We start from the raw sequence: 57,671 nt of genomic DNA on the forward strand, positions 1-57,671 counted from the left end.
CGAAGGAACTCTTGATCTTCTTTTCTGAATAGCCGTTTCTGGTATTACCGGAAACAGATTTGTGATGTTTTTGATAATCCAGGTGACCATCAAGTTCCCCTTCGAGCATTTTCTCAAGTCCTCTTTTCTGAATTTGTTTTAGAAAATTGCTGAGTTCTTCTCCTGATTTAAACTGTTTCAGAAACTCATCATCAAATAGATCTTCTTTTTTCATTTGTTGTGTAAGATTAGTACCTGGATTTTTATCGCAGGCAAGTTTATAAAATAAAGCGTTTAGTTTACCCTCTATTTTCTACTTACACAGTTTATGGTCTAGTCCCCATTAATTAGCAAAGTACATCTTAATCTTCCCTCGATTTTTAACCTGAATCTCCCCACGATATTCACAATCAACCTCAGATTTAATAAGATCATAGGTGTTTTTTGAAATATTAATTCTACCAGGAAAAGACATCGTTTCCATACGCGAGGCAACATTCACCGTATCTCCCCAAATATCATAAGAGAACTTTTTAGTTCCTACTATACCTGCTACCACAGGTCCCGTATGTATTCCAATTCTGATATTAAAACGGATTTCATCAGCTGTTTGATTTAATTTGGCTTGCACAACAAAGTTCTGTATTTCCATTGCTGCCTTAATCATTCTACATGCATGGTCTTGTGTAGGGAAAGGTAATCCACCAGCACACATATAGGCATCACCAACGGTCTTTATTTTCTCTAGTCCATATTTTTCAATTATTTCATCAAACTTTGTGAAATAGTAATCTATACTTTCTACCAATTTTTCAGGTGATAAGTTTTCAGCAAAATGAGTAAACCCCTCAAAGTCCGTAAATAACACGGTAACAGATTCAAATTTCTTAGCTTTAACACTACCATACTGTTTTAATTCTGCCGCTGTTTCTTCTGGTAAAATATTAAGGAGTAACTCATCAGACCGCTCTTTTTCACGCTCTATAATGCTTTTAGTTTTTCGGATATATCGATTACGCCTATAAAGTCCAAATGCCAACAATCCAATTAAGAATAAGGCAACACCTGTAGCAATAACGACTATCCGTTGGGTCTTTTGTTGTTGATTTAATAGGTCTACTTCAATTTGCTTCTGTGAAACCTCATAATTAGTACGCATATTGGCCATTTGCTGAACGGCTGTTATATTCTTTACGCTATCCTTATATATGATATGCTGTTTGTAATAATTAAATGCTTCTGCATCGTTATTATTGCTTTCATACAATTCCGACAGTTGCAAAAATGCCGCACTTATCTGATCTTTAAGATCATATTGTTTGGCAAGCTTAAGACTTTTTAAAGCATATTCTAATGCTGCATTCCAATCATTACGCTGCATATATATGTCAGACATATAGGTGAGGTAAACACAAATAGGATAATAGTCCCCAAGATCCTCCAATAGCGCAATAGCCTCAGAGATATTTTTTTCTGCAGTTGCATATTGTCCAAGTTGGGCATACGCCAATCCCACATTTCCTAAATTATAAGCCATCCCAATCTTTGAGTTCAGTGCCTTGAATATTGCCCCTGATTTCTTGAAAAATATGAGCGCAGAATCTGGTTTGGCCATATTAAGATTGTATTCGTCTCCCAAATTTTCCAAAGCATTCGCATAATTTAAGGAGTCGTTTAACTCTTTTAGAATGGTTATAGCTTTATTGTAATATTGAATGGTGTTATTATGGTTACCCATAATAGAATAGACATGGGCAATGGAAGTGTATAAAAGTCCCAAATCGTGATTCAGGTTTTCTTTATTGGCGAGTTCTACCCCTTTAAAATAACTCGCTAATCCTTCACTAAGATCTCCTTTTAGTCGGAGAGAATTGCCTTTTTCCCGATACCCCACAAGAAGAAATTGAGTGGAACCTAATTCTTTGGCTGTTTTTAGTAGTTCTTCACTATAATGTAATGATTTTTCTGGATTTGGATGGTTTTTAGCAAGCTCTCCCAGTAGTTGTAAACGGTCTTTATTGGCAAAGTTGCCAGCATTATAAATTAATTCGAGACTATCCGTCATTGATTTATTCTGACCGTAAAAGGGAGAACAGCATAGCATAAGAAATCCGACGCAATAAACGGTCTTGGTGTAGCATTCTCTTATTATCACAAAGATTAAAGTTATCATCATACCGTAGATGCTGTCTGACTTATACCCTGATTTTTGGATCAATTTCGTAGGTTTCACCTTCTAGGCTGAATCTTATAATATACTTATAAACGTTATCTTTAGTTTTAGATTTTATTTTCGCTTTAACCTTCTTTCTATTATTTCCGTTATTTCTATTTCCCTTAAGCTTTTTGCTTTTAAAAAGGTCTTTTCTATTGGGGTTTTGGATATCATCTATAACTTCAATCTCCTCAATATTCACTTCTTCCCCGGAGGACGACTCTCCCTCCCACTCTACTACATCGTTCTCATTTACAAAAATGGTGAATGCTTCAGGGTCTTCTAAATCGGCCACTTCGGTTCCTTCACTTACAGAAAAAGAAAAAGCTTTTTTATTATTCCCTTGGTTTAACAAATCCGTATCTACATATAAAGTTATAATATGTATAGTTTGGGCGTAGGTGATGCTACTGAACATTACTAGCAAAATTCCACATATAATGAAATGGTACTTATTGGTTCTCATAATCTGAAGATTTTATATGAATTAATATGTAATTTACCATCCATATAACTCATAACGCTATAGATAAGGACGAATCCATACTTTGATTGTCCCAAAGGGCTCTTTCGGTTATCCGATTAACAGAAAAGGTTTATGGCCCTGTTATTCATCTAAGAATATAGCTGCTTATAGGAAACATCTACAAAAGAAAACATCAGATTTCTGCTATGAATTTCTTATCTTACAAGTACCCCCGTACTAGTAGGTTAAAACATGACTTGCTATTCTAGAAAACAATTTAACTCAGTTTTTAATGGAGCAACCACAGCATTCCTCAGTAGGTAGAAAACCAGATAATACTAGTAAACCTTTGAGAAGAGGGAGTCATACCGAAGACTTGGTAGATCATTATTGGGGAAGTATTAACTATGTGTTTAGTCTAATAAAGGCTTCTGAAGTTAAAGCCGGACTTATTCTCTCCTTTTATGGCATTCTTCTTAATTTCTTATATAAAAATATCTCCTATTTGTTATTGGTGGCTGCAGATTATTTTGTGATTTATGGGTTGCTCGCAATTTGGATAGGTTTAACGATGGGGTCAATTTATTTTAGTATTCGATGTTTTATGCCTAGGATTGAATCTAAATTTGACAAAAACATGTTCTTTTTTGGAGATGTGATTAGTAAATATGGAACAATAAAGGAGTTTTCTAAAACCTTTTATAAGATAAGCTTGGATGAGGTAGAACTCTTTGATCAAATGGGGCAACAAATCTTTATAAACTCTAAAATTGCAGCTGTAAAATTTAAGAATGTAAATAGAGCTATACGCTTATTAGCTTTTAGCCTAGTGATATTATTCTTGTTGTTAGTTTCTGTCCTATTTATATCAGATATGAGATAAAGTGCACTTCAACCAACCAATTTGTATTCTTGGAAATTTTTAAATCATCATATCCTCGACAAGACCCTCAGGCTATATCTATTTTACATGATGCGCTAAATAAAAACCAATCAACCTCTACTTGAATGGAACAGGCAGGCCCGCCTGGTTAGTTCGGGCAAGCCCGCCTAGTTAGTTCGGGCAAGCTCTTAGGATATAGTCCTCAAATATTAATTAAAGCCTTAGTTGATGACATTGAACTGGAAATTAAATGAACTATATCAGATTTAATTATTTGGGAAAAGACGGCTATCTAATCCAGGGATAAGCTTTAAGGCATTTTTATAGTACACTTTTTTTAAGACATCGTCAGGGAGATCCATTCCATACATAGCCCAAAAAGCATGGTATTTTTTATGATATGGAAAATATTCATCATCAGATTCTAAGACCCTAAAATAAGTAGGGAACTCTTCTGGTTTCCAACTATCCTTTCCAAATAAAATACGATCTTGATATTTAATAAAGAATTTACGTGCATTTCTTGGTTGTCTCCCTAATTCCGCAATAATAGCACCTATTCCTACATACATATTAGGCATTTGGTCTAGTAGATTACCAAGCGTTGCCAAATCATTAGCATAGAATCCCATATGCGCATTTATAAAAGTGGTTTTCGGATGATTTTTAAAAATATTGTGTTGTTCTGAAATGATTTGTTCCCAAGGAGCTGGGTTCGTATTAGAGCGTTTTCTTCTGGGATGGGTTTTTAGTTCCAACCATCGTTCGTTATCAGAATCTATATCATCCCAAAAAGCTTTTACATCTGCAGAGTGAATAAGCACAGGAACCCCTAGCTCACCACATTTCTCCCAAATAGGCCCCAACCGTGGATCGTCAATAGCTAACCGCTTCCCTGTAATATCCTTATTTCTTAACCCCAAACTTTTATATACTTTTAAGCCTTTTGCTCCATTTTTTATATCCTCTTCTAGTTGAGCTACGGCTTTTTCGGTCCAATTTGGGCTGCCTACCCCTTCAAAATCTACATTAGCAAAAATTGCGAATCGATTCGGATAGTTATTCTTTACATTTTCTAAGGATTTTTGAAGTGGCACGCCTGAGCCCCCGCTAAGGTTGACCATTATAGCCAAATTAAGCTTATCCATATCTGCAATAAGGGGTGCAAGATCTTGAGTAGGCATGTTATATTGATGTCCATGAACGTCTATAAAAGGAAATTTCGCCTTTTTAATTTCTTTTCCTGGAACCTTAAGGGTAGATTTTGGATTGTATTCCTCAAAACCCATTTCTTGTCCAATAAGATTTGAGGCGTTTATGATTCCAATTAAAAGTGAAGCGATAATGTATCTTCTATTCATAGTTCTCTTGCTTTTTGAACTAAATATATGGTTTATTGAGATAATTAGGGAAAATTAAAAGCTATTTATATTTAAGGCTGTACTAGAAAAATGAGCTGTACTGGGGGTTGACTTCCTTCTCCTATTTTGCTTTTTTATTGAGGAACGACTAACTTTAATCTACTATGGAAAAGGAAGCATTAGAATTTGCCCGAAAGGCTCATGGTAATCAGCAACGAAAATATAAAGAGGAATTGTATATAGCGCATCCGATACTTGTAGCGGAAATGTTAAGTGAATTTCCTCACACTTCAGAAATGATATGCGCGGCCTACCTGCATGACGTGGTGGAAGATACGGAAGTGTCCTTAAAGCAAATAAACAAGAAATTTGGGAAGAAAGTGGCCAAACTAGTAGAGGAACTTACCGATGAATTTACAAAAGAAAAATACCCAGAACTTAACAGACGTTGGAGAAAGAAAAAAGAAACCGAACGAATAGCCAACATCAGTAGTGAGGCACAAAGCATAAAACTTGCTGATATAATTGACAACTTACCAAGTATAAGTAAAAATGACCCTGGGTTCGCCAAACGTTATATCCCAGAAATGAAAGCGCTGGTACAAGTGTTAAAAAGTGGGCACCCACAATTATTGGAACGAGCGCAGAAGCTTGTCAAATAGGCTAAAGAAACCGTTTATTAGAAATGGATTTCCAGTTTAAAGTAGACCTACAAGGAGTCAGTAATCGGTGATCAGTAACCAGTTTCGGTCAACCTATATCAGGGGCGTACAATTATTTATACTTTACTAGTAAGGTGGCTGAAGCCACCTATATCTAATTACCAGCGGGATTAGCTACCGGATTATTGGAGATTGGGCTTGCCTATCGTTAAATAAGCATAGTAAAAATCAATTATAATAGAGGGTAATTGTGTTATAGTCCTCACTTTATGTCGATTGAGAAATCTCAACCTCTGGAGGTATTAATTTACCAAAAGTAGTTTATTAGACAACAAGTGAAGCTTTCAAACTTTGGCTAAAGCCCTTTTTTATTTTACTAATAATCCCCGTGATTAATCACGGGGCTATTTAATACCTTTCGTTAGATCTTGGAAAAGTTGACCGTTTTTAGGAAGCAAGATTAATTCCCAGTATGCCTTAGCAATTAACTACTCTACACTTTGTACAAACGAAAGCTCCGCTTCAACATTATATCCCTACATCTTGCACTTTCAGGCAAACCACCTCCCTTTGACCTGTGGTGTAGTTTACCTGTTGTAGGTAGGCTCAGTCAAAGTACAAAGGGAGGTGGGTGTATATTTTAGTAATTGTCAACCTTTATCATAGACGTACAATCTCAATACTCAATACTATGTACTATCATCTAACTAAACATATATTGAGTATGCATTATGTTGTTAGTTTTGTAATTGAATCATAAGTGCTTTTAATCAATTTCTCTAACCTACTTGCTTTCATTTAGTTCATTGCTTTCTATTTCCTTTTTAAAGGAATTCATGAACCTCCTACGTCGGTTTCTTTTGCTCGCCCAAAAGAAACGAACAGGGCCGATAAACTAAGGTACGGTGTACCTTGGTTTAGAGGAGCCAGCCGTAGCGAAGGCCGGCGCGCCATCTGGCCCCTTGCTGCAAATGCAAATCGTTGCATTTACATCGCGGTCCTCTGAGGATAAGGAATTTTGCTTCGCTATTTAAATAGAATATTATTAAATATATACCCGAAACTTAAGTTAGCTAAAGTTCGTGTTCTCGGGCCTGCCCGAGGGAAGAACTCAATACTTTGTACTCAATACTTTGTACTCAATACTTTGTACTAACAACTACTTTGTACTCCCTACTTTGTACTCCCTACTCAACAACCCCCTTCAGCATCTTCAGATACTCCTCATAGGTATCCACATCAGCTGTTTTCCCTTTAGGATCTATGCTTATTAGTCTGTCTTTATGAAGTCTAATAATATCCCTGGCCCCAGAATCTTTATTGAGTTGCAGTAACTCTAAAAAATGGGAAGAATCAAAAATAGCGGGTACGCCATTTCCGTGGTTATATTTTGTGGTAATTATACTATACTTAGCTTCGTTAAATGCGGTAATTAGCTCATTTAAGTAGGAAGTATCTATCAAAGGTTGGTCTGCCAACATTACTAGAATACCATCATAATTTTCGGTCTTCTCTAAAATAAATCTAGTGGCATTTGCAATGGAACTGCCCAATCCGGATTCCCAATCCTGATTATAGATAACGGCCTTATCCTTTAATTCTATGCTTTTTTTAATTTCATTAGCCCTTGCACCTAGCACAACATATACATCCTTAGCATCCGAATCCGTCGCGGTTTTAATAGCATTTCCAATAAGGGTAGATTTTCCCCAAGGCAACAGTTGTTTTGCTGTCCCCATTCGGGAAGAAGCTCCGGCGGCCATAATAATAACTGCGATATTGGATTTTATATCTTTCATTAATCGTGAATACCCTTTTTTTTATCTTTTAAAGGGATGGGTTTTTGATTTCTTAGGACCGATAAAATTTCGGCAATAATAGACACTGCTATTTCCTGTGGAGTTTCTGTCCCTAAATTGAGTCCGGCCGGTCCATGGATACAATCCAAGAAATCATAGGATAATGAGGGACTACGCTCCAATAATTCATTAAAGAGCTTTTCCCTACGACGGTGAGGGCCTAGAAGCCCTAAATATAATGGTTGTACATCTTTTAAAGCCATAAGATAACTAAGGTCTTTAGAATAACTATGGTTCATTAGAACAATTGCAGTGCGATTATCTATAGAATTTACAGGGAATTCATTAGGTAGTATCCCCATAAATTCATGGGCACCCTCAAAGTCCAAGATGTTTTTTTCCTCAGCAGGGTCAGCAATAATAGTAACTTCCCATCCTAATTGAGAGGCCAAGGTATTTAATTGTACTGCATCGTGCTCAGCACCAATAATGAAAAGCTTAAAACAAGGCTCCATTTCTTGTTCAAACAAGTTCAACCCCCCACCTTGTTTAAAATCAGAATAGATTGGTAAAATAGCATCTCCGAAATGTACCATAGAGCCATAATGCTTATTAATGGCTTCTTTCTTCTCAAATATCGAGACTACCTTAAAATTACGACGCAATTTTAAGGTTTCTGTAAAGGCTTCCAAAAATTCAGTGTTGGGACGAAAAGGTTCTAACAAAATGTAAAGTACTCCCTCACATCCCAATCGATAACGACCATCATATGTTATAACTTTAGCCGTATTATCATTAAATACTGACTGTGCCTGTCTCAGCACCTCTTTTTCCACACAGCCACCACTCACTGCACCTATCATATGACCATCTTCTAGAATCAACATTCTAACCCCTGGTCTTCGGTAAGAGCTACCGTCAAGTGCTACAACCGTAGCTAATACGCATTGCTGACCTTTTAATGTGGCTTGTTGGTATTCCTTAATGATATTTTTGAGTTCGTGTGTCATAATCACCAAAGTGGTTTGGTTGGGACAAAAGAAACCGATTCTCCCGCTTCATAAAATTCTTTTACTGGATCTAAAACTATAAAACCATCTGTAAGCGCTAAACTGGTAAGGTCTCCAGAGCCATTTTCCTTTACCTGAGAGACTAATAATCGTCCATCTGCACATTTTAATCTTACTCTTAGTAACAGCGTTAAGTCGCCCTTAACGGGGATCCCCTCCTCCAAAATTACGGTAATTTTTGGGTTGGGAAGATTTAAGGAAGATCTTAACCAATTTTTAAAGTAGACCTGATAGTTAGCAAAGGTAGAAGCTGGATTACCAGGAAAAGAAAACACCAAAGTGCCAATAGTAGGTTGTTTACCAAACCAAAAGGGTTTTCCAGGTCTTTGAAGCACCCGATGAAATACTTTATCTACCCCCAATTCTTCTAGTACGTCAGGAATAAAATCGTACTTTCCTTTAGATACCCCACCACTGAGCAGAACTACCTCAAAATTATACAGGATATTAGCTAATTCCTCCTTGATAACTTCCTTCTCATCTACAAGGTGAAATTCTTTTGGAACTATGCCCTCTTGAGATAATGCTCCGAAAAGGGTGTGAATATTAGATTTCCTAATCTGATGTGATAGGGGTTGCTCCCCTACTTCTACTAACTCGTTCCCTGTAGAGATAATAGCGACCCTAGGGAGTCTTTTCACTAATACGGTAGATTTCCCTACGGAAGCCAAAACGCCTATCTCTGAGGCTGTAATTTTGGTGTTTTTTTGTAGCACCGTTTCTCCCGATTTCCTATCGCTACCTTTAGGGTGAATATCCTGTCCCTTGGTTGGGTTCTGTATTAAAGTAGCCCAACCGTTTTCTATCACCAAATGCTCGTACATTACTACGGTATCGGCATTATCTGGAACAACAGCTCCAGTCATTATTTCAATTGCTTGCTCCGTGTTACTCAAAAGTGTAGGCGCCACACCTGCGGGGAGTATACCTTCTATTTTAAAAGTAGTCTGCCCAGTAGCAATAGAATCGTAATTTATAGCAATGCCATCTTTTGTAGCTCTATTAAACGGAGGGAAATCTCTATCTGCAATAACTTCTTCGGCAAGTACCCTTCCCATTGCCATTTTTAAAGGGATTTGTTCTGTACCAAAATCCTGTTTATAATCTAATACTTTTTTAAGTGCTTCTTTAAATGAAATCATAGTTGCAATTTACGGAACCTATCTAATGCCTAGTTCGACATTATTTTTGATGTATCATAAGTTTATTAAGACCTCCTTCTACATTATAAAAGGAATAATCCTTTAATATTCCTTGTAACCTACTTACCCCTGTTCTGCTACGGCTCCCGGACTGACAGATAAGATAAATAGGCTCGTTAGAATTCATTTCTAAATGGACCTCCATAAGTTGATCTAATGGAATGTTAACCGCCTTAGATTGTATCCATGAATCCTTTTTAAACTCTTCTTCAGTCCTAACATCTATCACTTGTAAGTTATTATTGGACTCCCAAATTTTTAGAAACGCCTCACTCCCTATAGTTGCAATAGCTTCGCAACTTTCGTTTCCATAGCTTTCTTTTAAGGATAATAGTTGAAAGTTTTTTGGATTCGCATTAAATTTTATTGTTTGATAGTTATGCGCCAAACCGTTGAACAAGAGTAACTTCCCAGCCATTATTTCTCCTATATGAGTAATTATCTTAACAACTTCTAAGGCTTGAAGCGATCCAATAATTCCTGGTATTACACCAAGCACACCGTTCTCGTTACAATTAGGTATTTCATTTTGGGAGGGCATATTAGGGAACAAACATCTATAGGTAGGTCCACCTTTGTAGTTATAAACACTAAGCTGTCCCTCAAAGCCTTGGATAGCACCCGAAACAAATGGTTTATTAAGGATAACACAGGCGTCATTCACTAAATATCGGGTAGGAAAATTATCGGATCCGTCTAATACTAAGTCAAATTGTGAAATAATCTCCAAAGCATTTTCTCTGTTTAGAAATTTTTCAAACGCAATAAAATTGGTGGCCGAATTTTGGGACTTTAAGTGTGCCACAAGGGTTTTTAATTTAGATTTCCCTAAATCGACTTCCTTATACAATACCTGTCGTTGTAGATTTGTAAGTTCTATATTATCTTGCTCAATAATACCTAAGGTTCCCACTCCCATAGCATTTAGGTAAGATAGCGCTGGAGTTCCTAGTCCCCCCGCTCCAATTACCAAAACTCGGGCATCTTTTAATTTCTGTTGGGCCTCTGGACCAAATTCTTTTAAATTAGTTTGCCTTTGATATCTATTGAATTCCATTTATAGAAAATGTTATTAGGATATTTCTAACGAAGAATGTAGATGGTTAACTTATTTTCCTACTATTTATCCTTTTAAAATTGTTATTATGAGCCTTAAGTTATGCCCTGTATGTAACACTATAGGCTGCGGGATTCATTACAATATTGATAATACCTTTTCGTAATCTTCCTTATAATTGGCATTCAACAATACTTCCTCATTTTCTGGGTAAAGCAGCTGAATATCTTCATTAATTAAGAATTTACGGGGACAAGACCCATTTCCTGCATTTAGATATGCAATGGATTTATGTAATCCTTCCGGTTCCCATATCGCACAAAGGGGTTCTGGCAAGCCACTTTCTCTTGTAGCAAAGGCAGTAGCAAGTTTACTAGCGTCTCTTCCTAGAATCAACTGTTTTAACGCATTTAGATCCATCAAAGGCAGATCACAAGCCAATACCAACCAACTTGCCTTAGGGTCTAGGTAATGTGCACTTAAAAGACCATTATAAGGCCCCTTATATTCATCCCGATCTACAATCAACTTATATTCTTCACTAAACTCAGGAACCTGTTCTTCCCTAACACTCATATAGGCATTATTACAAAGTGGTTTTAGTAAGTTGTAAAGATACTCGCGTTGCGGTACCCCATGGTAATCTATCAGCCCCTTATCAATTCCCATTCTTGTACTTTTCCCACCGGAAAGTACAAGTCCGTTTATTTTATTAGCTTTCATAACAGCAATTTTCTTTTATGATTAGCCTCCAATGGAGGTCATGGAATTTTGAAATATTCCCGAATATTTTTCTTGTTCCTCAAAGCCTGTTTTAGATCTACTCCCAATAGCCTTAAGAATATGTTCTTTAATTCGCTCTTCTACATTCTCCCCTCTCATTATATCTCTTAAATTCAGTCTAGGCTTACCATAAAGGCAAGTAATTACATCTCCGGTGGCCGAAATCCTAAGTCGATTACAACTTCCACAAAAGGTTCTAGAAAAAGAAGGGATTAGACCAAAGGTGCTTTTATGTCCCTTAATTTGGTAATTAATAGAAGTAGATGTTTTGGGCGATTCTAATTTTGTAATATCAGGAAATTCCGATTGTATATGGGCTAATATCTTCTTATAATCCCATGTAATGGAATTAAAAGATTTACTGCCCCCGTTAAATGGCATTTCTTCCAGAAACCTAACGGATACCGGATAATGCCGCATTAACTTTAAAATAGGAATAATGTCTTGAGTATTCTGACCTTCCAATGCAATAAAATTAATCCGTACGTTAAATCCTTCTTCAATAAGCCTAGTAAGGTTATTATAGACCGTATCATATTGATCTCTTCGGGTAATTTTTTTAAAAGTCTCCTCTTCATTCGCATCTAGGCTTACATTGATATTTAGGATGCCTAGTTCTTTTAATTCTTTTATATAGGGTCCTATCAAAGTGGCATTAGTGGTGATAGAAATATCCTTTAACCCTTCTAATTTGGATAATTTTCGCAGCAAAACCAATAAATCCTTCCTTACAAACGGTTCCCCTCCTGTAATACGGATTTTATCGATGCCTTGTTCTACCATAATTTCACTTAATCGACATAATTCTTCTATAGTGAAAAGCTGACTTTTTTTGGCAAAATCAATTCCTTCCGAAGGCATGCAATAGTTACAGCGTAAATTACACCGATCTGTAACTGCAAGTCGTAAATAATTGATTTTTCTATTATGATTGTCTACTAACATTTATTCGCATTTTCCATTATCCCCCACTTACTGGTGGAATAAGTGCAATTTCATCAAAATTATCGATAATAGTATCATCATCTGCATATGAATTATTTACAGCAATTGCTAAAGAGGATAGTTTGTTTAGATCTGGGTACATTATACCCAAGTATTCTTTAAGTTCTTTTACAGTTTTTGTTTTTTTAGAGCCAAATTCACTTGTACTCGGCATAGATAAAGTAGAACTACCAACGATATCCTTAGTAATTCCAAAAAGTAGTATTGTCATATTAACCTTTAATTGTTTTTTCCGAAACATTCATTAGCTCCGGGAATTTTAAAAATGGCTGTGCAGTAAATCTATTACCGGTAGCAGCCTTTAGAGCGTTTGCCACTGCAGCTCCTGCTGGTGGCAAGGTAGGCTCTCCTAATCCTGTGGGTGCTATATCACTTTCTATCATATGTGTTTCTACCACAGGAACTTCTCTCATTCTTATTAAACGATAGCTATCGTAGTTGTTTGAATTAGGTATTCCATCTGAGAACTCCAAATCGCCATACATGGCATGACCCACACCATCTATTACCCCACCTTCAATCTGATTTATAGCTCCTAAGGGATTCACCACTACCCCACAATCTACTACACAGGTTACCTTTTTCACAACGGGAATTCCATTTTCTATTTCTACATCGGCAACCTCTGCAACATGAGAGTTATGACAATAGTAAGCAGCAAAACCTTGGTAAGTTCCAGCTCCTTTTCTTCCCCATCCCGATTTCTCAACTGCTACATTGATTACATTTTCTAATCGTTCTGGAGAATATTCAATACGCTCATCTGTAGTACCTTTTACATTTTGCAAAAGATCTATTCGCAATTGTATAGGGTCTACTTCCATAGTTTCTGCTAACTCATCAAAAAAGCTTTGCTCAGCAAAGGCTAAGAAATTGGTATAGGGTGCCCTCCAAGCCCCGGTAGTAATGTTACTCTTGTAATTAGCTACATCTACCTGATAATTGGCGATTGCTCCTGCAGGAAAAAAATTAGGTATTAGTCCATACATATTCCCGTTAATAGCAGCTTCTTTTAGATGGTAAGCAGTAACTTCACCATCCTTAACAGCCGCTTTAATTCTATATTTTATAGCTGGACGATAGGTACCAGCAGTCATATCATCTTCCCTAGTATAAATTAACTTAACTGGCTTTTTAATAACATTTGAAATTTCTGCTGCTTCATAAACAAAATCACCATACAGTCTTCTTCCAAAACCACCACCCATACGGGTCATTTCTAAGTGTACATCCTTAACATCTCTTCCCAACATACCTGCTACAGCGGTGGCAGCAAATTCTGGTGTCTGCACTGGCCCTACTAAGTGTATTTTTTCGCTGGTAACATTGGCAAAATAGTTCATGGGTTCCATACAATTATGGGGTAAAAAGGGCGACTCGTAGGTGCGTTCCAAAATCATATCTGCCTGAGAAAATGCGCTATTTATATCCCCATCTTTTCGTAGCGTTTCAAATTTATTACCATCCAAAAGACCTAATAATTGTTGGTCTTGATATTCCGTGCTTTCTAAAGGAGTTTCTTCTATCCAGTTTGCTTTTATGGCCTCTTTAGCTTTCATAGCTTCCCATGTGGTTTTTGCTATAACCACAACTTTGTCACTATTCGCTAAAGCAACTGTCCAGTTATTACTTTCCCCGGAAGTAAGTGCTCTTGCCTTTTCACCTATTGTAATAACATCTATAACTCCTGGCATAGCTCTTGCTTCGGTATCATCAAAAGATGCTAATTTCTGACCAAAAGCTGGTGGTCTAACCACAGCAGCATATACCATTCCATCTACCTTATAATCTAGTCCAAAAAGAGGTTTTCCGGTAACTATCTTATCAAGGTCCACATTAGGTGCATCCGTACCAATAATTTTAAAATCTTTATGATTTTTTAAGGTTACTTTTTCTGGTACTTCTAAAAAGGAAGCATCCCTAACTACGTCTCCATATCCTAATGTTTCTCCTTTACCATTGGTTATTACTCCTTCTGATGTGGTACAAGTAGACGGATCTACTCCCCATCTAGCAGCAGCAGCATTTACTAACATCTGTCTTGCTGTAGCCCCAGTATGCCTTAAAGGTTCCCACCCAAGTCGGATAGATTGACTCCCCCCAGCAAGCTGTCGGGTATAATTTTCAGTATCTAATATCCCTTGTTGTACATAGACATTTTTCCATGCCACATCCAATTCCTCTGCAATAAGCATTGGCATAGCTGTTTTTACCCCCTGCCCTATTTCTGGATTGGGAGCAAATATAGTTACCATCCCATTATCTGCGATCTTTATAAACGCATTAAAATCGTTGAAATTTAGTTTAGAAATATCTACTGGTGGTTTTATTTTGGGTTTACATGCGGTAAAAAGATTAAAACCTATTAGAATTCCGCCCCCAACTAAGGATGAAGTCCTAATAAAATCCCTTCGATTAAAAGCTATTTTGGATGTTGACATAATATTAATTTTTTAGTCCTAAATGAAGAAAAGGATTTATGATTTTGAAGATGATGATTTACTTGCTGCTAATGCCACTGCCTTATGAATTCTAGTGTAAGCAGCACACCTACAAATATTACCATGCATAGCACTTTTTATTTCCATTTCATCTGGATTTGGATTTCTACTTAAAAAAGCAGTTGCTGTCATGATTTGTCCGGCCTGACAATAACCACATTGCGGCACATCTACTTCCTTCCAAGCCAATTGTACTGGATGATCTCCATTTTCGGACAATCCCTCTATTGTAGTTATTTCTTTTTCTTCTATAGATGAAATTGGCAAAGAACAACTCCTAACAGCATTCCCGTCTATATGCACGGTACATGCACCACATTGTGCTATTCCGCAACCGAACTTTGTACCTACTAAATTTAAATGATCCCTTAGGACCCATAACAAAGGGGTGTCGCTTGCTACATCTATACTTTGAGGTTTTCCGTTAACTGTGATTTTATAAGTTGGCATAGTAGTTTTAGTTTAATTCCATCAAGACTTTACAAGTTATTAAAATTAAAAATATAAAAAATCAATTTAACAGTTTCTTGTGCGTGAGGAGAAACAATTTCATCCTCTCTTTACAAACTAGATTTATCTAAATAACAATGAACGTTTGGGTGTAGCCATAAAAACGAGGCGGGCAAAAAAGTAGAAATCTCTTTGTTCATTAATTTTTTAATGACATCTTTTTTACCCTCACCGGTGAGTAAGAATATAATTTCTTTAGATTGCAAAAGAGTAGCCATTCCAAGAGTAAGTCCATAATTTGGCTTGTGGGACATGGTTTTTGTCATACTTCCCATTAAAGAAGTAGGACTAAGTTCTGCAATATGACAATTGGGGGTTAGGTGTTTTGATGGTTCATTAAAACCAAGGTGACCATTTCTACCCATTCCTAAGATACATATATCTAATGGGCCTTTTTCCTGGATTTCATTATCCATTCGGTTACATTCTTTTTTTGCATCTACTGGGCTGCTATCGAACGACAGGTATCTTTCTTGTGGAATATTCATAGGCTCTAAAAGATTGGTCTTAAGATAGGTTTCGCAAGAATTAGGATCGGAGGCAGAAAGACCACCCCATTCATCCTGTTTTATAATCTTCAATTCATCAAATAAGGCTGACTCCTTTTTATAATGGTCTACCAGTTTTTTATATAACCCCATGGGAGAAGCACCTTTGGTGGGACAAAGAAGTTGGTTTGGTTGCTCCCTAAGGTTTGCTATGATTTGGTCACAGGCCATTTGACTCATTTCATGATAATCTGAACAATAATGTATTTCCATATTTAGTCAGCGGTTTATCATCCCATAATGTTGTAGCCAATTTTTCTTGAAAAAAGCTCTATTACATTATAAAGACATATTAAAGATTTAGTTGATTAGATTTAATTATTTGTCAATTCCTTAGACCTTACCCATTAAAATAAAGTATTAATAATAGGTTGCCAAAAGGGTGAATTTACTCTAATCTAGCTTTATGAATATAGACTAGAAGTAGAGTACATATAGCAATAAAAATGTCTATGTAAGCTACGAAAAATAAATTTGAATAAAGTCCTTAACAATAATTAACATAGAATTTTTATTCGATTATAATTTTAAATAGTTTTGACCGTTCTGCTAAATGAACCTAATTTATTTGAAAATGAAATTATACTCGAAAATAGCTGCTATTAGCTTTATTATAGCCTTGTTTATATCATGCGGTAACGCTGATGATGATGTTGAATTTGGGGTTAACCCTGGTGGAAACACCGATATCACTGGAGATTTAGGTCTTGGTAAACCTGTAGATAAGTGTTTAAATCTTGATGAAGGGGATCTAGTGCTATCTATCCAAAATCAATATACCACCTTACCAGGAAAAGTATCTGTTTTCTTTAGGGTATCGGATGATGAAGGAAAGCCTGTTGCTGGTTTAACTGCTGAGCAGTTTACTATTTATGAGCAAGGAAGGAATGATGCCTGCTTTAAAACGATATCTCCATCGGAATCCTTTGCAAGGATTTCTCCTAACGCTCAAATTTTCAATAGCAATACTGTTCTAGTACTAGATTTAAGTAATAGTGTGTTGGACTCTAGTTTGGAAGAATTAAAGTCAGCTTCCATCAGTTTTGTTAACAATGTGATGCCAGATCCAGATTCTGAGGTTTATAAAATGGCCATCTATTGGTTTAATGGGGAAGATAAATTACATTCTCTAACCCCTTTGACACATGTAAAACAAGACTTAATCAATTCTATTAGTGGTATTACTAAAGATATTAGTAAAGATCCATCAACGGATCTCTACGGAGCGGTAATAAAGTCTACAGACGTTGCAGAAAAGCTACTAAAAGAAAGTACTACAAATGATAGGATTGGTGCTGCTTCTGTGGTGATTTTTACCGATGGTACAGACCAAGCTTCCCGTTATACAGAGACTGCTGCAATCCAAAAAGTAGAAAGAGCAAACAATAACATTTCTTATTTCAGTATTGGATTAGGGGATGAAATAGATAACGATGTATTGAAAAAGATAGGTAAGACTCACAGCGTCTTTGCTACTGATAAAGCACAACTGGAAACTACCTTTAATGAAATCTCTGATCGTGTTTCTGAAAGAGCTAATAGTTTCTATCTTTTTGAATATTGTAGCCCAAAAAGAGACGGGAGTGGCGAAAGCAATTTAGCCATTCAAGTGAAAAAGGGTAACCGACAAGGTGCGGTGCAGACAAAATTTAATGCAAAAGGGTTTACAGGAGGCTGTGAATAATATTGACCTAGTCCTCTGATAACTAGTAAATAGGGCGTCGAATTAATTCGACGCCCTATTTTTTTGACCAAATATTATTAAACCAGAACATCTAATTCAGGAAACTGTACGTATAACTATAATGAAAACTATATGTAACCTTTAATTATTTAAAATGAAAAAAAGTATTTTAGTTGGTATATTAGGAATGGCAGTACTTTCTTCCTGTGTATCTAAAAAAAGGTATGTAGCCTTAGAAAGTGACCTTAATAATACCAAAAGTGTTTTAATGAAAACACAGGTAGAAAAAGAGGAATTAGAGTCTAAAATGTCTAAAATTGAAGCTAGGGTAATAGAATACAACCAAAAAATTAATTCCCTTCAAGAAATTAATGATTCTCAATTGACCGCTATAGATGATGTTGCTGTAATGAGCAATAATACTAAAGCTAAAATGAGAGCTACCTTAGCCAAAGTAGACCCAAGCCTATTGGCAGAGGCTAAGACAATGGAAGATTCCATAAACCTTGCTATCTCCCATAACCTAAAACAATCTATTTCTGATGAAGATGACGATGTTATGGTAAACATTGATAAGACTGTTGTTATGATCAATATCTCAGACAAGTTATTGTTTAACACAGGAAGCTATAGAGTTAGTAATAAGGCCCATTCTATTTTAGGGAAGCTTGCAGAAGTAATTAACTCTGAACCAAGTATGGAAGTTATGGTAGAAGGACATACCGACTCTAGAACTATTAATACTGCTATGTTCCAAGATAACTGGGACTTGAGTGTAAAAAGAGCCACCTCCGTTGTTAGATTATTACAAAATAAATACAATGTAAATCCTGCAAACTTAATTGCAGCAGGAAGAAGTAGCTATATTCCTCTAGTAGAAAACGATAGTAAAGAGAACAGAGCTAAAAACAGACGTACCAGAATAGTGATTATTCCTAATTTGGATAAGTTCTTTGCAATGTTAGACCCTGAGAGTCTTTAATAAGCATAAAACAAAAGAAAAAGGGATAGTGTTTTAAGCACTATCCCTTTTTTTATGCCGTAATAAAATTCCTTTTATACTATCGAAGTAGACTAAACGCTTATTTTAGAAGGAATTGCATAGCGAGAAGCCATAGTAGCCCGATGAGATTTATTTAAAAATTAGCGCATTGCTAAATTTCCCGTCCCCATTGTTTAGATCGATAAGAAATCCATTGACGATTGCATACTCATTTTTACCCTCCTTTTCTAACAAGAAAGTAGGATTGATACCTAGCTGGAGATTAAATGTATGAACCTTATAGTTGGGGCCTATAATGTGAAGGGGCATATTAGAAAATCGTTGGTTTTCTGGAATGTTCTCAATCCTTACATAGGTATACCCCAATCTTAAAAGCTCCTCAATATTTAATTGTGATAGCTCCTTTATATACTTCAGTGTCATTGGATATACTTTTCCAGGCGTAATGGTATAATCCTCTGCCTCTAATTCCTCGTATCCATAAAAGGTAGACAGATCTCCTTGATCTGCTACTCTACTACTGTAATAAAAGCTGTTTTTAGCGGGAATGTCCACCTCATTTCTATGAATACCTACATCTAGCTTATACGGTTTTCCCAATAAATTATAAGTTACTCCTATAAGCTTTAAGTCGAACAACTTTCTATCATTTTGAGGAATCTCCTCATATTCAGAAATTGGTATATCCTTATAATTCTCCTTGGCAATGGTATAAATGGCCGAAAGGATAGATACATAGTTTAGTTTTCTAATAAATTGTTTCTCTACATCATCCTTATATCCTCCCGATTCAATTAAAATGGCACTTGTTCCCCATTTTTGGATATTATCTCCAAAGGCCCTAGGTTCAAAATCATCATTATACCTTCCTACTTGTCCGGGAGCGTAATTTTGAATAATGCGGTTCATAAAGACAATAACCCTCATTGCATCTCCTCGAACCTCATTAATATCTTTTTCATAATTAAAAGCAGGTGCCAAATAGGAAATAGTAGCCGGCTTATTGGTTCTCTCCGCATTGTAATAAGTACTCTGATCGTGTAAATTGAAACCAAATTTAGCATTAAGACTATCACGAACTCTTTTGAGTGTTCTTCCCTCTGGGGATTGTAACATCAGCGCATCACGATTGATATCGATTCCCAAAGCATTTCTTCTATTATATCCCTGTGCTCCATCAGGGTTTAACATAGGTAAGAAGTGAAGTTTTAAATTTTTAAGTATATCCTCTTTTTCCTGTTTAAAGTCGTCACTAGCCAGAAAATGAAGAATATCAAAAATAGCCTGAGTAGCTGTTGGCTCGTTCCCATGCATCTGCGACCATAGAAACACATTAGTACTACCCGTACCAACACTTATTAATGAAAGGCTTCTACCCTCAATAGATTCCCCCACTTTATTCACTTCAAACCTCGGATCCTCACCAATTTTAGTGATAAGAGGCTGTATGTCTTCATGTTTTATTCGTCGCTCATCAATAGAGGGTTCTTTATACTTTTCATAGGTAGAAAAGAGTTTATTAGTAATATCATTCTGCTGTCCAAAAACAGAACAAACGGTAGTAATACACAATAAAATTAAAAGGTAATAATTCTTGTTCATAATACTATTTACTTGTAGGTAACGGTTTTAGATTAAGTGATTTTGTTGCTCTTCTTACTTTCTTCATAAATTTTTCTCCAGGATCTGTTTTAACGGTACGGTAGTTATCATTCTTTTCTAACCAGAGGTCCGTTCCTTCAAAAAGAGTATATTCGTAATGGCCTATAACGTAATCAATGTCGTATTTGGACTTTAAGTAGCGAACCAACCAAATATTAGATTTTAGTTGTGCTGGCGTTAATTTTGTATCCTTAGTTCCTCCTACATTCTCCACTCCTATAGCACAATGGTTAAGCCCTATAACATGTCTGGCCATTACCGTTTCTGGCATCAGTTGATAGATTGTTCCATCTTGATCTACTAAAAAATGAGCGGATACATTTAATCCACTTGCAGTTGCTATTTCTGGTCTCCAATTGGGCAGACTAGGGTTTTTAAATGCTTGGAATGACTTTTCTAGAGTGGGTATTACGGTCCAGTGCAATACTACCATCCTAGGGTCTATGGTAGGTTTTTCTTGTTCTAGCCCATATCGTTCAGATAAATATTCTAAAGTAAGATTTTCACGCTCTGCATTAAAGATTATAGGCATGTCTACAACCTCTCTTTTTATAGCACAAGACAAATTCAAAAGGACTACTAAAAGCAGTATAACAATTCTCATAAACGTAAGTTTGCTGGTTGATGTTAAAGCTACAAAATCATTCTATTTTTAGGGAATCTTTTTTTATTCGATAAAGGAGTGTCACTTTCTTTTTCCCCCACTTTAAGGCACTAGATTTATCTTCTCCCATATAGATATCTATCCGTCTTTTCCATTTAGAATTCATTTTATCTTTCACCACATACAGGGTGGTATCTCCTTTTATTCTAACCACCGTATTATGATCTAAGCCTAATGGAATTAAGTCTTGGGATACCGCTATGATTTTCATTCCAGGTTTTAGAGAATCTCCCCAAGCAGTAATGTTAGGGTGTATTTTGGAGGTTTGTGAAGGAAAAGAATTATAGGCTGTTGCGGTTACTCTAATAGACTCCCAATAATAATCATTTTCAGGCTCCTTGTTTTTGCAAGCTGATAGAGTAACTAAAAATACTATTAGGACAACATACTTAAAATAGAATGGCAATTTAGGTTTCATGAAATTATCGGCAAAGTTTTAGTCCATTCCACAAGATACCCACTTTTCACCACTATTTTAGCTACTTACACCACATTGATTTTATGGAGGAGGCATTTGGAGATATATTAGCTATATAAATAAGAAATAAAGCTTTTCATTTTCATATAGTGTTCTCGTAAAAGAGCCTTTTCCTAAGCGGAGAGGCTCTTTTTAGTTTACGAGAATTTTAATGGATATTATTTCCTCGATAATTGAGATTTGAATGCTCCGAGACTAGCTTGCCCTAATCTTTCAGGTGGGCTTACCACGAGGAAGTTTAATAGAAAATAACCTCTAGGCATTTTTAGTTATAGCTTAATAGTAAAGCTGACCCCAATACCCTAAGCTATTCTTTATGCTGAATTACTTGCGCATTCGACATAAACAGCTCCTTCATTCTATCTATGCGTTTATGAGGTTTAGAAGAGAAGATGAGATACTGACAGCGATCTATACTTTCTGGAATACGTGCTAAATCGGAAAATACTTTTGCATTTGATAAAAAGTCGGCCTCATCCACTATTAGCAACTTTAACTTCCCTAGATTAATTCCATTGAGGTAAAATAGTTTGTTTAATCTTTTAGGAGTTGCAATTACAATATCTGTACCCGCAAAAATTTCACTACGTTGAGTGTCAATATGCAATTCTTCGTACACACTATAAATACGAAGATCCATCCGAAAGGCAAATCGCTTAAATTCTTCCTCTAACGCTAATGCTTCGGCTTTGTCTTTCACAAAAATTAAAGCTCTTGGAGCCTCCTCTAGTGCCGAACAATTTAATTTTTGAAGTGTTCCAATTATTATTGCAGTAGTCTTCCCTGCTCCTTCTGGTGCAATTCCAAAGAAACTAGCACCTCCTTTTATTTTAGGAAGGACCTCTTGTTGGAATTTGGTTGGGGAACTAATACCAACTCGTTCTAGTGCTTCTTTTAATGGGGGCAATAACTTTTTAAATGCCATAATTTAATTGTTTAATATTGAAATATCATTTTTCCTAGGCTACACCACAGTTTTTTACACTTTCACAACAAAATGTTTCCCAAACGGGATTCGTAGGCTACTTTAGAGGTGTAGTTAAGAAAAACAAGTTTTCATTTTCATATAGTGTTCTCGGAAAAGAGCCTCGTCTTAAAAGATGAGGCTTTTTTTATTTTCCTAGTAGGTAATAGACTTTTATGAAATCCAATTGTTCTTTCCGAAGTTAGGCTTTCTTTTTTCTAAAAAGGCATCCCTACCTTCTTTAGCCTCCTCGGTCATATAAGCCAATCTCGTAGCTTCTCCAGCAAAAACTTGTTGCCCTACCATTCCATCGTCAGTAAGATTCATAGCAAACTTTAGCATTTTTATGGAGGTAGGTGATTTTTCCAATATTTCTAATGCCCATTCATAAGCAGTATCTTCCAATTCATCATGCGGGATTACGGCATTTACCATCCCCATTTCTAAAGCCTCTTGAGCAGAGTAATTTCTTCCTAGGAAAAATATCTCACGGGCCTTTTTTTGACCTACCATTTTGGCTAAATAGGCAGATCCGTATCCTCCATCAAAACTAGTAACATCGGCATCCGTCTGTTTAAAAATAGCATGTTCCTTACTTGCCAATGTTAAATCGCACACTACATGCAAACTATGTCCGCCACCAACTGCCCAACCTGGGACAACCGCTATAACTACCTTGGGCATAAAGCGAATTAATCGCTGTACCTCCAAAATATTTAAACGGTGCATCCCATCTTCTCCTACATATCCTTTATGTCCCCTAGCCTTTTGATCGCCTCCACTACAGAAAGAATACACGCCGTCTTTAGTAGAAGGTCCTTCCGCAGAAAGTAAAATCACTCCTATACTATTATCTTCTTGTGCATCGTAAAAAGCTTGATACAATTCACTAGTGGTTTTAGGCCTAAATGCATTTCTAACATTTGGTCTATTGAACGCAATCCTAGCTACTCCCCCACTTTTTTTATAGGTAATATCTTCAAATTCTTTAGCGACTTTCCAATCGATTTTATTTTGCATGATTAAATTATATTAATAGTTATCAAAGATAATATTCTTTCACAAACACCTAGGCTTACCGCTAGAGGGTTGATCCCTTATTATTCTTTCTTATTTTTTTCAGTTATCCATTTGGATAAGTATTTAGTGCTCATTAAGCTATGGTGCAATAACATAGAGCCCACAAAATTCTCTGCCCTATGCTTAATTAAATCTAATTGAATTTCCTTCAATCTTGATTTAAAGCGGTCCTTAAGAACTTCTTTATCATAAAAGGAATTTATTATAGCCAAACCATTTTCCCGCGCTTCCTCCCATTCTTCCTGGTTATTATAAAGCGTAATTGCAGCATTGGCAAAGCTTTGAGAATCGTTTGCAATCCTTCCATTCCACGGCATTGCCTTACAGATACCTTCTGCACCAATATCTGTTGTAATGCTAGGTGTACCGCATAGCATCCCTTCTAATAGTTTCCCTTTTATTCCCGCCCCAAAACTTATAGGAGCTAAATTTACCCGGGACTGGGAGATTACCTCCTTACTATCTTTGGCATGCCCCATTATATAAAATCCTTCTTTAGGTTTGTGTAATTGCGTTACACTGCTTGGTAAATAAGCACCGTAAACGTATAAGTTACACTGCGGAAGCTTTTCATGAATTAAAGGCCATATCTCTTTCTTTAGTCTTATTATGGCATCTACGTTTGGGGCATGCTTTCCATTACCCAAACATATAAAGTGAGATTTTTCATTAAAATTGAGCCACTTATTACGTTCGTTAAGACTAATAGCACTAAACATCATCGGTAAATGAAGTAATATAGTATTACTAACCTTTAGCGTTTTTTCTAAAAGCTCCATCTCGTATAGTGAAATAATTAGGCTTAGGTCTGATCGATAAATGCTAGCTATTTCTCTTTTAGTGATGTCCATTCCCATCCAATCCTTAATTGAAAAGGGAATCTTTTTTTTATAGGCTTCTTGTCTTGCGGTTCTTAGCGAGTGAAGGTCCTCCGTATCTAAGATTCGTAGCGCGTTGGGTAACTGCTCTGCAACCTTCCAACCAAATTGCTCCTCTGTTATATAACGATCAAAAAGAACAACGCTAGGATTAAGTTCTTTTATAAAAATATCAAAGCTATCATGGTTTAATTTAATAGCTCTCTTATGCACTCCTAACTGCTCTAAATTATAGGAGAACTCACTTTCTAACGCTGTACTAGCAAAGGTAACCTTGTACCCTTGTCCTAAAAAGAAATGTATTAATTGTAACATTCTACCACCGGCGGCAGTAGTATTTGGTTCTGGCCAGACATAACCAATGATTAATAATTCTTTTTTCATATCTCCTAATCCAATCTATGTTAATTGAGCAAACTTTTGGGAGATACGAGAGCGAAGCTTACGTTCATAATCTTCTTCTAGCCATTCTTTATAGTTTTTTGTGTTGTTCATAATGCAATACGTATATTGTCGAACTCTATATGCAATTTCATCTTTTAATTGCTTGGCCAGAATTCGCGCATCAAAAACATCTTCACTATTTTCTACACAAATGGTAGCATGTTGCTCTATACTCTTTTCTAAAACGGTTTTTGATTTTTTCCCTTGGGCAAATACACGTTTATACTCAGCCTTAATATCAAACTCTATTTCTTTGGACTTGCTAAAGAGTCTTTTTATCTCTGGTGGCATCTCATAAATAAACTCCCGTTCTATTTCTTCATCATTTTTAATATTCTCCAAATAAAAATCGGGAAAATGAAATATCTCTTGCCAATCTATAGGAGCATTCCACAAACCAAATCTAGCTACATTGTTCCCCATGTCTATAACAGTAAACTCTTCCTTATTAGGTAAGACTCTAGACCCCCTACCAATCATCTGAAAGTATAGGGTGAGTGATTTTGTTGCTCTATTTAAAATAATGGTCTCTACAGTAGGTTCATCAAAACCAGTAGTTAATATACTTACAGAGGTAAGAATGGCATCTGGTGTCTTAGAGAACCACTCTAGTATCTCTTTCCTTTCCGTAGCATTATTCTTATTGTCTAAATGTCGAATGTTATAGCCTGCCTTTTTAAAGGTCTCATACACATAAATAGAGGTACTTATTCCATTGTTAAAAATTAGAGTCTTGGTCCCCTTTGCAATTTCCTCATAGGCGCTCACTAATTTGGACAACATATTCTGGTTCCCATAGAGTTCATCTGATGATTTAACTGTATAGTCTCCATTAATCCCCAATTTTAAGCTTTTAAGGCTAACATCATAATTATATATATTAGCATTGGCCAAAAAGCGTTTTTCTATTAAAGCAGATATGGACTCTCCTACTATCAATTTCTGATAGTGGTCCTTCATTGGAAGTTTAATATTAGAACTAAGTGGTGTTGCGGTAACACCTAAGATGATGGAGTTTTTAAAATACTTGAATAGTTTTCTAAAGGAGTTGTAATGGGCCTCGTCTATTATTACAAGGCCAATGTCGTCTATTTGAACCTTATCATCCTGTAGCCTGTTATTCAAAGTTTCCACCATAGCCACAAAACACATATATTCATTCTGGTCTTGTAGCTCTTTAACCTCGCTATTGATTATTTTATTCTTAACCCCAAATCCCTTCAGCATTTTTGAGGTTTGGTTACTTAATTCTATCCTGTGGGTAAGGACTACAACCTTTTTATTGTTTTTCTGGATATACCTTCTAGCAATCTCGGAAAATACAACAGTTTTACCTCCTCCCGTAGGCAACTGATATAAGAGATTAAAATCCTTCGGAGAATTATCTAAACAGTCAAATATTTTTTGAAGATCTTCTTCCTGGTAATCATAAAGCGTTTTATCTATACTTTTTTTGGTGTCCTCCAAGCTGGCGTGTAATTTTAAAATTCAAAATAATCAAACCTTACAAAATTAGGGAATTTTTGAGCTTGTATGAAATTTAAAAAAATAAACATAGGGATCAATAGACCAAATAATAGCTTAAAATTCTATTCTGAAGAACAATTAATACACCAATTAGAAATAGGAACGTTATACAATAACAAGATTAGGTAGTATCATTTTAGGATTGGTACATTAAATGGAGTAAACAATCACAAAAAACCTACTTATTCACCCGCTTAAGAAGTAATCATTAATCTAAAATATCTAGGCTTTTGGAAAATTCTTCTGCAAAAGGCCAATCGTTTTCGGTTATGAAGAGGTAACATTTCACAATTCGCTCTTTAAATTCTGGCAATAGACCATTAACTGAAATAAACTGAATCATTTCGCTAAACGATTTCTCCATGCTTTTATAGAAAGCAGCAGGCAATTTATTTTGTATAGAGTATGTCTGTGCTATTTCTAAATTGTAAAGCATCAGGTCTGCAGTGATATGCGGATCAACACCGAGGGTAATAAAATGTTTGATGAATTTATGAGCTACAGATCTCCTAGCTTTTGCACGATTTCTCTTTTGGGGAAAATACTCATTGGAAATTTTAATTTTAGCCTCTTGCAGAAGTTTATCTTCTTTAGGATTAAAAACAAAATCGTAGTATTCTTTTACAATTGGAAATCTAGTGTACAAATCTATCACTTGCATTTCCAACTCTTTCTTTTTTAACTCAGACAAATACTTTGTCAATGCTCTTTTGCTCATACCACTCAAATTGGTTCTGTGCAAAATAAGAGAATCTTTTCGTGATAGAAAACCGCACAAGAACTGAAATTAGTAAATAAATCGCTGACAAAAGAGAACAATATCATAATGTTTTCTTAATTAACGGGTTAGAACCACGTAAACCTTTGGAAAAGACGGAATAATAACGTATAATGAGAGATTAACAGCTTAATTTTTTAAGACAGATATATATGAGGCAACTAAAGATTATCAAGCAGGTTACGAATAGGGAGTCTAAATCATTAGATAAGTATCTGCAAGATATCAGTAAGATTGATTTGATTACGGCTGATGAAGAGGTAGAATTAGCGCAGAGAATTAGGGATGGGGATCAATTGGCGTTGGAGAAACTGACTACAGCAAACCTTAGATTTGTGGTTTCGGTAGCCAAACAATATCAGAATCAAGGACTAACCCTACCGGATTTAATTAATGAGGGTAACTTAGGATTAGTAAAGGCGGCTAAACGATTTGATGAAACGCGAGGGTTTAAATTTATCTCATACGCTGTATGGTGGATTAGACAAGCAATTCTTCAGGCATTGGCAGAGCAATCGCGAGTGGTACGATTACCATTAAATAAAATTGGCTCGATTAATAAAATTAAAAGGACTTTCTCCTATTTGGAACAAGCGCATGAGCGTCCACCATCTGCAGAGGAAATAGCAAAGGAATTAGATTTATCTATTTCAGAGGTTGAACAGTCTATGAAAATTTCTGGGAGACACGTCTCAATGGATGCGCCATTAAAAGAAGGTGAAACTTCCAATCTTTATGATGTGCTGCGTTCCGGAGAATCACCTAGACCAGACAAAACATTATTACTTCAATCTCTAAATACTGAAGTAAACAGAGCACTGGATACCCTTTCTCCGAGGGAAGCAGATGTTATTAAGCTTTATTACGGAATTGGTGATCAGCAACCTATGACCCTTGCAGAAATTGGACTTACGTTTGACCTAACTAGGGAAAGAGTAAGACAAATCAGAGAAAAAGCGATTAGAAAACTTCGCCACAACTCTAGAAATAAAATGCTTAAAACGTATTTAGGATAGTTTCATAATTTAAAAGGCTATCTAAAGAAGATAACTTATCGGTCCATTGAGGATATTATTTATACCATTGAAGAATAAATCTTCAAACGGGTTTTCCCTCTTAGTGCCATAAAGCTTACTCTTTCTTAGATAGCCTTTTTTATTTTCTTTCTTTTAAGAAGTAGTTAATTTTTTGATGTTGAAATCAGATAAAATTTGGTTTAGATCATCAATAAAATTCATGTAAGCTGCACTATCAAAATGTCGGTTTTGCATAATGGTTGATTTTTTTAAAATTGATATTAAACTACATATAGTCTAACTCTACCAATTCGTTTAAACTTAAAATTTCATTTAAATCTTGAAGGAATGCTAGGTATTCCTCGCCGTAGGTTTCATACAACATAATAAGACTGGTTTAAAAGGTTAATTTTTGGGGTAATAATTCGTTAGTAAATATATCTACTATCTACAATTTACGCAATAAAATGTGGTGAATATGAATATTTTTGTTGTAAAACTACCCTAACTTACCCCCTACTTTAAAGAAGTATATCTGATTTAATAATATAATTCTAGATTACTAAATGTCTTTTTCATAATTCCGAAACGATATATTTTTCTTTTTTGGCAGCTCCAATAGCTCTATAAACCCTTATTCAATTGGTCATTTTATCCTTTTGGGTTTCTACGTCCGATATTCCAGTTTGGACTTGAGGCAGTATTAAGTTATAATAATAGGTTGGTATCTTATTCATTCCGATACTCTTTAATATAACTACCCCAACAGGAATTAAATATTCAGTAGGTTTCGTTTTCTATTGTCAATTAGCGTTATTTGTAGGTCCTAAACCAAATATTATGAAACAAATTATCGGAATTATGTGCCTACTAGCATTAGTAGGATGTAAAGAAAAGCAAGAGAAAAAAGAAATTTCACTGGAAGACAAAGCATCGCAAATCCATGAAGAGGTTATTACCGTTGACACTCATATAGACTTTAATGTAGCCAATTTTACAGATAGTATAAATTATACTCAACGTCTAGACAATCAGGTAAATTTACCTAAACTAAAAGAAGGCGGCCTAGATGTTTCCTGGCTAATTGTATACACCGGTCAGGGTGAACTTAATGAAGAAGGCTATGCCAAAGCAAAAGAAAATGCTATGGCTAAGTTTGATGCCATTCATAGACTATGTAACGAATTTGCTCCCGATGAAATAGAATTGGCTTATACCTCTGACGATGTTAGAAGAATAGTAAAATCTGGTAAGAAAGTGGCAATGATTGGTGTTGAAAATGCCTATCCTATCGGAGAAGACTTATCAGAATTTGAAAATTATTACAATTTAGGTGCAAGATATATCTCCTTATCCCATAATGGTCATAGTCAGTTTTGCGATTCCAATACTGGGGAGGAAGATGACGTATGGCTACATAATGGATTGAGTGAATTAGGCAGGCAGGCCGTGGCAGAAATGAATAGATTAGGAATTATGATAGATGTATCTCATCCTTCAGCTGAAGCCATGAAGCAAATGATTTCCCTAACTAAAGCTCCTTTAATAGCTTCTCACTCCTCTGCAAGAGCACTTTGTGATCACAGTAGAAACCTAGACGATGAGCAGTTATTAATGATAAAAGAAAATGGTGGAGTAGTACAAACCGTAGCTTTTAGCGCCTATCTTCATACAGAAAAGAACGAGGCACACCGGGACTATACTAGGAAGCTGAACAAGCAGGTAGCAGATTCTCTAGGTATAGATTGGTATGAGAGATGGCAATTAGCTGACCTATCAGAAGAGAAGCGTGCTAGTTTTAGAGAAAACTATCCCACTGTAGTGGAAATAGCCAATAAAAAAGCAGCAAAAGATCCAAACGCTCCAGAGGGAGTCAGTGTATCCGATTTTGTTGATCATATAGATTATATGGTAGATTTAATTGGAATAGATCATGTGGGTATAAGCTCTGATTTTGACGGTGGCGGTGGAATTGCTGGATGGACTGATGCGTCAGAAACAGAAAACGTAACTTTAGAATTGGTAAAAAGAGGATATTCTAAAGAAGATATTGCCAAACTTTGGGGAGAAAATTTACTAAGAGTTTTAGATGAAGTACAGAAAGTGGCTGATGCTACCTCTAGTAATTAAATACAATAGCATCATCCTGTCGAAAACGGTGTGAGTAAAAAAACAAGGGTTGAACTTTAGATAAAAGTTCAACCCTTGATTAATTTAGATCATAAAAAACCCAGTTAAGATGATAGTTTTATGTTAGGAAGACAAACGGTCCCTTACATATTCTACTTTGGTTTTTCCATGCGGTGCTGGTTTTCCATCATCCCCTAAATTCACCATTATAATATTATCTACAGTAATTATAGTTTCCCTGTTCATCTTATTTCGGACCTCACATTTAAGGGTTAAGGAAGTTTTCCCAAATTTAACCACCTCTATACCTATTTCAACAATGTCGCCCGTTAAAGCGGTACTTGTGAAGTTAATTTCTGACATGTATTTGGTTACTACCCGTTTATTCTCTAATTGAATAATGCTATATAGAGCGGCTTCTTCATCTATCCATGCCAAAAGCCTCCCTCCAAACAACGTATTATTAGCATTTAAATCTTCTGGTTTCACCCATTTTCTTGTATGAAATCTCATTTTTTTTAATTTTTTTAAAAATAAGTAAAGTAATTAGTTTAAAATTATTGCAAGGTAGAAAAGTTTTGAGATTTGGATATATCTAAATTACACTACCATATTTTGTTTGTTATGAAGATATAATAGGAACATAATTAAGAAGATAATAATCTCTTAATTCTTTATGTTGTTATCTTCTCCTTTATGTTCATAACCTCGTTAAAAACTATAACTCACCTACCCTTTTTCCATAGAGGCTAAACCCTATCTTTATAAAAACACCCTTGTCATGAACAATAGAACGGATTGCCTTTTGGAGATTAGACCGCTTATTCCTAATGCAGTAGTAACCGATAATATGAGTACAGGTGAAAAGTTTCAGAATAAAACATTGCGTCCCATATTAAAATTGCAAAACGCATTGTTAGTAATGGTCCTTAAAAACTATATCACCAAACACAAAAATGGGTTTTACGGATTAAGTTTAGAGGAGAGACTCTTTTTTATTGAAAATTCCATTCAAAAGGACATCAAATTTAGGAATTCTTTAAAGGGTATTATTATTGGGCAGTTTACTGAGGAGGAATACCAGTTGTATACTCAAGACTCATCGGCACTTAATAAACGAATGATGCAGATGGTTATAGAACGTTTAAAGGATCAAATTCAGTTGTTTGAAGAAGATACGGTAGTCATATTATAAAATTTCTAATCGTATAGGGATTCCCCATTTAAATTAGTGGTAAGAACTTCACTCATATAATCAAAATACGGACGTATTTTTTGGAAGGAATTATTTATACTGTCCATAAAATCGTCCGCTAACACTTCTTCATCTGTAATATTTTTTATAAAAATAAATTGCTTTTTTTTTATCAGATCTATATTCTCGTGGTCTTTATCAAATCCCATTGGGGCTGTTTTTAATTCATCACCCTTCATTTCTCCCCATACATCTTTAAACTTTTCATTACTTAAAATGTTCCTTATTTCCGAACTGTCTAACTCAAACTCCTTTCTTATTCTTAGGAGATCTTCTTTATTAGGTTTCCAAAAACCCGCGGCTATAAAGGAATCTCCAGGTTTTATATGTACATAATAACCACCCCGTAAACGTACTCCAGCTCTGGAGAAATAAGCTGCAAAATGCCTTTTGTAAGGTGTTTTGTCCTTAGAAAATCTCACATCCCTATAAATGCGGAACACCTTTAATTTTTCTATATCATCATGTAAATTTAATTTACCTTTTAGCAGGGTGAAGAAATTTTTAACTGTGGTTTCTTGAGTTTTAAATGTTATCTTGTGTTCGGCAAACCACTCTCTAGTATTATTATTTTTGAGGGAATTTAAAAATTTCAATACCTCTTTCGTAATTACCTCCTGTTGTGTACGACTCATTTCATTTTAACTTTGTGCTAAAGTTAACCAATTTGACATCAGAGGATTTTGAAATATTAGTTAATTTTGAGCATCTACAATCATTATAGAAAATGGATAAATCATTAATAATAAAAAATATTAAACAACATAAAAAACAGCCTAATCTTCGGTTTGTTTTAAAGGAAAAAACGGAACAATTTACAGACCGTATGTTTTATACGTTGTTCGATATTGATACCCCTGTAGAAAAAAACCTTGATATTCTGGAACAAAATTTTAAGGAATTGGCAGAACTAGCCTGTTGGAAGTTGAACAATCCCTGTTGTGAAGTGTGGGAACGCTATGTAAAGTTATTACCTGAGATTCTAGAAAAATTAAATTTGGACGCTCAAGCGATTGTAGATTGCGATCCTGCATCCTTATCCATTGAAGAGGTATATTTAGCTTATCCAGGTTTCCATGCCGTTGCTATCTACAGGTTAGCGCATGAATTATACCAAGAAGGTTTTCCCCTTGTTCCAAGGTTAATGACGGAATATGCCCATAAGTTAACTGGGGTAGATATAAATCCCGGGGCGAAAATTGGGAATTCCTTTTTTATTGATCACGCTACAGGAGTGGTCATAGGAGAAACAGCAATAATTAAAGATAATGTGAAAATCTATCAAGGGGTTACTTTAGGCGCCTTATACGTTGCCAAAAGTCTTCAGAAAACAAAACGACATCCTACAATAGAGGATAATGTTACCATTTATGCTAATGCTACTATTCTTGGTGGGGAAACTATTATTGGAAAGAATTCCGTAATTGGCGGAAATGCATGGTTAACCACATCTGTTCCGGCAAATTCAACAGTGTTTCATTCTCCTGAAATTAAAATTAAAACTACACCTAATGTCTCATAATCTATTAGATACCATAGGAAATACTCCTTTGGTACTCTCTAAAAATATTAATACAAATCCAAACGTATCCCTTTATTTTAAAATTGAAGGTCATAATCCTGGTGGCAGTGTTAAGGATAGGGCTGCTTTAAACATGATAAAAGCAGGTTTAGAAAGGGGCGATTTTAATGTAAACTCAAAACTAATAGAAGCCACTAGTGGGAATACAGGCATCGCATTAGCCATGATAGCTGGTCTTTACGGTTTAGAGATTGAATTGGTAATGCCCGAAAATTCTACTAAAGAAAGAGTACAAACCATGAGAGCCTATGGAGCAACGGTTACCCTAACTCCAGCTGATGTAGGTATTGAAGGTGCTAGAGATTATGCAGAGAATAAGGTAAAAGAAGAAGGGTATTATATGATAAACCAATTCTCTAATGATGACAATTGGAAAGCTCACTATCACAGTACAGGCCCTGAAATTTGGGACGCTACAGAAGGTAATATCACCCATTTTGTTTCTTCTATGGGGACCACTGGAACCATTATGGGAACTTCAACATTTTTGAAAGAAAAGAACCCCAAGGTTCAGATCGTAGGTGTGCAGCCTGCCGATGAGGCCAAAATTCCCGGAATTCGCAAATGGCCAAAAGCCTATCTACCAAAAATTTTTGATGCTAAAAAAGTAGATTCGGTTCTGGAAGTCAATGAATTAGAGGCTGTAGAAATGACCAAACGATTAGCGAAGGAAGAAGGTATATTTGCAGGAATGAGTAGCGGAGGAGCTGCAGCCGCAGCAGTAAGATTAGCACAGACATTAGAGAGCGGGGTGATTGTTTCCATAGTTTGCGATAGAGGAGATCGCTATCTTTCATCGGATCTATTTCTCTAAGAAAAGCGGTTAAAAGAGCGATTTTAGATTGAGCCTATAAATTTCCCTTTTTAGAAATTGAGAGGAGTTGGAAACAACATACCACTCCTCTCCTTTTATTAAAGTCGTATCTAGTGAAATCAGGTTTTTTACTCGATAATCGAGATTTAAACCTGACTGTCGTCAGGCAAGTTGCTCCGAGGCTGTCTTGCCCGAATCTTGCAGGCGGGCTTGCCCCGAGGTAGTTTATTTAAAAATTGTAAAAATTACAACCATTTTTTTCTCTTAAAATAGATTAGCAAGCCAACAAAAATAAGGATCATCACCCCCCAAACGTAAAAGTATCCATATTTTAGGTGTAACTCCGGTATATAGTCGAAGTTCATACCATATACACCTGCTATAAAAGTAAGCGGGATAAAGATAGAAGCCATGATAGTCAATACTTTCATTACTTCGTTCATCTTGTTGCTAACGTTGCTAATATACATTTCCATGAGACTCATAGACATCTCACGGTAAACCTGTAGCGTTTCATTTATTTCTATACTATGATCCATAGCATCTCTAAGAAAAAGCTTGGTATCTTTTGATACTAAAGGATGTTCAGAATCTATTAGCTTGCTAATCATTTCTTTTACTGGATAGATCCACCGCCTAATTTTAAGGACTTCTTTTTTTAAGACTTGAATTTCTTGTGCTATTTCTGGTGTTGGGTGTAGATAGACATCCTCTTCTAAGGTTTCAATTTTAGCACTAATATTTTCTAGAATTACAAAATAATTATCTATGATAGCATCGAGTAGAACAAAGAATAGATAATCGGCTCCTTTTTCTCTTATCCTACCGGTTTTGTTTTTAATTCGATTATAGATCCCATCAAAAACATCATCCTTTAACTCTTGCAAAACAATTACCGTATTTTCCATTAGCACAATGGCCACATGTTCAGCTACTAAATCATTATTCTGATCTAAATAGAGCATGTTAAATACACCGAAAATATAATTGTCATACTCTTCAATTTTAGGCCGCTGATTGGTGTTTACGGCATCCTCTATTGAAAGAAGGTTAAGCCCAAATGAAGTTCCTAGTTTCTCAATTAATTTTTCGTCGCTAAGGCCAATAACATCTATCCAAGAGATGGAGGGGCTGTTTTTAAATTCTATTATTCTATCAAAGTCATCCTGGTTATAAACATCAAGTTCAAACTCATCCACTTGATTTTCGTTGTACTCTAAAACATGAACACTACTCTTCTCCCCTTCCCTATTACCCATATAAATAACGCTACCAGGAGCTTTACCCATTTTTTTTGAGCGTCTAGATTGTTTTTTACTAATAACCTTAGTTGTTCTCTTTTTTTTACCCATACTATTTTGCTTATACCCATCTTGTAGTTCCTAAATTAAACATTCGAGAAGAGACTGTTTCATTATGGTGTTATATTTCTTTTGACTCTTTTCTAAATAAGCCATATAAAAGCGATATAACTATAAGAAAAGGGAAGATATTCCTTATTTAAAATCTAGATTATTTAGCATTAGACCAGAACCAGGTGCTACATAACTTAAGGCTGTGGTATTATTATTCTTAAGCGCCTCTTCTATATCGGATTCAAGTAAATCTCCTTTTCCTAGCTGAATTAATGCTCCCATTATCATCCTAATTTGATACCTCATAAATCCTGCTCCAGTAATATGCAAAGCATAACTAGTTTCAGGAAAGAAATTAGCTTTTAAAATGGCATTCTCCTTTATTTCACAGGCATCAATAGTCCTTACCACTTGAGTGTTTGGTTTTAATCGTGCTGTAAATGCTGAAAAATTGTGTGTTCCCACAAACTTTTCGGCACACTTTTTCATCAAATCTATATTAAGATCATCAACAATATTGGTTAAAAAGGGAGCACAATAGGGGTGATTTTTCTCTCCAAATGAAAATAGATATACATATTCCTTATTTCTACTGTCTTTTATGATGTTAAACTCTTTATTTACCTCTTCTAATCCTAGCACCCGTATATCTGATGGTAAGTTTCTATTAAATTCGGCCATAAAATTATCTTTATCCTCTATGGACTTATCAAAGAGAAATAGTTCAAAAGCCATATCTAAGGCAGAAACTTTTGCGTCTGTTCTTCCAGCACCCAAAATCTTAAATTTGGTATCCTGCAAAATAAATTTCAAGGTTTTTGATAGCATTCCCTCAACGGTTTTGTGTTGGGGTTGTTTTTGCCAACCACTGAATCGAAATCCTAGATATTGTATGCGAACTAGGTAATAATATCTTTTCTTATGCATTTTATCTTTAAAATAAACTCTTTACTTCTGGCCGAATGGAAAGACTAAGTAATCCAAGCTATATTTACACAATAATAGCGCTAATTACGCTAGATTGCCCAATATAATAAAAGTAACGTTTTATATATGCAAATGAAGAAATGGTCTTAGTAATAATGAACACTTATTATTTAATATTAGATAAGATTATATAAGGTAACCCCGATATAAATAAGGTAAAAACCATTATAGTATTGTAGGTTTTTCTATTCCCACCTATGATAAATAGTTTACATATTTTGTAAGAGACGAAATGAAGTAGCTAGTTTTATAATTCATTATTCTACCTTAAATTTCCCACACTTCGTCGATATTATCCATATAAAAGATAATTATATTGTAAATATGCTTAAAATAAAATAAGAATAGTAGGAGTATATGGGAACTAAAAATAAATTAGGGGCAATTAGAGTTAATCTGGTTTTATCGGTAATTATTTTATTGTCATTAGTCTATTTTAGCTTTTATGGCTTGTACAGTAATCAATTACATTTTAATAGATTAGAAAGTTATATTTTCCCGATATTGACACTTGTACATTTAGTTTATCTTTATATCCTTTGGTTTAAAATATCTGAAAATGAATATCCAGATATGATTATGAGGAATATAGAATATGTGATGTACGGGATCTTTATTTTCTATTTATATAAAATATCTGAAACCGCTTTAGTATTAAACTCATATCAAGAATTTGAAGACCACATTATCCCAAACACTTTTTTCCCAATTGGGACTTTAATAGTTAGCCTTCAAATTCTTCTTTCTATTTGTACTTTATGGTCCTTTTTCCTTAGGAAAAGACAAGTAGGTCAATATGACTTTGACTACCTAAACCATCATGAGAATACTTGGGGGTAGTCTTTATTTTGATTAGAGTCCTCTTATAAAGCTGCCGTATACATCTTTAATCTGGTACCCTTTCACAAAGCGTTGCTTGCTTAATTTCTTATACCCCACCAATCCCCATAAAAGCAACTCTTTTAAGAAGTATACATCCTTTTTATCAAAATCAACTTGATATTCCTCTATAAGTTTATTTAAGGCTGGGATGCTATCTAATTTTGCCTTGTACTCGCTATCCTTAGCGTCATCAAGCAATTCGAACCCTTCACCATCAAAAAACCAACTCATCAAATTATCATAAGGTCCCTCTACATCCTTATGTTCTAACTTATCTATTTTTGGAAAATATTGTGCAAAAAGAGTTTTAACAGCATCTTCGATTAGAATTTCCGCAACACTTCCAGCGCCTTCTTGTTCCCCTTCATAAACCAATTCTATTTTTCCAGTTATAGAAGGAATGATCCCCATAAAATCCATTAAACGTACTTGTGTGGCCTTATCCCCACTTTTTAGGGTTCTACGTTCAGCAGTACTCAACAAGTTTTCAAAAGCTGTGATACTCATTCTAGCACTAATGCCACTTTTGGGATCTACGTACTCACTTTTCCTAGCTTCTATACTAATTTGCTCTAATAAATCCTTAGCCATATCAGGAACATACACTGTATCTAACTGCCTAGAGTCTAATCTAGATTCTTGTTCTGTGATCTTACGTGCTGTTTCAATATCTTCTGGGTAATGCGTAAGTATTTGAGATCCTATTCTATCTTTTAGAGGGGTAACAATACTTCCTCTATTGGTGTAGTCTTCCGGGTTAGCTGTAAATACAAATTGTAAATCTAACGGCAAACGAAGTTTAAAACCTCTAATCTGTATATCTCCTTCTTGTAAGATATTAAACAATGATACTTGTATTCTAGCTTGTAAATCTGGTAATTCATTAATTACAAAAATGCTTCTATTGGCCCTAGGTATCATTCCAAAATGAATTACTCTTTCATCTGCATATGATAACTTTAGGTTGGCTGCTTTTATAGGATCTACATCCCCAATTAAATCGGCCACCGTTACATCTGGAGTCGCTAATTTCTCAAAGAATCGCTCGCTTCTATGTACCCAACTAATCGGGGTTTCGTCACCAAGGTCATTTATAGTTTCTACAGCAAATCTCGAAATTGGATTCATAGGATCGTCATTAATTTCGGACCCAGCAACAATAGGAATATATTCATCCAAAAGATTAACCATTAGTCGTGCTAACCGAGTTTTAGCCTGCCCTCTTAATCCTAATAAATTTATATTATGCCTAGAAAGGATTGCACTTTCTAACTCAGGGATAACGGAGTTTTCATACCCCCATACTCCTGGGAAAGCATTTTCATTGGATTTAATTTTTTCCAAGAGATTATCTCTTAATTCATCCTTTACCTTTTTAGTTTTATAACCTGATTTTTTAAGATCTCCTATGGTTAAAATTTCCTTATGATTCACTTTCATACGTATAACTTATATTATTTTAGATAAAAATCACTGATTTAATCAAATTCGTCTTGACTATTATAACAAGAGATTTTTAACTTCTTAATCTTTTTCTTCTATTCTGTTCGTAATCTTCAAATATCATTTCTCCTAGTCCCTTTATTCCTGTAAAGAAGGCCTTCCCCCTATTCGCCTCTGTAAAATGTCTTACAAACTGGGTTAAGTAAGGATCTTTAGCTATCATAAAAGTGGTAATAGGAATGTGTAATTTTCTCGCTTGTCGGGCCATATTATAGCATTTCTCTACAATATAATTATCTAGACCAACACTATTCTTATAATAAGTGCCGTCTGGTAACCTAAGGCAACTAGGTTTACCATCCGTAATCATAAAAATTTGTTTGTTAGTATTCCGTTTTCTACGAAGCATGTCCATAGCTAATTGTAATCCGGCTACGGTATTAGTATGGTAGGGTCCCACTCTTAAATACGGTAATTCTTTTATAGGTATAGGCCATGCATCATTCCCAAAAACCAATATATCTAATGTGTCCTTAGGGTACCTTGTAGTGATGAGTTCGGCAAGTGCCATCGCTACCTTTTTAGCCGGTGTAATTCTATCTTCTCCATAGAGAATCATACTATGGCTAATATCAATCATAAGAACCGTACTCATTTGCGCTTTAAATTGAGTATCCTCTACTACCAGATCTTCTTCGGATAGGTTAAAATTCCCAATGCCGTGGTTTATTTGAGCATTCTTTAAACTTTCGGTCATAGAAATCCGCTCCAAGCTATCCCCAAAACGAAACTCCCTATATTCTCCAGTATGTTCATCTCCTCTGCCAGGTTTTCCCGTCTTATGATCTCCCGCACCACTGCGTTTTAGCTTTCCAAATATTTGATCTAAGGCAGCTTTCCGGATAACTCGTTCCATTTTAGCCGTTATTGCTAAATCCCCTTCGGAAGTACCTTCTCCCGTACCATCCCCACCTCCATTTTCAAATTCTTCACGCAAATACCCTTTGGCTTTAAGGTCTTCTGTAAAATCATCTATGGTGTAATTTTCATCGGTAAGCTTATACTCATTATCCAATTCTCTTAACCAATCTAGCGCTTCATCTACATCACCTGAGGTATGGGTAATCAGTTCCTTGAAAATATCAAATAGTTTCTCGAACGGACTTAAATCTGGAGCCACATAGGTAGAGAAACGAAAGCCTTTTCTTCTGTTCATAGTCATATCATAAATTTAATACATTTAGAATACTTCCGTCCCCCTTTTAAGAAAACTTAACTATTAGGAAATAGTAGTCACAAACAATCTAGTTAAGGGGTGTACCTCCTTATATAATCTGATTAAATTGAACCGATAAATTTGGTGCTACTAAAGGTTCCAAAAGCTCGACTTCAACTGTTTTTGTTATTTGAAGAATTTGAACTCAATATCATTGGTCATTATATGCACCGCCCTAAAATCTTTAACTACTTTAATCTGGTGAACTATTTCTGGTGGTACAATAAAGCTGTCTCCCTGCTTTAAAGTATGTTCTGTATCTGCTAATGTTAAAACGCATTCTCCTTCTAACACAACAAGTACAGATTCTTTGTTTGCCAAATGTTTTGGCAACAACTCTCCTGCTTTAGCAGCCATTTGTTTTGCAATAAATGACTCTCCTTTAGCTAATAATTTTACGTTGGGATTGGTGATTTTTTCCATTGACTATTCTTAGTAACATTTAAATGGTTTGCCTAAGTAATATAACCAATTATCCTCTATAAGTCAAATGTCGCACTTTGTAGTGGTTATTGATGCTAGTCTCTTTATGATTGGTTTTTAAATCTAAAACAACACCCATCGCGGTTATAAAGTTAAGGTTAGCGATCTCTTTTAATAAATCCTTGAAATTTAATAAGATCCGTCTATTTATCAAAGCTAGAACATTTGCTGAAAAATTTGAGATTGTTAGTAAATAGGGTAACTTGAAGGTTTAATCAATTTAGGAGGGTGCCTAATTAAGCTAGAACCTCATTAGTTTAATGATTTGGTATTTAATGTATCGGGAATTTCCAAAACACTTTGATTCAGTTAACTGAATTGGAATATTAGTTTGGAAATCCGAATTGAAACGTAGAAAAAATGAAGTAAATTATTATGGTTAAAAAAGAAGAAAAGTTCGGAAATTATCCGCAACAGCCACATGGTGGCAAATTGGTCAATTTAGTTTTAAAAGGCGAAGAACTAAAAAAAGGATTAAAGAAAGCTGCCCAGCTTCCTGCTATTATGATAGACATGGAAGCTGTGATTAGGGTGGAAATGATCGCAACAGGGGTTTTATCTCCCAATGAGGGTTTTATGAATGAAGCCAACTACAAATCGGTACTTAGTAAAGGGCGTTTAGAAAATGGCCTTATTTGGCCAGTTCCTTTAAGTTTTGCTCCTACTGGCGACCGTAACAAAGAGGTAGTAGAATCACTATCAGTTGGAGATGAAGTAGCTTTAATTGATGAGAATAAAAATCCGATAGCTATTCTTTTACTCAACGATATTTTTTCTTACGATAGAGAATATAGAGCATCTAAACTTTTTGGAACCACAGATCGAAATCATCCTGGGGTTGATGCAATATATCGAAGAATGGGAAACACGGCATTGGGAGGAACGCTTAAATTGTTACGTCGTGTTGATTGGGGACCATTTGAAAAACTAAGATTAGAGCCAAAGGATACATGGAAACAATTTTATGAAGAGAAAAACTTTCGGTCTGTTGCCGGGTTTATTACGGGAGCTAACCCTCTCCATAGAGGACATGAATACATCCATAGGAATGCCTTAGAAGAGATTGACGGTTTGTTAATTCAACCATTAGTAGAAATGGCTAAACGTGAATACACTCGTCATGAATTCCGGATGCTGTCTTACCGGAGTGTTCTAGATACCTACTACCCCAAAGATAGAGCAATTCTTTCGCCCTTAAGAGTAACCTATATATTTGCTGGACCTAGGGAAACAGTACTACATGCATTAATCATGAAGAATTACGGCTGTACCCATGCTTTAATTGGTCGTGACCATGCAGGTATTGGTGATTTCTATGATAAATATGCTAGTCATTCCATTTTTGGGGAATTTTCACCTAAAGAATTAGGGATTGATATCCGTTTATTTTATGAAGTTTTTCATTGCACACGCTGTAACACTTTAGCAACTAGTCAATCTTGTCCTCATGATGAAAAATATCGGATTAATATTTCAGGTACAGGAATTAGAGAAATGCTACGCCATGGGATTATGCCTCCAAAAGAAATTGTTAGGCCAGAATCTGCACGGATAGCTATGCAGGGAGTCCAACCTAAAGGTCTTGATGAAAACAATAATTCTATTTCACCAGTTGGAAAAACAATTAAAGCCATTTTCCCTTTTTACGCAGAACTAAATGCTCTAGGGGGTAGAAAACGTAGTAAACCATTGAAATGGGACAATTTAACAAATACCGATTTAGAATTGGTTAATATGGATGCGCGCCTGAATGCTGATAAAATTTATAGAGACATCTTTGAAGAGTATAGCAGTATCAGTGATATCAATAGAAATTTACAACCTAACTGGATAACGGAGGCACGGGAAGCCGCTCAATCGCAGCAAGAACTAGTAATACAAGATTTAGAAGAGAAAGTAGACCAAGCTTCGGATACCGCTTCGGACGAATTTATGTACCAAGATAAGAAAGAAGCTACTCACGAATTAGAGGTTGCAAAAAAGATTCTAAAAGACATTCCTAATCCTATTCGAAAGGAGAATTTAGAATATCGCACATGGAATCTACTTCCTTATAAACGCTATAGAGGAAGTGATGAGCCAACTGAAGAGAATTAATCTATTATTACTAATCTATCAGCCTATAAATAGTTAGTTTATTATTTAGGTAATCTTAGGGAGTATTTTTAAATAGCTTTAAGGTTACCTTTATTTAATTTTTAAATTTCTAGGACAGATAAGAATAGAGTTAGTTTTGTAGGAGACTATTTTGTGGTTCACCTTGTTGCAGCTACTTTTGAAGTGGATAGGAGACCAACATTATGAAAAACGAAAATCTTTCACTGTTTCAGGCATTTCAAAACACCCCTCCATTATGGTTTAACACCTATGACGGATTAAAACAATTTAATTTTCCTTCTATCAATGTACAGAATCTCAATTCTCTACATATCCCTCAAAACCTTAGATTAGGTCATCAATTAGAATATATCTTTCACCAATTACTTCTAGGTTCCAATAATTATAATGTACTAGGTTCCAATATACCTATAAGGAAAGATAAAATTACTTTAGGGGAATTAGATTTTATTCTTCAAAACACTGAAAATAAAGATATTATACATCTAGAGCTCACCTATAAGTTTTATATAATTACAGCTAATAAAAATACTAAAATAGAGCATCAACTAATCGGTCCAAACCATAGAGATACATTTTTACAAAAGAAAGAGAAGTTAATAAACCATCAGCTACCCTTATCTAGAAGTGAAGAAGGGAAGGAAATTTTAATTAAATATGGTGTAGACGCTTCTGTGTTAACGTCACAGGTTTGTTATAAATCCCAATTATTTACGCCATATTATAACCGGGAAATGAAAATCGCCCCATTTAATAAAGCTTGTATTAGTGGGACTTGGATTTCTTACGAGGACTTTTGTCGGGAAGAATTTCAATCATATCAATATTACATACCTTCTAAACTAGAATGGGTACTACCTCCTCACAATAAGGTAGAATGGCGTTCTTACCTTAGCATTCTTGATGATATAAGTTCTAGGATAAAAAATAAACGTGCACCTCTTCTATGGGTAAAAAATACTGCTTCAAAAATAGAAAAGATGTTTATTCTCTGGCGTTCTCCATAAAGTTAGAATTTAATATTTAGATTATTTTAAAACCTAGAAGGTATTTGAGTAGAAGTAGATTACAATAAAAGTTATAATTAATCGTTTTTTATATCCAAATTTCACCTAACCTTCTCCTATGATTAAAATCTACTTATTATTGTTTTCGTTTTTTATTTTCAACACCACTTTCGCCAAGGACAATTGCGACCTTGTCTATTCTACAGCTTCTTATGCTCTAAATCACGCTAAAAAAGCATTAAAAGCGAATAATTTTGATCATCAGGTTTATTATTCGGAAAAAGCTCTAAAGTCATACGAAAAGCTATTGCGAATAGTAAAAGAGAATGATTGCATTGATTTATCCGAAAAAATAGAGGATATTTTAGCGGATGCAAAAAACGCATCGGAGCCCGCAGATTGGGACCGAGGTAGATTTTACAGTAAAAAAGTATTTAATGCTAGTCTAGAACTACTTGCAGAATTAGATAAACAGACAGTAGTTACAAATGAATAGTTTTTCCATTTATTAGCCTATAATAATGAGAACCTCAGGTTAGCATATGATTTGCGGTTTCGCTCAATACCTCATAGATCCATTTTAAGATTTTCTTAATAAAAAGGCTGAAATCAATGATTTCCGTATAGAAATAAAAAAAGCCGTTAACCTCCTTTATTACCTTTACAAAGGCTTTTAAGGAAAGTAACAGCTTTTTTTATTAATACTTAATTGATTAGCTTACAATATCTAATGGTGCAGTGGTCTTCCATTTTCCTCTAGTAAAATCTGGAAACTCTTGTGGTGCTCCATTTTGTGCTACTGAAACTTCACTTAAGGTACCAACGGCACTCCAATAACAACCTTCATATACGTTTTGATCTAATGGTTCTCCTTTACGCAGACATTCTACAATTCTGTAAAGCATCATAAAGTCCATTCCACCATGTCCGCCCATTTTTCTAGACAGTTCTCCTAATCTAAGGTATAAAGGATGCTCATACTTTTCGTAAATCTTAGCAAGTTGCTCTCCTTGTGCCCATGAGTGATGATCTTTAGGACCTCCTTCAACACCACCTTCTATAGCGATTCTTGTTGGGAAACCTTGCATAGTACCTTTGGTTCCTTGTATTAGATTATGTCTGGTGTATGGTCTAGGGCTAGTTTCATCCCATTGTACCATTATAGTTCTACCAAGAGTAGTTTTCACAATAGAGGTATTAATATCACCTCCTTTATAGTCCAACTGGTTCCATTTATGATCAGCTGGGAAATTTTTCTCAGCGTATAATTGTCTACCCCTTGCAGGTGAGGAAAAAGAATTTATAAACTTAAAGTTATCTTCTCCTCTAGCTAAATTCATATACTGGGCAACAGGTCCTAAACCATGTGTAGGATATAAATTACCATTTCTATGTGCGTAGTGTGGTGTACGCCAAGACCCTGTACCGCGATCAACTTGGTTCATCTGGCCTCTTAATTCGTGAATATAGGAAGCCTCTCCGTGTAAAAGCTCACCTATAACACCTTGTCTACACATGTTTAAATATAGAAGCTCATCTCTACCATAGTTAACATTTTCCATCATCATACAGTGCTTCTGGGTTTTTTCAGAAGTATCTATAATCTCCCACATTTCTTCAATAGTCAGTGCTAAAGGCACTTCTACAAAAACATGCGCTCCTCTTTTCATAGCTTCAATAGCCATAGGAGCATGTAATTTCCAAGGAGTACTAACGAAAACTGCATCGGGCTTTTCCCTTTTCAACATTTTCTTCCAGTCGTTTTCCCCTTTGGTATATAATTTTATATTTTGGTGACGAGTACCCTTACCATTCTCTTTGCATCTATCAGCAGATCTTTGAGCATTATCCTCATAAAGATCAGAAATGGCAACTACTTCGGTACCTTCAATAGAAGCGATTTGATGAGCGTGACCAGAACCACGAGCACCTACCCCAATAAAGGCACATTTTACTGTGTCCAATTTAGGAGCAGAAAAACCACCCATATATTTAGCACCCAGACTTGGTGTTGGCGCATCAATTAAACTCTTGCTAGACAAAGAATTTGCCCATCCTTGTGCCATTGCCAATCCCATACCTGCAATGGATGTTTTTCTTATAAAATCTCTCCTATTTGATTTCATAGCATATTTTAATTTTTAAATCTGATTTTTTCTAATGGCTGAAGATAGTATTAATTTTTAAATTAAAAATTATACTGTTATAAATTAAACATTTTACAGTAGGTTGTTGATAAGGCTCCTTATAATATAACTATCCTCTATTTAGTAGTCATAAGTATATAATTATTCCTTAATTTTTTTACTATAATAGTAAAGGTGTTATTAATACGAACTTCAATAATATTCTAGACAGTTATGCCGCTTAATGTCTAGCTTCCAAAACTTTAACAATATCCTTTAACTTATAACCTTTTGCCTGAAGCAATATTAGATAATGGAAAAGAAGGTCTGCGCTTTCCTCCTTAAATAGGGTGTCATTATTATCCATAGCCTCTATAACCACCTCTACAGCTTCTTCACCTACTTTTTGGGCTACTTTATTGATGCCACTTTTAAAAAGCGAAGAGACATAGCTAGGCTTAGTACCTTCGGGAATTGAAAGCTTTCCCTCTGTTTGGGCTTTTCTATTTTCTATAACCCCTTCCAATTCGCTTAGAAATCCGAAATTATCTGTATTTTCTTGCCCCCAGCAAGTATCTGTCCCTTTATGACAAGTAGGTCCCACTGGATCAACGGTTACCAATAGGGTATCATTATCACAGTCTAATTTTATCTCAATTAATTCGAGGAAGTTACCGCTCTCTTCTCCTTTGGTCCAAAGCCTATTTTTTGATCTACTATAAAAAGTAACTTTTTTGGTCTCTACTGTTAGGTCATAAGCTTCTTGATTCATATAGCCTAACATAAGTACATTCCTTGTTTTGGCGTCTTGAATTATGGCAGGAACCAATCCGTCTTTATTCTTATTAAAATCTATGGTCATTTTTTTTAAATTGATGTATTGAAGGCTTTAAAAAAGAGCACTTTGAGTCCTAAATATTACCTCATTACGATTTATAATCTTACTGGAATAGCATTCCTATGTAGTTCCTCTTTCAATTCTTTTATTGCTATTTCTTTAAAATGAAACACACTTGCTGCTAAAGCAGCATCAGCTTTTCCTTCAGTAAAGGCGTCTGTGAAATGGGAGATTTTACCAGCTCCTCCGGATGCTATTATTGGAATATTTAAGTCCGTAGAAAGTTTAGCTAAAGCTTCGTTTGCGAATCCATTTTTGGTCCCGTCGTGATTCATACTAGTAAATAATATTTCTCCAGCACCACGTTCTTCCACTTCTTTAGCCCAATCGAATAAGTTAAGTTCGGTAGGTACCTTCCCTCCTACTAGATGGACAATCCATTCTCCATCTACTTCTTTAGCATCAATAGCCACAACAATACATTGTGAACCAAATTTTGCAACTAGATCATTAATCAATTGCGGATTTTTAACTGCAGAAGAATTAATGGAAACTTTATCTGCTCCATTCTGTAAAAGAATATCTACATCTTCCACAGATGAAATTCCTCCTCCTACCGTAAAAGGTATATTTACTTTTTCGGCAACTCGCAAAACAAGATCCGCCAAAGTACGTCTGCCTTCCTCTGTTGCGGAAATATCTAAAAATACCAATTCATCTGCTCCTGTTTTGGCATATATTTCTGCTAATTCTACTGGATCCCCAGCGTCTCTCAGATCTACAAAATTAACCCCTTTTACTGTTCTTCCATTTTTGATATCTAAACAGGGTATTATTCTTTTTGTTAGCATACAATTAATTTAAGGGCCTACTATCGCTATAATAATTGTTATATATTATAGGCCAATTCTATATTTATCCTTTATTATTGGTCAGAATAAAGTCTTCCAACTGTTTTAGTGTAATCTTATTCTCATAGATTGCTTTACCTATTATGGTCCCTTCACAACCTAATTCTGCCAATTGAGGAAGTTCATCAAAGGTAGAAATACCACCGCTTGCAATAAGAGAAAGCTGAGGCCCACACTGAGAAATAATTCGCTCATACAATTCAAATGAAGGGCCTTGTAACATTCCATCTTTACTGATATCAGTGCAAATAACTGCTTTTATTCCTTCTTTTTGATACGCCTGTATAAAGGGAATTAATTCTTCCTTAGATTCTTCTGTCCATCCAGAAACTGCAACCATTTCATCTTTCGCATCGGCGCCAAGTATAATTTTATTGGCCCCATAAGTGGTAATCCAGGTCTTAAAAGTTTCTGGATCTTTCACTGCAATACTCCCTCCAGTTATTTGATTGGCACCACTTTCAAAAGCAATTTTTAAATCCTCATCGGTCTTTAATCCACCACCAAAATCGATTTTCAAACTCGTTTTGGTCGCTATTCGTTCTAATACTTTATAATTTACAATATTACTTGCCTTTGCGCCATCTAAATCTACTAAATGCAGGTATTCTATACCATGGGCCTCAAACTCTTTAGCTACTTCTAACGGGTTTTCGTTGTAAATTTTTTTGGTGTTGTAATCGCCTTTGGAAAGACGTACACATTTTCCGTCTATAATATCTATTGCAGGTATTATTCTCATTTTATTGTTTTATTCTCTAGTTGATATGGGCAAGAAAGTTATTTAAAATTCGTTCCCCTACTAAACTACTTTTTTCGGGATGAAATTGGGTTCCGAAAAAATTATTTTTTTGTAAGGCTGCACTATAATCTAGGGCATAATTAGACTGGGCTATATTTTCTTTACATACCGGGGCGTAATAACTATGCACTAAATAGATATGCTCATTCTCCTTTATTTCCTTGAATAAGTTCGATTTTAAGTTGGTGATTTGGTTCCATCCGATTTGAGGAACTTTCACCGTATTGGGAAACCGAACTACCTCTACGTCAAAAATTCCAAGCCCTAAGGTATTCCCTTCTTGGGAAGATTTACACATTAGTTGCATGCCAAGACAGATTCCTAAAACTGGTTGTTTTAGTGTAGGGATAAGTGTATCTAACTTACTGGCTCGTAATTTTTTCATAGCACTACTAGCTTCGCCTACCCCTGGGAAGATAACCTTATCTGCCTCTATGATTTCCTTGGGATTGTGACTTAGCACTGCCTCATACCCTAATCGTTGGATAGCAAATTTAATGCTTTGAATATTTCCTGCCCCGTAATCTATTATTACTATTTTCATTTTTCGATTTTACCGATACTTATATTCTTTATTTATAAAAGTCCCTTAGTACTAGGCAGTACCATTTTTTCTACATCGCGTTTTAAGGCCATTTTAATGGCTTTTGCAAATGCTTTAAAAATAGCCTCTATTTTATGGTGTTCGTTTATTCCCTCAGCTTTAATATTTAAATTGGCTTTTGCCCCGTCAGTAAAGGATTTAAAAAAGTGATAAAACATTTCGGTTGGCATCTTTCCTACCATTTCCCTTTTAAAATCTGCATCCCAAACCAACCAATTGCGTCCGCCAAAATCGATAGCCACTTGTGCTAGGCAATCGTCCATAGGTAAACAGAATCCATAGCGTTCCATTCCCAGCTTGTTTCCTAATGCCTTATTAAAAACCTCTCCTAAAGCAATAGCGGTATCTTCTATAGTATGATGTTCATCTATTTCTAAATCCCCCTTCACCTTAATATCTAGATCCATCTGACCATGTCTCGCCAATTGATCTAACATATGATCAAAGAAGGGCAGTCCGGTGTCTATAGTACTCTTCCCAGTTCCATCTAGATTCAATTTTATATAGATATCAGTTTCATGGGTTTTTCTATAGGTTTCAGAAACCCTATTCTTTAATTTTAAGAATTCGTATATTTTTTCCCAGTCATTGCTTTCCAACGCTATATAAGAATCTAGGTCCTTACGTTTTACGGTAATCTCCCCAACTCCAAAATTAGTCTCATCATTAATGAAAATTCCTTGAGCCCCAAGATTTTTCGCTAATTCTATATCTGTTAACCGATCTCCTATTACAAAGGAATTGGATAGGTCGTACGCTTCTGAAAAGTACTCGGTTAATAATCCTGTTTTGGGTTTACGGGTTTCTGCATTTTCATGAGGAAAGGTTCTGTCCATAAAAACCTTGTCGAAAATTACTCCCTCCCCCTCAAAGGTTTTCATTATAAAATTATGAATAGGCCAAAAGGCATCTTCTGGATAAGAATCTGTACCTAGTCCGTCTTGATTGGTTACCATCACTAATTCATAATCCAATTCCTTTGCTATTTTGCTTAGAAAAGTAATCGCTTTGGGATAAAACTCCAACTTTTCAAAAGTATCGGTTTGCTCATCGGCAGGTTCTTTAATCATCGTACCATCACGATCTATAAATAGCACCTTTTTCCCCATTTTGCCAACCTGGTCAGCATTTTTATTTACTTCAATACTCATAATTAAGCGGTTGTTATTTGTTGTAAAACACGTATCAATTTTTTATTCTCTTCTTTGGTCCCAACGGTAAACCTTAGTGTATTCTCACAAAGTGGCTCCTTAGTCCTATTTCTTACTACAATGCCTTTTTTTAATAGCTGATTATATCTATTAGTGGCATCATCTACCTTAACCAAAATGAAATTAGCATCCGATTCATAAACTTTTTCCACAAAACTTAAATCCGCTACTATTTTGGATAGGGCTTCTCTCTCTAAGAGAATCTCTTTAATCTCCTTCGTCACAGTTTCTTCGTCTAATATTCGCTCCAATGCCCTTTTCTGACTCAATTCGTTTACATTATAAGGAGCCTTAATTTTATTGAGAACACTAATTATTTCTTTGGAAGCGTAGCAAATCCCTAATCTTACTCCTGCCATTCCAAATGCCTTAGACAAGGTTTGGGTGACCACCAGATTAGGATATTGATCCAATTTACTAATCCAACTTTCCTCTTTAGAAAAATCAATATAGGCCTCGTCTACTACCACCAAACCATTAAAATTCTCTAGAAGTTCTTTAACTAAGGTGTTGTTAAAACTATTAGCCGTGGGATTATTAGGGGAACATAAGAATAGTAGTTTAGATTGTTCATTGGCTATTTTTAGTATTTCCGGAACATTGGGTTCAAAATCTTGTGTTAATAAAACTTTCTTATTCTCCACATTATTAATACCCGCTAAAACATTGTACATTCCATAGGTAGGAGGCAATGTAATTATATGATCCTCCTTAGGTTCGCAAAAAGCCCGGAATAAAAGGTCTAGAACTTCGTCACTACCATTCCCCAAAAGAATTTGGTCTGAAGAAACCCCTTTGTTAGTGGCTAAAGCTTCTTTTAAATTTCTTTGTTGAGGATCTGGATACCTATTTACCCCTGTCTCAAATGGGTTTTCATTCGCGTCCAAAAATACCATTTGAGATCCATCCGAAACATATTCGTCCCTAGCAGAAGAATATGGAAGTAGTGCGCTTACATTCTTACGGACTAAATTATTTATATCAAAAGTGTTGTGGTTCATTTCTTATTTTTAATACTATTAGGAAAACAATATTGCCGAAATCATATCTACTATCTTTCCCCTACTAAACTCTTTAATCTTAAAGTGACTGCATTTTTATGAGCAAACAAGCCTTCGGCCTCGGCCATTAATTCTATAGTTTCCCCTATCCCTTTAATACCTTCTTGAGATATTTTTTGAAAAGTTATGGCCTTTGTAAAGCTATCTAAATTTACTCCACTATATTGTTTTGCAAAACCATTGGTAGGTAAGGTGTGATTGGTGCCAGAGGCATAATCTCCAGCGCTTTCAGGGGTATAGTTGCCTATAAAAACAGATCCTGCGTTATAAGTTCTATCCAGAAAAAACGATTCATCTTCCACGCAAAGTATATAGTGTTCTGGACCATATTCATTAATCAAAGCAACTGCAGTTTCTTTATCCGCTACATAAATCAGTTTGCTATTAGCAATAGATTTCTCAGCGATTTCCTGACGCGGCAAGAGTTTAATTTGTTCTTCTACTTCCCTTTCCACCTCATTGATAAACTTTTTGGAAGTAGAAACCAAAATCACCTGACTATCAGCTCCATGTTCAGCCTGACTTAATAGATCTGAGGCTACAAAAGATGCGTTGGCAGAATCATCTGCCATTACCAACAGTTCACTAGGTCCTGCAGGCATATCGATTGCTATTCCATACTTGGTAGCAATTTGCTTGGCTACGGTAACAAATTGATTCCCTGGACCAAATATTTTATACACTTGGGGAATAGTTTCTGTCCCAAAGGTCATCCCTGCAATGGCTTGTACACCTCCTACTTTAAAAATGTTGGTTACCCCACACAGATTCGCTGTATATAGAATTGCTGGGTGCAATTTTCCTTCCTTATTTGGCGGGGAACATAATACTATTTCCTTACAACCCGCTAAATTAGCAGGTACTGCTAACATAAGGATGGTAGAAAAGAGTGGTGCTGTTCCTCCCGGAATATATAAACCTACTTTTTGAATAGGCCTTTTCTCTTGCCAACAATGAACACCCTCAGAAGTCTCTACCGACACCTTAGCTGTACGTTGGGCGGAATGAAATTTTTCTATGTTCCTCTTGGCTTGTTGAATGGCTAATTTCAATTCCTTTGGGACTTGATTTGCTGCTTCTTCTATTTCTTCTTGAGTAACCGAAGAATTCTTCATTAACACCCCATCAAACTTTTCTGTATAGGCGTTAATAGCATTATCACCGTTATTTTTTACCTCTAAAAAAATAGCATCTACCATTTCTTCAATATCAGCTACGGTTTGTGTTGGTCTTTTTAATATGGAGGACCAATCCTTTTTAAGGGGATTATATATCTTGTTCATCCGATGTATATTCTGTATTTCCAGCTTATTAAAAGGGAAAGGTTGATTAACAAATATTAAAGTACCATTTTCTCTATAGGACTTACAAGAATACCTTCAGCACCAGCTTCTTTTAACTCCTGGATAACATCCCAGAATTTGTCCTTATTAATTACCGTATGTACAGAAATCCAACCTTCCTTAGCCAATGGCAGCACAGTAGGGCTTCTCATTCCTGGTAAAAGAGCTATGATCTCCTTTAGCTTATCGTTTGGCGCGTTTAACAATACATACTTACTTTTTCTTGCAAGTAATACCGATTTAATTCTGAAGTGTAGTTTTTCTAGAATTTGAGTGCTTTCTGCAGATATTTTTGGAGAAACGGCCAAAACCGCCTCACTCCTTAGCATCACCTCTACTTCTTTTAAATTATTTTTGAATAAGGTACTTCCGCTAGAAACTATATCACAAATAGCATCGGCCAACCCAATATTTGGAGCTATTTCTACCGATCCTGTAATTATATGAAGGTCTGCTTTTACTCCTTTGCTTTCCAAATAATTATTTACCGTATTGGGATAGGAAGTGGCAATTTTCTTTCCCTGGAAATCCATTACAGAATTATATGTTTCAGCTTTAGGTATCGCTAGGGATACCTTACATTTAGAAAACCCTAACCTTTCTACAATAGATATATCGTCCCCTTTTTCAATAAGGACGTTTTCACCAATAATAGCAATATCTACAACTCCATCCCTTAAGTATTGAGGAATATCCCCATTCCTGAGATAAAAGACCTCTAGTGGGAAATTCCTAGAACTTGCCTTTAACTGATCTTTTCCATTGTCAATTGATATTCCACAATCCTTTAATATCTGAAGTGAATCTTCATTTAAACGACCGCTTTTTTGAATTGCAATTTTAATTTTATTCATTCTTGTTTTTTTAATTGTCAGAGCAGATCAACAGGGATATTTTAAATACAAAACCCGTTTGATCGCTCAAACGGGTTAGAATATAGTTATAGGTACAACAGCACATTCCTATCTCGTCTGAACGAAGGTTAAGAAATGATGATGATGATTCCTGTTGTTTTTCATACTATTACAAATGTAAAATATATTTTCAACCTTGTGAAATTTATACAACACAATTTAAATCGAAATTGTTATATAAAATTTATTTTAAAGGCGTGATTATTGATTCCCAAGAATTATTGGTAATCCAGACTCTCCACTTCCAATTACTATAACCTTAGCATTAGGAGATTCAGATAACTTTATTGTAGCATCTATTCCCTTGTCTTGAAGAATTCTATCATTAAGAGAAGCGCTTAGAATTAAGTTTGCATCAGCTTTACCCTGAGCTTCAATTCGAACTTTTTCAGCTTCTTTCTGTGCAGTTACCAATCTAAACTCATATTCCAAAGATTCTTGCTCTTGTTTCAATTTTCTTTCTATAGCTTCTTTAATGGTTGCTGGTAAAGTAACGTCTCTTACCAAGATATCATTTAGCTGAATATATTGATTTTGTACAATCTTTTTTGATTCCTCAAAAATCTCATGCTGAATTGCATCTCTTTTGCTAGAATACAATTGTTCTGGAGTATACCGACCAACAACAGATCTAGCGGCTGAACGAATAGCAGGCAATAGAACCCTATGAACGTAATCTTCCCCTTTTTCTTGATGCAATCTTCCTAATTCCTGACGAACAGGCTCAAACCAGATAGATGCATCCAATTTAATATCCAATCCATTGGAAGACAAAACATTCATTTTTTCAAAAACTTCTTGTTGCCTTACCTCGTAGATTGTTACATTATTCCAAGGAGCTACAAGGTTAAATCCTTCTCCTAAGGGCGGCTCATCGGTAACTACACCCCCTCCAAACGTTCGGTACAAAACACCTGCCTGACCAGAATCTATGGTGACGGCAGATTTAGAAATTAATATTACTACAACAATAAAAGCAAAAACAATTGGCAACGCAATTTTAGGTAATTTATCCATTCAATTTATATATTAAGTTAATCCATTATATTTTCTAATAAACCATTCTAGCGCTAAGGCCAAAATAATTATGCCTAGGACGATTTTGAAATCAATCAAAGGTACAACATTTAGTTTGCTTTTTTGAGTAGGCACATATCTTTGGGCCGTGCTCAATGTATTAATCAAACTGTCTATTTCTTCTGGAAAAAACAGTTCCCCCTCAGTATTATCAGCAAGTCTATTAAGCTTTTTATAATTACTGGAAGTAAATTGCTTCTCCACATCAAAATCTAAAATTGTAAAGCTACCACTCTTGCTTAAATTCTCCTTTTCTACCGTAGCGGAAAAATTATAAGTTCCTGGTTCTAGATTTCTTAGATCCGCTTCAAAATAATTACCCTTTAACAACATGGGAAGCTCTTGGATGCTATTTAAGGAAGTGTCCTTTATTTTTAGTTTGATAGTTGCATTGGGGTCCAACCTAAATGCTTCGTCAAAATAGGTGGCCTGTATAATAGCATTGTTGCTGTTATTATAAATTGAATTAACATCAACACTAAACCTGTTTTTCCCAGTATTAGTGTTAAGATAAAGAAATAATTTCCCCCAAAAAGCATCAAAATCCTTAAAAGACCCTTCCTCTTTATAGGCATGCATCCGCCATTTCCATATATTTTCTCCTAATAGTAAAGCCGATTTTACATCGTCTTCTTCCATCACCGTTAAAAGCGGACTTCCCATTGCTATTCCTTTACTACTCATATCCAATAAGCTTTCGTGGGGAGATAAAATAATTATTGGTCCCAAATCGGTTTCTAAGGGAGGAAAACCATTAAAAGAATAATCCGATATATCAAATTTTGAAAATCCTGGGTTATCATCAGCAAATACTTCCTGATTTGGATATCCACTTTCTAAATCTATACCATTATGAGTTTTTTCTAAAAACTCCCAATCGGTATGCGTGCCACCAATAGTAAAGTAATTGGATTTTCGCGAAGCAATTTGTTTATATATGCCATCAAAAGAGGCATCAGGTTGATATAAAATGTACAGATCCACAGATGCTAGTTGAGCTACCTCTACATTAGGCCTATAAATGGAAGCAGAACGCTGTTCATTACTTTCCACTATTTTTTTTAAGGCCCCTATATCTGGATGAAGTATATTGGAAATTATAGCTACATTAGTTTTCTCATCCAACACCTCTAAGGCTAATTGCTTTTCATTATTAGCAATATTCTTTTCATTTGCTAGTGGAGATAATTGAACACGAATATTTTTTACACCTACACTATTCGCTATAATCTGGGTGTTGATTGTCTTTGCGTTATTAGTCGCAGAAAGAGAAACAATTTCTTTGTGCGCTAATTTATTATTTATGAGCAGCTGTAATTCTGAGCTAACTGCCTTCTTACCTTCGTAGGATACAAATATTTCTAAAGGATATTTATTATTGAGAAAGGCATATTTATTACTATTTACACCTACTACTCTAATATCCTCATAAGTAGTAGTATCACCTAGTACAACTGGGTAAATGGGGAGATTTTGTTTTTTCCCATAATACTCATAATCCTCCCCTATGGTCTGATTACCATCTGTAAAAAGCACTACTACAGTATTTAACTTACCATATATTGTATTAATGCCATCTAAAGCTTTAAAAATATTTGTATTACTCTCTTCTAAAGTAATACTATCTCCTTCATTTAAATTATTTCCAAAAGTATAGGTAGCAAGATTAAATCGGTCTAACAAAGAAGATTGAGACGCTTTTAGTTGGGAAACTATGGTTTTAAATTTATCTCCCTCTACCCCCTGTATAGAGGATGAGTTATCCATCAGTAAAACCAAATTGGTCTTTTCCGTTGATAGTATTCTGTGTTCGAATTTGGGATTTAGGAGAAGTAATAAAATTCCAAATACTGCAATAAACCGAAGAAGGGAAAGCCCATAATGTAACTTTCCCTTTCTTTTGGTCCTGTATTTGTATTGAAACAGTACAAGTACCAACGCAACTATTGCCGCAAGCAATATATATAGTACTGAATCTGTTTGCATTAAATTAAAATTTGCGCATCACTTTAAATCAAAATCGATTTTAAATAAGATGACATTTTTATGAGTATTGATTTTGTTTAAAGGTGGTCAATAAATTCATTGTCCACAAACAAAATCTAGGTTAGCATCCCTCCATCCACATTTAACACCTGACCAGTAATATAGGCCGAAAGGTCTGACGCTAAGAATAAACAGGCATTAGCAACATCTTCTGGCGATCCTCCACGTTTTAATGGAATACCATCTCTCCATCCTTGTACTACCTTCTCATCTAATTTATCCGTCATTTCAGTTTCTATAAACCCAGGAGCAATTGCATTACAACGGATGTTTCTAGAACCCAATTCTAAAGCAATAGATTTAGTAAAACCTATCATTCCCGCCTTAGAAGCTGCATAGTTTGCTTGTCCAGCATTACCTTTCACCCCTACTACACTACTCATATTAATTATAGAGCCCTTTCTTTGTTTTAACATGGTACGCTGTACAGCCTTGGTCATGTTAAAAACAGATTTTAGATTGATTTCTATTACTGAATCAAAATCACTCTCTCCCATTCTCATGAGGAGATTATCCTTGGTGATCCCTGCATTATTTATTAGAATATCGATTACGCCACCAAAATCTTCTAGAACTTGGGCCACCAATTTTTCTGAATCCTCAAAGCTTGCCGCGTTACTCTTATACGCTTTGGCTTTTACTCCTAATGCGGTTAATTCTTTTTCTAAGGCAAGTGCTGGAGCCTCACTGGAGCTGTAGGTAAAGGCAACATTTGCACCATGCTGTGCAAAAACCTGTGCTATACCCATGCCTATTCCTCTACTGGCACCCGTAATAATTGCGTTTTTTCCTTCTAGTAGCTTCATCTTTATAATTTCTTTGTTGTTGATCAAATATAAGTTTTGTTTTTCCCGAATTAAAATTTTTATCCATAATGCGTTCAAGTTTTTATAAATTCAATAGCTATGGAAAAAGAAAATTCCGTTTATCCTGCTGCTTCCGATTAAATCGGAAAAATACAGAACAAACGGAATTTAATATAATTAAGAAATAATTATCCCATTACTTCTTTAACTTTTAATCCTATCTCAGCAGGAGAGTCAACCACATGGATTCCACATTCTCTCATAATTGCTTTTTTAGCTTGGGCGGTATCATCACTACCTCCAACAATAGCACCGGCGTGACCCATAGTTCTACCTGCAGGGGCAGTTTCACCAGCAATAAAACCAATTATTGGTTTTTTG

The 57,671-nt window shown here is 35.4% G+C and carries 55 protein-coding genes (1 of these 55 running past the window's edge); 13 read left to right on the plus strand and 42 right to left on the minus strand.

Annotation, left to right across the window (positions count from 1 at the left end; translation table 11 throughout):
- The 3 genes from H344_RS0107210 to H344_RS0107220 all read right to left on the minus strand — a co-directional run.
- The coding region (locus H344_RS0107210) for a transposase (RefSeq protein WP_026809701.1) at positions 1 to 214 on the minus strand (214 nt) is incomplete at its 3' end.
- Positions 215 to 322: 108 nt separating this feature from the next.
- Positions 323 to 2,044 (minus strand): adenylate/guanylate cyclase domain-containing protein, encoded by a 1,722-nt coding sequence (locus tag H344_RS0107215; protein ID WP_240484957.1) that lies wholly within the window; start codon positions 2,042 to 2,044, stop codon positions 323 to 325.
- 130 nt (positions 2,045 to 2,174) lie between these two features.
- Positions 2,175 to 2,660, minus strand: coding sequence for a hypothetical protein (locus H344_RS0107220; RefSeq protein WP_026809703.1), 486 nt, complete (start codon positions 2,658 to 2,660; stop codon positions 2,175 to 2,177).
- A gap of 292 nt (positions 2,661 to 2,952) precedes the next feature.
- Here H344_RS0107220 and H344_RS0107225 point away from each other — a divergent pair, with 292 nt between their 5' ends.
- Entirely contained in the window at positions 2,953 to 3,543 is a 591-nt protein-coding gene (locus H344_RS0107225) for a Pycsar system effector family protein (RefSeq protein ID WP_026809704.1), read from the plus strand.
- Between the two features lie 266 nt (positions 3,544 to 3,809).
- Here H344_RS0107225 and H344_RS0107230 read toward each other — a convergent pair whose 3' ends face one another.
- On the minus strand, positions 3,810 to 4,904 hold the full coding sequence (locus H344_RS0107230; protein ID WP_026809705.1) for an amidohydrolase family protein: 1,095 nt from the start codon (positions 4,902 to 4,904) through the stop codon (positions 3,810 to 3,812).
- A 164-nt stretch (positions 4,905 to 5,068) separates the two neighbouring features.
- On the opposite strand from H344_RS0107230, the gene H344_RS0107235 reads away from it, so the two are divergent.
- The gene (locus H344_RS0107235) at positions 5,069 to 5,566 is read left to right on the plus strand and encodes an HD domain-containing protein (RefSeq protein ID WP_026809706.1); all 498 of its coding nucleotides are present in this window, start codon (positions 5,069 to 5,071) and stop codon (positions 5,564 to 5,566) included.
- Between the two features lie 1,187 nt (positions 5,567 to 6,753).
- Here the strand turns inward: H344_RS0107235 and H344_RS0107240 are convergent.
- From H344_RS0107240 to H344_RS0107285, 10 genes are all read right to left on the minus strand, one after another.
- Entirely contained in the window at positions 6,754 to 7,365 is a 612-nt protein-coding gene (locus H344_RS0107240) for a nucleotidyltransferase family protein (protein ID WP_026809707.1), read from the minus strand.
- Positions 7,365 to 8,375, minus strand: a complete 1,011-nt coding sequence (locus tag H344_RS0107245; protein WP_026809708.1) for an XdhC family protein — start codon at positions 8,373 to 8,375, stop codon at positions 7,365 to 7,367. Before H344_RS0107245 ends, H344_RS0107240 begins: the two co-directional genes overlap by 1 nt.
- 2 nt (positions 8,376 to 8,377) lie before the next feature.
- On the minus strand, positions 8,378 to 9,577 hold the full coding sequence (locus tag H344_RS0107250; protein WP_026809709.1) for a molybdopterin molybdotransferase MoeA: 1,200 nt from the start codon (positions 9,575 to 9,577) through the stop codon (positions 8,378 to 8,380).
- 40 nt (positions 9,578 to 9,617) lie between these two features.
- Positions 9,618 to 10,694, minus strand: a complete 1,077-nt coding sequence (locus tag H344_RS0107255; RefSeq protein ID WP_026809710.1) for a HesA/MoeB/ThiF family protein — start codon at positions 10,692 to 10,694, stop codon at positions 9,618 to 9,620.
- A 138-nt stretch (positions 10,695 to 10,832) separates the two neighbouring features.
- On the minus strand, positions 10,833 to 11,417 hold the full coding sequence (locus H344_RS0107260) for an NTP transferase domain-containing protein (RefSeq protein ID WP_034256313.1): 585 nt from the start codon (positions 11,415 to 11,417) through the stop codon (positions 10,833 to 10,835).
- A 21-nt stretch (positions 11,418 to 11,438) separates the two neighbouring features.
- Positions 11,439 to 12,422 (minus strand): GTP 3',8-cyclase MoaA, encoded by a 984-nt coding sequence (moaA, locus tag H344_RS0107265; RefSeq protein WP_084148749.1) that lies wholly within the window; start codon positions 12,420 to 12,422, stop codon positions 11,439 to 11,441.
- A 16-nt stretch (positions 12,423 to 12,438) separates the two neighbouring features.
- Positions 12,439 to 12,693, minus strand: a complete 255-nt coding sequence (locus H344_RS0107270) for a MoaD/ThiS family protein (RefSeq protein WP_026809713.1) — start codon at positions 12,691 to 12,693, stop codon at positions 12,439 to 12,441.
- A gap of 1 nt (position 12,694) precedes the next feature.
- Positions 12,695 to 14,923 (minus strand): xanthine dehydrogenase family protein molybdopterin-binding subunit, encoded by a 2,229-nt coding sequence (locus H344_RS0107275; RefSeq protein ID WP_026809714.1) that lies wholly within the window; start codon positions 14,921 to 14,923, stop codon positions 12,695 to 12,697.
- A gap of 36 nt (positions 14,924 to 14,959) precedes the next feature.
- Positions 14,960 to 15,433: a (2Fe-2S)-binding protein gene (locus H344_RS0107280; RefSeq protein WP_026809715.1), complete on the minus strand. Its 474-nt coding sequence runs from the start codon at positions 15,431 to 15,433 to the stop codon at positions 14,960 to 14,962.
- 110 nt (positions 15,434 to 15,543) lie between these two features.
- Positions 15,544 to 16,254 carry a 6-phosphogluconolactonase gene (locus tag H344_RS0107285; protein ID WP_026809716.1) on the minus strand — a complete coding sequence of 237 codons (711 nt, stop codon included), beginning with the start codon at positions 16,252 to 16,254 and terminating at the stop codon, positions 15,544 to 15,546.
- 361 nt (positions 16,255 to 16,615) lie between these two features.
- Here H344_RS0107285 and H344_RS0107290 point away from each other — a divergent pair, with 361 nt between their 5' ends.
- Both H344_RS0107290 and H344_RS0107295 read left to right on the plus strand, forming a co-directional pair.
- The gene (locus H344_RS0107290) at positions 16,616 to 17,725 is read left to right on the plus strand and encodes a vWA domain-containing protein (RefSeq protein ID WP_026809717.1); all 1,110 of its coding nucleotides are present in this window, start codon (positions 16,616 to 16,618) and stop codon (positions 17,723 to 17,725) included.
- A 154-nt stretch (positions 17,726 to 17,879) separates the two neighbouring features.
- Positions 17,880 to 18,707: an OmpA/MotB family protein gene (locus H344_RS0107295; protein WP_026809718.1), complete on the plus strand. Its 828-nt coding sequence runs from the start codon at positions 17,880 to 17,882 to the stop codon at positions 18,705 to 18,707.
- A gap of 150 nt (positions 18,708 to 18,857) precedes the next feature.
- Here the strand turns inward: H344_RS0107295 and H344_RS0107300 are convergent, their stop codons facing one another.
- From H344_RS0107300 to H344_RS0107335, 8 genes are all read right to left on the minus strand, one after another.
- Complete coding sequence (locus H344_RS0107300; RefSeq protein ID WP_026809719.1) at positions 18,858 to 20,330, minus strand: M14 family zinc carboxypeptidase; 1,473 nt, start codon at positions 20,328 to 20,330, stop codon at positions 18,858 to 18,860.
- A gap of 4 nt (positions 20,331 to 20,334) precedes the next feature.
- Positions 20,335 to 20,994: a peptidoglycan recognition protein family protein gene (locus tag H344_RS0107305; RefSeq protein WP_026809720.1), complete on the minus strand. Its 660-nt coding sequence runs from the start codon at positions 20,992 to 20,994 to the stop codon at positions 20,335 to 20,337.
- 37 nt (positions 20,995 to 21,031) lie between these two features.
- Positions 21,032 to 21,472: a 3D domain-containing protein gene (locus H344_RS0107310; protein ID WP_026809721.1), complete on the minus strand. Its 441-nt coding sequence runs from the start codon at positions 21,470 to 21,472 to the stop codon at positions 21,032 to 21,034.
- 367 nt (positions 21,473 to 21,839) lie between these two features.
- Complete coding sequence (locus H344_RS0107315; RefSeq protein WP_026809722.1) at positions 21,840 to 22,457, minus strand: DEAD/DEAH box helicase; 618 nt, start codon at positions 22,455 to 22,457, stop codon at positions 21,840 to 21,842.
- Between the two features lie 213 nt (positions 22,458 to 22,670).
- Complete coding sequence (locus H344_RS0107320; RefSeq protein WP_205667135.1) at positions 22,671 to 23,516, minus strand: 1,4-dihydroxy-2-naphthoyl-CoA synthase; 846 nt, start codon at positions 23,514 to 23,516, stop codon at positions 22,671 to 22,673.
- A gap of 80 nt (positions 23,517 to 23,596) precedes the next feature.
- Positions 23,597 to 24,838: a glycosyltransferase family 4 protein gene (locus H344_RS0107325; RefSeq protein WP_026809724.1), complete on the minus strand. Its 1,242-nt coding sequence runs from the start codon at positions 24,836 to 24,838 to the stop codon at positions 23,597 to 23,599.
- 15 nt (positions 24,839 to 24,853) lie between these two features.
- The gene (locus H344_RS0107330) at positions 24,854 to 26,365 is read right to left on the minus strand and encodes a DEAD/DEAH box helicase (protein ID WP_026809725.1); all 1,512 of its coding nucleotides are present in this window, start codon (positions 26,363 to 26,365) and stop codon (positions 24,854 to 24,856) included.
- 268 nt (positions 26,366 to 26,633) lie between these two features.
- Positions 26,634 to 27,143, minus strand: a complete 510-nt coding sequence (locus H344_RS0107335) for a DUF6155 family protein (RefSeq protein WP_026809726.1) — start codon at positions 27,141 to 27,143, stop codon at positions 26,634 to 26,636.
- A 212-nt stretch (positions 27,144 to 27,355) separates the two neighbouring features.
- Between H344_RS0107335 and H344_RS0107340 the strand changes: the two genes are divergently transcribed.
- Together H344_RS0107340 and H344_RS0107350 are read left to right on the plus strand one after the other, a co-directional pair.
- Positions 27,356 to 28,219 carry a sigma-70 family RNA polymerase sigma factor gene (locus H344_RS0107340; RefSeq protein WP_026809727.1) on the plus strand — a complete coding sequence of 288 codons (864 nt, stop codon included), beginning with the start codon at positions 27,356 to 27,358 and terminating at the stop codon, positions 28,217 to 28,219.
- An 840-nt stretch (positions 28,220 to 29,059) separates the two neighbouring features.
- Entirely contained in the window at positions 29,060 to 30,349 is a 1,290-nt protein-coding gene (locus tag H344_RS0107350) for a dipeptidase (protein ID WP_034256314.1), read from the plus strand.
- 123 nt (positions 30,350 to 30,472) lie between these two features.
- On the opposite strand, the gene H344_RS0107355 is transcribed toward H344_RS0107350, so the two are convergent.
- Positions 30,473 to 30,862 carry an acyl-CoA thioesterase gene (locus tag H344_RS0107355; protein ID WP_026809729.1) on the minus strand — a complete coding sequence of 130 codons (390 nt, stop codon included), beginning with the start codon at positions 30,860 to 30,862 and terminating at the stop codon, positions 30,473 to 30,475.
- A gap of 268 nt (positions 30,863 to 31,130) precedes the next feature.
- Here H344_RS0107355 and H344_RS0107360 point away from each other — a divergent pair, with 268 nt between their 5' ends.
- Positions 31,131 to 31,544 carry a hypothetical protein gene (locus H344_RS0107360; RefSeq protein ID WP_026809730.1) on the plus strand — a complete coding sequence of 138 codons (414 nt, stop codon included), beginning with the start codon at positions 31,131 to 31,133 and terminating at the stop codon, positions 31,542 to 31,544.
- Between the two features lie 5 nt (positions 31,545 to 31,549).
- Here H344_RS0107360 and H344_RS0107365 read toward each other — a convergent pair whose 3' ends face one another.
- Positions 31,550 to 32,239 carry a DUF2461 domain-containing protein gene (locus H344_RS0107365; protein ID WP_026809731.1) on the minus strand — a complete coding sequence of 230 codons (690 nt, stop codon included), beginning with the start codon at positions 32,237 to 32,239 and terminating at the stop codon, positions 31,550 to 31,552.
- A gap of 92 nt (positions 32,240 to 32,331) precedes the next feature.
- Between H344_RS0107365 and epsC the strand changes: the two genes are divergently transcribed.
- Together epsC and cysM are read left to right on the plus strand one after the other, a co-directional pair.
- The gene (epsC, locus tag H344_RS0107370) at positions 32,332 to 33,126 is read left to right on the plus strand and encodes a serine O-acetyltransferase EpsC (protein WP_026809732.1); all 795 of its coding nucleotides are present in this window, start codon (positions 32,332 to 32,334) and stop codon (positions 33,124 to 33,126) included.
- Positions 33,116 to 34,000, plus strand: a complete 885-nt coding sequence (cysM, locus tag H344_RS0107375; protein ID WP_026809733.1) for a cysteine synthase CysM — start codon at positions 33,116 to 33,118, stop codon at positions 33,998 to 34,000. Before epsC ends, cysM begins: the two co-directional genes overlap by 11 nt.
- A gap of 245 nt (positions 34,001 to 34,245) precedes the next feature.
- On the opposite strand, the gene corA is transcribed toward cysM, so the two are convergent.
- Both corA and truA read right to left on the minus strand, forming a co-directional pair.
- Positions 34,246 to 35,352 (minus strand): magnesium/cobalt transporter CorA, encoded by a 1,107-nt coding sequence (gene corA / locus H344_RS0107380; RefSeq protein WP_026809734.1) that lies wholly within the window; start codon positions 35,350 to 35,352, stop codon positions 34,246 to 34,248.
- 144 nt (positions 35,353 to 35,496) lie between these two features.
- Positions 35,497 to 36,282, minus strand: a complete 786-nt coding sequence (truA, locus tag H344_RS0107385) for a tRNA pseudouridine(38-40) synthase TruA (protein ID WP_026809735.1) — start codon at positions 36,280 to 36,282, stop codon at positions 35,497 to 35,499.
- A gap of 417 nt (positions 36,283 to 36,699) precedes the next feature.
- Between truA and H344_RS0107390 the strand changes: the two genes are divergently transcribed.
- A complete protein-coding gene (locus tag H344_RS0107390) occupies positions 36,700 to 37,182 on the plus strand; it encodes a hypothetical protein (RefSeq protein WP_051254180.1) in 483 nt (160 codons plus the stop codon).
- A 12-nt stretch (positions 37,183 to 37,194) separates the two neighbouring features.
- Here the strand turns inward: H344_RS0107390 and H344_RS0107395 are convergent, their stop codons facing one another.
- From H344_RS0107395 to H344_RS0107405, 3 genes are all read right to left on the minus strand, one after another.
- Complete coding sequence (locus H344_RS0107395; RefSeq protein ID WP_026809737.1) at positions 37,195 to 38,664, minus strand: hypothetical protein; 1,470 nt, start codon at positions 38,662 to 38,664, stop codon at positions 37,195 to 37,197.
- Between the two features lie 76 nt (positions 38,665 to 38,740).
- Positions 38,741 to 39,889, minus strand: coding sequence for a vWA domain-containing protein (locus H344_RS0107400; RefSeq protein WP_026809738.1), 1,149 nt, complete (start codon positions 39,887 to 39,889; stop codon positions 38,741 to 38,743).
- A gap of 180 nt (positions 39,890 to 40,069) precedes the next feature.
- Positions 40,070 to 40,366, minus strand: a complete 297-nt coding sequence (locus H344_RS0107405) for a cupin domain-containing protein (protein ID WP_026809739.1) — start codon at positions 40,364 to 40,366, stop codon at positions 40,070 to 40,072.
- 435 nt (positions 40,367 to 40,801) lie between these two features.
- Here H344_RS0107405 and H344_RS0107410 point away from each other — a divergent pair, with 435 nt between their 5' ends.
- From H344_RS0107410 to H344_RS19840, 3 genes are all read left to right on the plus strand, one after another.
- Positions 40,802 to 42,523: a sulfate adenylyltransferase gene (locus H344_RS0107410; RefSeq protein ID WP_026809740.1), complete on the plus strand. Its 1,722-nt coding sequence runs from the start codon at positions 40,802 to 40,804 to the stop codon at positions 42,521 to 42,523.
- Between the two features lie 203 nt (positions 42,524 to 42,726).
- Positions 42,727 to 43,551 (plus strand): DUF1853 family protein, encoded by an 825-nt coding sequence (locus tag H344_RS19835; protein ID WP_051254182.1) that lies wholly within the window; start codon positions 42,727 to 42,729, stop codon positions 43,549 to 43,551.
- 118 nt (positions 43,552 to 43,669) lie between these two features.
- On the plus strand, positions 43,670 to 44,047 hold the full coding sequence (locus H344_RS19840) for a hypothetical protein (protein WP_026809741.1): 378 nt from the start codon (positions 43,670 to 43,672) through the stop codon (positions 44,045 to 44,047).
- A gap of 217 nt (positions 44,048 to 44,264) precedes the next feature.
- Here the strand turns inward: H344_RS19840 and H344_RS0107425 are convergent, their stop codons facing one another.
- From H344_RS0107425 to sucD, 13 genes are all read right to left on the minus strand, one after another.
- Positions 44,265 to 45,677: a Gfo/Idh/MocA family protein gene (locus H344_RS0107425; protein ID WP_026809742.1), complete on the minus strand. Its 1,413-nt coding sequence runs from the start codon at positions 45,675 to 45,677 to the stop codon at positions 44,265 to 44,267.
- Between the two features lie 241 nt (positions 45,678 to 45,918).
- Positions 45,919 to 46,539 (minus strand): bifunctional phosphoribosyl-AMP cyclohydrolase/phosphoribosyl-ATP diphosphatase HisIE, encoded by a 621-nt coding sequence (gene hisIE / locus H344_RS0107430; RefSeq protein WP_026809743.1) that lies wholly within the window; start codon positions 46,537 to 46,539, stop codon positions 45,919 to 45,921.
- Positions 46,540 to 46,610: 71 nt separating this feature from the next.
- Positions 46,611 to 47,366: an imidazole glycerol phosphate synthase subunit HisF gene (hisF, locus tag H344_RS0107435; protein WP_026809744.1), complete on the minus strand. Its 756-nt coding sequence runs from the start codon at positions 47,364 to 47,366 to the stop codon at positions 46,611 to 46,613.
- 64 nt (positions 47,367 to 47,430) lie between these two features.
- Complete coding sequence (gene hisA, locus H344_RS0107440) at positions 47,431 to 48,168, minus strand: 1-(5-phosphoribosyl)-5-[(5-phosphoribosylamino)methylideneamino]imidazole-4-carboxamide isomerase (RefSeq protein ID WP_026809745.1); 738 nt, start codon at positions 48,166 to 48,168, stop codon at positions 47,431 to 47,433.
- Positions 48,169 to 48,184: 16 nt separating this feature from the next.
- Positions 48,185 to 48,772 carry an imidazole glycerol phosphate synthase subunit HisH gene (gene hisH, locus H344_RS0107445; protein WP_026809746.1) on the minus strand — a complete coding sequence of 196 codons (588 nt, stop codon included), beginning with the start codon at positions 48,770 to 48,772 and terminating at the stop codon, positions 48,185 to 48,187.
- 32 nt (positions 48,773 to 48,804) lie between these two features.
- Entirely contained in the window at positions 48,805 to 49,941 is a 1,137-nt protein-coding gene (gene hisB, locus H344_RS0107450; protein WP_026809747.1) for a bifunctional histidinol-phosphatase/imidazoleglycerol-phosphate dehydratase HisB, read from the minus strand.
- A 44-nt stretch (positions 49,942 to 49,985) separates the two neighbouring features.
- Positions 49,986 to 51,044: a histidinol-phosphate transaminase gene (gene hisC / locus H344_RS0107455; protein WP_026809748.1), complete on the minus strand. Its 1,059-nt coding sequence runs from the start codon at positions 51,042 to 51,044 to the stop codon at positions 49,986 to 49,988.
- A 50-nt stretch (positions 51,045 to 51,094) separates the two neighbouring features.
- Positions 51,095 to 52,387, minus strand: a complete 1,293-nt coding sequence (hisD, locus tag H344_RS0107460) for a histidinol dehydrogenase (protein ID WP_026809749.1) — start codon at positions 52,385 to 52,387, stop codon at positions 51,095 to 51,097.
- A 56-nt stretch (positions 52,388 to 52,443) separates the two neighbouring features.
- Entirely contained in the window at positions 52,444 to 53,301 is an 858-nt protein-coding gene (gene hisG, locus H344_RS0107465) for an ATP phosphoribosyltransferase (protein ID WP_026809750.1), read from the minus strand.
- Between the two features lie 261 nt (positions 53,302 to 53,562).
- Complete coding sequence (locus tag H344_RS0107470) at positions 53,563 to 54,378, minus strand: prohibitin family protein (protein ID WP_026809751.1); 816 nt, start codon at positions 54,376 to 54,378, stop codon at positions 53,563 to 53,565.
- Between the two features lie 12 nt (positions 54,379 to 54,390).
- Positions 54,391 to 56,424 carry a vWA domain-containing protein gene (locus tag H344_RS0107475; protein ID WP_026809752.1) on the minus strand — a complete coding sequence of 678 codons (2,034 nt, stop codon included), beginning with the start codon at positions 56,422 to 56,424 and terminating at the stop codon, positions 54,391 to 54,393.
- 116 nt (positions 56,425 to 56,540) lie between these two features.
- The gene (gene fabG / locus H344_RS0107480) at positions 56,541 to 57,290 is read right to left on the minus strand and encodes a 3-oxoacyl-[acyl-carrier-protein] reductase (RefSeq protein ID WP_026809753.1); all 750 of its coding nucleotides are present in this window, start codon (positions 57,288 to 57,290) and stop codon (positions 56,541 to 56,543) included.
- Positions 57,291 to 57,478: 188 nt separating this feature from the next.
- A protein-coding gene (gene sucD, locus H344_RS0107485; protein ID WP_026809754.1) for a succinate--CoA ligase subunit alpha crosses the window boundary here: on the minus strand, positions 57,479 to 57,671 show its end. 680 nt of this gene lie beyond the right edge of the window; 193 of the gene's 873 nt are visible here — the last part of the coding sequence; its start codon lies beyond the right edge, outside the window; the stop codon is at positions 57,479 to 57,481.

Origin of the sequence: Arenibacter latericius DSM 15913 (assembly GCF_000424985.1) — a bacterium.
In the GTDB taxonomy this organism is placed as follows: domain Bacteria; phylum Bacteroidota; class Bacteroidia; order Flavobacteriales; family Flavobacteriaceae; genus Arenibacter; species Arenibacter latericius.

Coding starts and splice junctions, on each gene's coding strand:
- hisG (WP_026809750.1), bottom strand. CDS start 53,301: ATGAATAAAATTAAAATTGCAATTCAAAAAAGCGGTCGTTTAAATGAA.
- cysM (WP_026809733.1), top strand. CDS start 33,116: ATGTCTCATAATCTATTAGATACCATAGGAAATACTCCTTTGGTACTC.
- truA (WP_026809735.1), bottom strand. CDS start 36,282: ATGCATAAGAAAAGATATTATTACCTAGTTCGCATACAATATCTAGGA.
- H344_RS0107350 (WP_034256314.1), top strand. CDS start 29,060: ATGAAACAAATTATCGGAATTATGTGCCTACTAGCATTAGTAGGATGT.
- H344_RS0107270 (WP_026809713.1), bottom strand. CDS start 12,693: ATGACAATACTACTTTTTGGAATTACTAAGGATATCGTTGGTAGTTCT.
- corA (WP_026809734.1), bottom strand. CDS start 35,352: ATGGGTAAAAAAAAGAGAACAACTAAGGTTATTAGTAAAAAACAATCT.
- H344_RS0107425 (WP_026809742.1), bottom strand. CDS start 45,677: ATGAAATCAAATAGGAGAGATTTTATAAGAAAAACATCCATTGCAGGT.
- epsC (WP_026809732.1), top strand. CDS start 32,332: ATGGATAAATCATTAATAATAAAAAATATTAAACAACATAAAAAACAG.
- hisD (WP_026809749.1), bottom strand. CDS start 52,387: ATGAACAAGATATATAATCCCCTTAAAAAGGATTGGTCCTCCATATTA.
- H344_RS19835 (WP_051254182.1), top strand. CDS start 42,727: ATGAAAAACGAAAATCTTTCACTGTTTCAGGCATTTCAAAACACCCCT.
- H344_RS0107240 (WP_026809707.1), bottom strand. CDS start 7,365: ATGAAAGATATAAAATCCAATATCGCAGTTATTATTATGGCCGCCGGA.
- H344_RS0107275 (WP_026809714.1), bottom strand. CDS start 14,923: ATGTCAACATCCAAAATAGCTTTTAATCGAAGGGATTTTATTAGGACT.
- H344_RS0107405 (WP_026809739.1), bottom strand. CDS start 40,366: ATGGAAAAAATCACCAATCCCAACGTAAAATTATTAGCTAAAGGAGAG.
- H344_RS0107250 (WP_026809709.1), bottom strand. CDS start 9,577: ATGATTTCATTTAAAGAAGCACTTAAAAAAGTATTAGATTATAAACAG.
- H344_RS0107225 (WP_026809704.1), top strand. CDS start 2,953: ATGGAGCAACCACAGCATTCCTCAGTAGGTAGAAAACCAGATAATACT.
- hisB (WP_026809747.1), bottom strand. CDS start 49,941: ATGGGGAAAAAGGTGCTATTTATAGATCGTGATGGTACGATGATTAAA.
- H344_RS0107230 (WP_026809705.1), bottom strand. CDS start 4,904: ATGAATAGAAGATACATTATCGCTTCACTTTTAATTGGAATCATAAAC.
- hisIE (WP_026809743.1), bottom strand. CDS start 46,539: ATGACCATAGATTTTAATAAGAATAAAGACGGATTGGTTCCTGCCATA.
- H344_RS0107390 (WP_051254180.1), top strand. CDS start 36,700: ATGGGAACTAAAAATAAATTAGGGGCAATTAGAGTTAATCTGGTTTTA.
- H344_RS0107280 (WP_026809715.1), bottom strand. CDS start 15,433: ATGCCAACTTATAAAATCACAGTTAACGGAAAACCTCAAAGTATAGAT.
- H344_RS0107305 (WP_026809720.1), bottom strand. CDS start 20,994: ATGAGAATTGTTATACTGCTTTTAGTAGTCCTTTTGAATTTGTCTTGT.
- H344_RS0107400 (WP_026809738.1), bottom strand. CDS start 39,889: ATGACTATGAACAGAAGAAAAGGCTTTCGTTTCTCTACCTATGTGGCT.
- H344_RS0107285 (WP_026809716.1), bottom strand. CDS start 16,254: ATGGAAATACATTATTGTTCAGATTATCATGAAATGAGTCAAATGGCC.
- H344_RS0107360 (WP_026809730.1), top strand. CDS start 31,131: ATGAACAATAGAACGGATTGCCTTTTGGAGATTAGACCGCTTATTCCT.
- H344_RS0107325 (WP_026809724.1), bottom strand. CDS start 24,838: ATGAAAAAAGAATTATTAATCATTGGTTATGTCTGGCCAGAACCAAAT.
- H344_RS0107295 (WP_026809718.1), top strand. CDS start 17,880: ATGAAAAAAAGTATTTTAGTTGGTATATTAGGAATGGCAGTACTTTCT.
- H344_RS0107470 (WP_026809751.1), bottom strand. CDS start 54,378: ATGGATAAATTACCTAAAATTGCGTTGCCAATTGTTTTTGCTTTTATT.
- hisA (WP_026809745.1), bottom strand. CDS start 48,168: ATGAGAATAATACCTGCAATAGATATTATAGACGGAAAATGTGTACGT.
- H344_RS0107395 (WP_026809737.1), bottom strand. CDS start 38,664: ATGAAAGTGAATCATAAGGAAATTTTAACCATAGGAGATCTTAAAAAA.
- H344_RS0107235 (WP_026809706.1), top strand. CDS start 5,069: ATGGAAAAGGAAGCATTAGAATTTGCCCGAAAGGCTCATGGTAATCAG.
- H344_RS0107290 (WP_026809717.1), top strand. CDS start 16,616: ATGAAATTATACTCGAAAATAGCTGCTATTAGCTTTATTATAGCCTTG.
- H344_RS0107320 (WP_205667135.1), bottom strand. CDS start 23,516: ATGCAAAATAAAATCGATTGGAAAGTCGCTAAAGAATTTGAAGATATT.
- moaA (WP_084148749.1), bottom strand. CDS start 12,422: ATGTTAGTAGACAATCATAATAGAAAAATCAATTATTTACGACTTGCA.
- hisH (WP_026809746.1), bottom strand. CDS start 48,772: ATGAAAATAGTAATAATAGATTACGGGGCAGGAAATATTCAAAGCATT.
- H344_RS0107215 (WP_240484957.1), bottom strand. CDS start 2,044: ATGACGGATAGTCTCGAATTAATTTATAATGCTGGCAACTTTGCCAAT.
- H344_RS0107410 (WP_026809740.1), top strand. CDS start 40,802: ATGGTTAAAAAAGAAGAAAAGTTCGGAAATTATCCGCAACAGCCACAT.
- H344_RS0107220 (WP_026809703.1), bottom strand. CDS start 2,660: ATGAGAACCAATAAGTACCATTTCATTATATGTGGAATTTTGCTAGTA.
- H344_RS0107255 (WP_026809710.1), bottom strand. CDS start 10,694: ATGGAATTCAATAGATATCAAAGGCAAACTAATTTAAAAGAATTTGGT.
- H344_RS0107310 (WP_026809721.1), bottom strand. CDS start 21,472: ATGAAACCTAAATTGCCATTCTATTTTAAGTATGTTGTCCTAATAGTA.
- H344_RS0107300 (WP_026809719.1), bottom strand. CDS start 20,330: ATGAACAAGAATTATTACCTTTTAATTTTATTGTGTATTACTACCGTT.
- H344_RS0107245 (WP_026809708.1), bottom strand. CDS start 8,375: ATGACACACGAACTCAAAAATATCATTAAGGAATACCAACAAGCCACA.
- hisC (WP_026809748.1), bottom strand. CDS start 51,044: ATGAACCACAACACTTTTGATATAAATAATTTAGTCCGTAAGAATGTA.
- H344_RS19840 (WP_026809741.1), top strand. CDS start 43,670: ATGATTAAAATCTACTTATTATTGTTTTCGTTTTTTATTTTCAACACC.
- H344_RS0107475 (WP_026809752.1), bottom strand. CDS start 56,424: ATGCAAACAGATTCAGTACTATATATATTGCTTGCGGCAATAGTTGCG.
- H344_RS0107315 (WP_026809722.1), bottom strand. CDS start 22,457: ATGGCATTTAAAAAGTTATTGCCCCCATTAAAAGAAGCACTAGAACGA.
- hisF (WP_026809744.1), bottom strand. CDS start 47,366: ATGCTAACAAAAAGAATAATACCCTGTTTAGATATCAAAAATGGAAGA.
- H344_RS0107365 (WP_026809731.1), bottom strand. CDS start 32,239: ATGAGTCGTACACAACAGGAGGTAATTACGAAAGAGGTATTGAAATTT.
- H344_RS0107260 (WP_034256313.1), bottom strand. CDS start 11,417: ATGAAAGCTAATAAAATAAACGGACTTGTACTTTCCGGTGGGAAAAGT.
- fabG (WP_026809753.1), bottom strand. CDS start 57,290: ATGAAGCTACTAGAAGGAAAAAACGCAATTATTACGGGTGCCAGTAGA.
- H344_RS0107355 (WP_026809729.1), bottom strand. CDS start 30,862: ATGAGATTTCATACAAGAAAATGGGTGAAACCAGAAGATTTAAATGCT.
- H344_RS0107335 (WP_026809726.1), bottom strand. CDS start 27,143: ATGAGCAAAAGAGCATTGACAAAGTATTTGTCTGAGTTAAAAAAGAAA.
- H344_RS0107340 (WP_026809727.1), top strand. CDS start 27,356: ATGAGGCAACTAAAGATTATCAAGCAGGTTACGAATAGGGAGTCTAAA.